Annotated in this window: 51 protein-coding genes and 2 tRNA genes; 41 read left to right on the forward strand and 12 right to left on the reverse strand. The window is 44.3% G+C overall.

All coding sequences use genetic code 11. The annotated features are described in order from the left end of the window. The 13 genes from HUU58_12720 to HUU58_12780 all read left to right on the forward strand — a co-directional run. Nucleotides 1-1,818, forward strand: a 1,818-nt coding sequence (locus HUU58_12720; protein ID NUN46534.1) for an FtsX-like permease family protein, incomplete at its 5' end; no start/stop codon positions are given. A gap of 279 nt (nucleotides 1,819-2,097) precedes the next feature. Continuing rightward, entirely contained in the window at nucleotides 2,098-3,642 is a 1,545-nt protein-coding gene (locus tag HUU58_12725) for an NAD(P)H-hydrate dehydratase (GenBank protein ID NUN46535.1), read from the forward strand. A gap of 55 nt (nucleotides 3,643-3,697) precedes the next feature. Further along, a complete protein-coding gene (locus HUU58_12730; GenBank protein ID NUN46536.1) occupies nucleotides 3,698-4,456 on the forward strand; it encodes a C39 family peptidase in 759 nt (252 codons plus the stop codon). 2 nt (nucleotides 4,457-4,458) lie between these two features. Further along, the gene (locus tag HUU58_12735; GenBank protein ID NUN46537.1) at nucleotides 4,459-5,217 is read left to right on the forward strand and encodes a C39 family peptidase; all 759 of its coding nucleotides are present in this window, start codon (nucleotides 4,459-4,461) and stop codon (nucleotides 5,215-5,217) included. A gap of 200 nt (nucleotides 5,218-5,417) precedes the next feature. After that, nucleotides 5,418-5,975, forward strand: coding sequence for a GTP cyclohydrolase I FolE (folE, locus tag HUU58_12740; protein NUN46538.1), 558 nt, complete (start codon nucleotides 5,418-5,420; stop codon nucleotides 5,973-5,975). 22 nt (nucleotides 5,976-5,997) lie between these two features. Then, the gene (locus tag HUU58_12745) at nucleotides 5,998-6,795 is read left to right on the forward strand and encodes an enoyl-CoA hydratase/isomerase family protein (GenBank protein NUN46539.1); all 798 of its coding nucleotides are present in this window, start codon (nucleotides 5,998-6,000) and stop codon (nucleotides 6,793-6,795) included. Nucleotides 6,796-6,941: 146 nt separating this feature from the next. After that, nucleotides 6,942-7,676, forward strand: a complete 735-nt coding sequence (locus tag HUU58_12750) for a hypothetical protein (protein NUN46540.1) — start codon at nucleotides 6,942-6,944, stop codon at nucleotides 7,674-7,676. Nucleotides 7,677-7,707: 31 nt separating this feature from the next. Further along, nucleotides 7,708-8,499 carry a 2,4-dienoyl-CoA reductase gene (locus HUU58_12755; GenBank protein ID NUN46541.1) on the forward strand — a complete coding sequence of 264 codons (792 nt, stop codon included), beginning with the start codon at nucleotides 7,708-7,710 and terminating at the stop codon, nucleotides 8,497-8,499. A 7-nt stretch (nucleotides 8,500-8,506) separates the two neighbouring features. Beyond that, entirely contained in the window at nucleotides 8,507-9,367 is an 861-nt protein-coding gene (locus tag HUU58_12760; protein NUN46542.1) for a DUF4835 family protein, read from the forward strand. A 3-nt stretch (nucleotides 9,368-9,370) separates the two neighbouring features. After that, nucleotides 9,371-10,765, forward strand: a complete 1,395-nt coding sequence (locus HUU58_12765; GenBank protein NUN46543.1) for a sigma-54-dependent Fis family transcriptional regulator — start codon at nucleotides 9,371-9,373, stop codon at nucleotides 10,763-10,765. Then, nucleotides 10,752-11,654: a hypothetical protein gene (locus HUU58_12770; GenBank protein NUN46544.1), complete on the forward strand. Its 903-nt coding sequence runs from the start codon at nucleotides 10,752-10,754 to the stop codon at nucleotides 11,652-11,654. The genes HUU58_12765 and HUU58_12770 overlap by 14 nt, the downstream gene beginning before the upstream one ends. Before the next feature lie 179 nt (nucleotides 11,655-11,833). Next, nucleotides 11,834-12,340 carry a nuclear transport factor 2 family protein gene (locus HUU58_12775; protein NUN46545.1) on the forward strand — a complete coding sequence of 169 codons (507 nt, stop codon included), beginning with the start codon at nucleotides 11,834-11,836 and terminating at the stop codon, nucleotides 12,338-12,340. A gap of 197 nt (nucleotides 12,341-12,537) precedes the next feature. After that, nucleotides 12,538-13,446: a helix-turn-helix transcriptional regulator gene (locus HUU58_12780; protein NUN46546.1), complete on the forward strand. Its 909-nt coding sequence runs from the start codon at nucleotides 12,538-12,540 to the stop codon at nucleotides 13,444-13,446. A gap of 94 nt (nucleotides 13,447-13,540) precedes the next feature. Here HUU58_12780 and HUU58_12785 read toward each other — a convergent pair. Further along, nucleotides 13,541-13,614: transfer RNA gene (locus tag HUU58_12785), tRNA-Met, on the reverse strand. A 19-nt stretch (nucleotides 13,615-13,633) separates the two neighbouring features. After that, nucleotides 13,634-13,707, reverse strand: a tRNA-Met gene (locus tag HUU58_12790). A 181-nt stretch (nucleotides 13,708-13,888) separates the two neighbouring features. On the opposite strand from HUU58_12790, the gene HUU58_12795 reads away from it, so the two are divergent. From HUU58_12795 to HUU58_12925, 27 genes are all read left to right on the forward strand, one after another. Then, complete coding sequence (locus HUU58_12795) at nucleotides 13,889-14,365, forward strand: DUF374 domain-containing protein (protein NUN46547.1); 477 nt, start codon at nucleotides 13,889-13,891, stop codon at nucleotides 14,363-14,365. Beyond that, a complete protein-coding gene (gene lpxK / locus HUU58_12800) occupies nucleotides 14,355-15,440 on the forward strand; it encodes a tetraacyldisaccharide 4'-kinase (protein ID NUN46548.1) in 1,086 nt (361 codons plus the stop codon). Before HUU58_12795 ends, lpxK begins: the two co-directional genes overlap by 11 nt. A gap of 10 nt (nucleotides 15,441-15,450) precedes the next feature. Further along, nucleotides 15,451-16,881: a sigma-54-dependent Fis family transcriptional regulator gene (locus tag HUU58_12805; GenBank protein ID NUN46549.1), complete on the forward strand. Its 1,431-nt coding sequence runs from the start codon at nucleotides 15,451-15,453 to the stop codon at nucleotides 16,879-16,881. Between the two features lie 35 nt (nucleotides 16,882-16,916). After that, nucleotides 16,917-17,732: an AmmeMemoRadiSam system protein B gene (gene amrB, locus HUU58_12810; protein NUN46550.1), complete on the forward strand. Its 816-nt coding sequence runs from the start codon at nucleotides 16,917-16,919 to the stop codon at nucleotides 17,730-17,732. A gap of 72 nt (nucleotides 17,733-17,804) precedes the next feature. Further along, on the forward strand, nucleotides 17,805-19,517 hold the full coding sequence (locus HUU58_12815; protein ID NUN46551.1) for a mucoidy inhibitor MuiA family protein: 1,713 nt from the start codon (nucleotides 17,805-17,807) through the stop codon (nucleotides 19,515-19,517). Between the two features lie 171 nt (nucleotides 19,518-19,688). Beyond that, nucleotides 19,689-20,078 carry a hypothetical protein gene (locus tag HUU58_12820; protein ID NUN46552.1) on the forward strand — a complete coding sequence of 130 codons (390 nt, stop codon included), beginning with the start codon at nucleotides 19,689-19,691 and terminating at the stop codon, nucleotides 20,076-20,078. Continuing rightward, nucleotides 20,075-21,094: a MoxR family ATPase gene (locus tag HUU58_12825; GenBank protein NUN46553.1), complete on the forward strand. Its 1,020-nt coding sequence runs from the start codon at nucleotides 20,075-20,077 to the stop codon at nucleotides 21,092-21,094. The genes HUU58_12820 and HUU58_12825 overlap by 4 nt, the downstream gene beginning before the upstream one ends. Further along, entirely contained in the window at nucleotides 21,094-21,375 is a 282-nt protein-coding gene (locus tag HUU58_12830) for a hypothetical protein (GenBank protein NUN46554.1), read from the forward strand. Before HUU58_12825 ends, HUU58_12830 begins: the two co-directional genes overlap by 1 nt. Next, complete coding sequence (locus HUU58_12835; protein NUN46555.1) at nucleotides 21,376-22,785, forward strand: HD domain-containing protein; 1,410 nt, start codon at nucleotides 21,376-21,378, stop codon at nucleotides 22,783-22,785. A gap of 2 nt (nucleotides 22,786-22,787) precedes the next feature. Further along, nucleotides 22,788-23,291, forward strand: a complete 504-nt coding sequence (locus HUU58_12840; GenBank protein NUN46556.1) for a hypothetical protein — start codon at nucleotides 22,788-22,790, stop codon at nucleotides 23,289-23,291. Next, the gene (locus HUU58_12845; protein NUN46557.1) at nucleotides 23,269-23,784 is read left to right on the forward strand and encodes a chemotaxis protein CheW; all 516 of its coding nucleotides are present in this window, start codon (nucleotides 23,269-23,271) and stop codon (nucleotides 23,782-23,784) included. The genes HUU58_12840 and HUU58_12845 overlap by 23 nt, the downstream gene beginning before the upstream one ends. Continuing rightward, nucleotides 23,781-24,200, forward strand: a complete 420-nt coding sequence (locus HUU58_12850; protein NUN46558.1) for a hypothetical protein — start codon at nucleotides 23,781-23,783, stop codon at nucleotides 24,198-24,200. The genes HUU58_12845 and HUU58_12850 overlap by 4 nt, the downstream gene beginning before the upstream one ends. Further along, complete coding sequence (locus tag HUU58_12855) at nucleotides 24,190-25,344, forward strand: methyl-accepting chemotaxis protein (GenBank protein ID NUN46559.1); 1,155 nt, start codon at nucleotides 24,190-24,192, stop codon at nucleotides 25,342-25,344. The genes HUU58_12850 and HUU58_12855 overlap by 11 nt, the downstream gene beginning before the upstream one ends. A 10-nt stretch (nucleotides 25,345-25,354) precedes the next feature. Then, the gene (locus HUU58_12860) at nucleotides 25,355-27,046 is read left to right on the forward strand and encodes a HAMP domain-containing protein (GenBank protein NUN46560.1); all 1,692 of its coding nucleotides are present in this window, start codon (nucleotides 25,355-25,357) and stop codon (nucleotides 27,044-27,046) included. Between the two features lie 3 nt (nucleotides 27,047-27,049). Then, nucleotides 27,050-27,751, forward strand: coding sequence for an HAD family hydrolase (locus HUU58_12865; GenBank protein ID NUN46561.1), 702 nt, complete (start codon nucleotides 27,050-27,052; stop codon nucleotides 27,749-27,751). Nucleotides 27,752-27,773: 22 nt separating this feature from the next. Continuing rightward, nucleotides 27,774-28,214, forward strand: a complete 441-nt coding sequence (gene queF, locus HUU58_12870) for an NADPH-dependent 7-cyano-7-deazaguanine reductase QueF (protein ID NUN46562.1) — start codon at nucleotides 27,774-27,776, stop codon at nucleotides 28,212-28,214. Between the two features lie 12 nt (nucleotides 28,215-28,226). After that, a complete protein-coding gene (locus tag HUU58_12875) occupies nucleotides 28,227-29,225 on the forward strand; it encodes a response regulator (protein NUN46563.1) in 999 nt (332 codons plus the stop codon). A 76-nt stretch (nucleotides 29,226-29,301) separates the two neighbouring features. Beyond that, on the forward strand, nucleotides 29,302-29,949 hold the full coding sequence (locus tag HUU58_12880; GenBank protein ID NUN46564.1) for a TIGR00730 family Rossman fold protein: 648 nt from the start codon (nucleotides 29,302-29,304) through the stop codon (nucleotides 29,947-29,949). After that, the gene (locus tag HUU58_12885; GenBank protein ID NUN46565.1) at nucleotides 29,946-31,529 is read left to right on the forward strand and encodes a methylmalonyl-CoA mutase; all 1,584 of its coding nucleotides are present in this window, start codon (nucleotides 29,946-29,948) and stop codon (nucleotides 31,527-31,529) included. Before HUU58_12880 ends, HUU58_12885 begins: the two co-directional genes overlap by 4 nt. Before the next feature lies 1 nt (nucleotide 31,530). Beyond that, nucleotides 31,531-31,764 carry a hypothetical protein gene (locus HUU58_12890; protein NUN46566.1) on the forward strand — a complete coding sequence of 78 codons (234 nt, stop codon included), beginning with the start codon at nucleotides 31,531-31,533 and terminating at the stop codon, nucleotides 31,762-31,764. Further along, nucleotides 31,754-32,701 (forward strand): substrate-binding domain-containing protein, encoded by a 948-nt coding sequence (locus HUU58_12895; protein ID NUN46567.1) that lies wholly within the window; start codon nucleotides 31,754-31,756, stop codon nucleotides 32,699-32,701. Before HUU58_12890 ends, HUU58_12895 begins: the two co-directional genes overlap by 11 nt. Nucleotides 32,702-32,840: 139 nt before the next feature. Beyond that, a complete protein-coding gene (locus tag HUU58_12900) occupies nucleotides 32,841-34,472 on the forward strand; it encodes a tetratricopeptide repeat protein (protein NUN46568.1) in 1,632 nt (543 codons plus the stop codon). A gap of 69 nt (nucleotides 34,473-34,541) precedes the next feature. Then, the gene (locus HUU58_12905; protein ID NUN46569.1) at nucleotides 34,542-34,877 is read left to right on the forward strand and encodes an STAS domain-containing protein; all 336 of its coding nucleotides are present in this window, start codon (nucleotides 34,542-34,544) and stop codon (nucleotides 34,875-34,877) included. Between the two features lie 111 nt (nucleotides 34,878-34,988). Next, complete coding sequence (locus tag HUU58_12910) at nucleotides 34,989-35,744, forward strand: MotA/TolQ/ExbB proton channel family protein (GenBank protein ID NUN46570.1); 756 nt, start codon at nucleotides 34,989-34,991, stop codon at nucleotides 35,742-35,744. Nucleotides 35,745-35,766: 22 nt separating this feature from the next. Next, nucleotides 35,767-36,294, forward strand: a complete 528-nt coding sequence (locus tag HUU58_12915) for a biopolymer transporter ExbD (GenBank protein NUN46571.1) — start codon at nucleotides 35,767-35,769, stop codon at nucleotides 36,292-36,294. An 18-nt stretch (nucleotides 36,295-36,312) separates the two neighbouring features. After that, entirely contained in the window at nucleotides 36,313-36,888 is a 576-nt protein-coding gene (locus tag HUU58_12920) for a biopolymer transporter ExbD (GenBank protein ID NUN46572.1), read from the forward strand. Then, the gene (locus HUU58_12925; protein ID NUN46573.1) at nucleotides 36,885-37,628 is read left to right on the forward strand and encodes an energy transducer TonB; all 744 of its coding nucleotides are present in this window, start codon (nucleotides 36,885-36,887) and stop codon (nucleotides 37,626-37,628) included. Before HUU58_12920 ends, HUU58_12925 begins: the two co-directional genes overlap by 4 nt. Nucleotides 37,629-37,684: 56 nt before the next feature. Here HUU58_12925 and HUU58_12930 read toward each other — a convergent pair whose 3' ends face one another. The 10 genes from HUU58_12930 to rpmE all read right to left on the reverse strand — a co-directional run bounded on the left by HUU58_12930 (nucleotide 37,685) and on the right by rpmE (nucleotide 46,261). Next, nucleotides 37,685-39,043: a hypothetical protein gene (locus tag HUU58_12930; GenBank protein NUN46574.1), complete on the reverse strand. Its 1,359-nt coding sequence runs from the start codon at nucleotides 39,041-39,043 to the stop codon at nucleotides 37,685-37,687. A gap of 149 nt (nucleotides 39,044-39,192) precedes the next feature. Continuing rightward, nucleotides 39,193-39,519 (reverse strand): heavy-metal-associated domain-containing protein, encoded by a 327-nt coding sequence (locus HUU58_12935; protein NUN46575.1) that lies wholly within the window; start codon nucleotides 39,517-39,519, stop codon nucleotides 39,193-39,195. A 1-nt stretch (nucleotide 39,520) separates the two neighbouring features. Next, on the reverse strand, nucleotides 39,521-39,712 hold the full coding sequence (locus HUU58_12940) for a hypothetical protein (GenBank protein ID NUN46576.1): 192 nt from the start codon (nucleotides 39,710-39,712) through the stop codon (nucleotides 39,521-39,523). 150 nt (nucleotides 39,713-39,862) lie between these two features. Beyond that, nucleotides 39,863-40,672, reverse strand: a complete 810-nt coding sequence (locus tag HUU58_12945) for a 1,4-dihydroxy-6-naphthoate synthase (protein ID NUN46577.1) — start codon at nucleotides 40,670-40,672, stop codon at nucleotides 39,863-39,865. A gap of 2 nt (nucleotides 40,673-40,674) precedes the next feature. Further along, nucleotides 40,675-41,367, reverse strand: a complete 693-nt coding sequence (gene mqnB / locus HUU58_12950; GenBank protein NUN46578.1) for a futalosine hydrolase — start codon at nucleotides 41,365-41,367, stop codon at nucleotides 40,675-40,677. A gap of 53 nt (nucleotides 41,368-41,420) precedes the next feature. Then, nucleotides 41,421-42,581: an aminofutalosine synthase MqnE gene (gene mqnE / locus HUU58_12955; GenBank protein NUN46579.1), complete on the reverse strand. Its 1,161-nt coding sequence runs from the start codon at nucleotides 42,579-42,581 to the stop codon at nucleotides 41,421-41,423. A gap of 146 nt (nucleotides 42,582-42,727) precedes the next feature. After that, nucleotides 42,728-43,819: a DUF1624 domain-containing protein gene (locus tag HUU58_12960; protein NUN46580.1), complete on the reverse strand. Its 1,092-nt coding sequence runs from the start codon at nucleotides 43,817-43,819 to the stop codon at nucleotides 42,728-42,730. Nucleotides 43,820-43,839: 20 nt separating this feature from the next. Further along, nucleotides 43,840-44,910 (reverse strand): peptide chain release factor 1, encoded by a 1,071-nt coding sequence (gene prfA / locus HUU58_12965; protein NUN46581.1) that lies wholly within the window; start codon nucleotides 44,908-44,910, stop codon nucleotides 43,840-43,842. 11 nt (nucleotides 44,911-44,921) lie between these two features. After that, a complete protein-coding gene (locus HUU58_12970) occupies nucleotides 44,922-45,899 on the reverse strand; it encodes a DUF1385 domain-containing protein (protein ID NUN46582.1) in 978 nt (325 codons plus the stop codon). 140 nt (nucleotides 45,900-46,039) lie between these two features. Continuing rightward, nucleotides 46,040-46,261: a 50S ribosomal protein L31 gene (rpmE, locus tag HUU58_12975; protein NUN46583.1), complete on the reverse strand. Its 222-nt coding sequence runs from the start codon at nucleotides 46,259-46,261 to the stop codon at nucleotides 46,040-46,042. Between the two features lie 235 nt (nucleotides 46,262-46,496). On the opposite strand from rpmE, the gene HUU58_12980 reads away from it, so the two are divergent. Beyond that, nucleotides 46,497-46,813 (forward strand): phosphoglycerate mutase (locus tag HUU58_12980; GenBank protein NUN46584.1); only part of this gene is annotated, 317 nt, incomplete at its 3' end.

Raw genomic sequence — 46,813 nt, forward strand, 5'->3', positions numbered from 1 at the left:
GCATTGGGGTCTTTGGAATTTCTGAAGACATGGAACGGCGGCAGTATCACCGCGCACGAAGAATGGAAAAATTACTACAGCACTTATACATACGTGGTGGTAACACCGGGAACGGATGCGGCTATGCTTCAGGAGGGACTTGATAGGATTCCCGAAAAAGTGTATCGCGGAATGACATTGGAAACCCGGGATGCGGGTTATGCGTTTAAAGCCCAATCGCTTCAAGCGATCACGCCCGGTCCGATGTTATCCAATAGTACGTCAGGCGGAATGCCGCAAGCGGTTCTTATTTTTTTGATGGTTTTGGCGGGAATCGGAATGTTTGCCGCGTTATTCAATTATGCCAACCTTACATTGGCGCGCTCATTGACGCGTGCAAGGGAAGTCGGTATCCGCAAAGTTTCAGGGGCTACGCGGGCGCAGTTGATTTTTCAGTTTATGGGCGAATCGGTTATCATTACATTGGTATCGTTTTTGGTAGCTGAAACACTGCTGCGGGTATTTCTTGTGCCGGCTTTCCAAAGTTTAAGTTTTACGTCGGAACTGGATATTCGATTTGATCCCTCAGCAGGAACCTACTTATTATTCGCGGGATTTGCATTGTGCATCGGATTACTGGCAGGAATTATTCCGGCCATGGTTTTATCCTCATTCAATCCGGCAATAGTCATAAAAGATATTTCAAAAATTCGAATGTTTTCAGGTTTGACGCTTCGTAAAACAATTCTTATTTCAGAATTTGTCGTAACCATTATTCTTCTTATCGTCCTCACCACAGTATATCGTCAGTCGGAGTTTGCTTCAAAAATGGAGTATTACGGCTTTGATTGGCGCAATAAGATCAACGTACAACTTTCGGGTACCCAGGCACGCGTGATTGCCGACGAAATGGCGCGCTTTCCGGGTGTAGTTTCTTATAGTTTTGCGTCCCATGCGATGGGTACATGGGCAGATCACACGGTAGATGTCCAGACTGATCCAACCAAAGAGGCTTCTGTGGTTCGAGATTATAGCGTCGATGAACATTTCATTGAAACGATGAAAATTAGTTTATTAACAGGCGCGAATCTGCATCGGAGTGAAAGCATAGGGGATAAAGTTCTCGTCAATGAACAATTTGTCAAATCACTGCAGCTTTCTAATAATAGCGATGCCGTCGGAAAGGTTATTTATCTGGACAAATCAAGACCTGTAACTATTGCAGGCGTGATCAAAGATTTTGTTTTCAAACCGGTAACGTACGCAATGGAACCCGTGATACTAACGTATGAACCCGCGCAATGGTCATTGGTTCATTTTAAAATAGCGAATGGTAGTAACAAAGAGGCGATTTCTTTTTTTGAGTCAGTATGGAAAAAATTTAACCCGTCCATCGAATTTTCATATCAAGTTTATTCGGATGAACTGGTAAGCGTTTACAGCATCTTTACAGATTTGGGACGTATCATCGGTCTATTATCTTTGCTGATATTGACCATTGCTATGCTGGGATTACTCGGAGTGGCTTCCTACAGTGTCGAGACACGCACCCGTGAAATCGGTATTCGCAAAGTACTCGGCGCTTCGGCTATGCAGCTAATCAATCTTTTATCTAAGCAGTATCTTAAACTGATCGGAATAGCCATGCTGATCGGATTGCCTATAAGTTTATTTTTATCGAACATGATACTGGAGTCTTTTGCATATCGTACCGAATTTGGGATAGGTATTATATTACCGGCTGTGATATTGTTAGGATTTTTAGTCGGTTTGACGATACTGTCGCAAGCATGGCGAGGTGCACATCATAATCCCATGACAGCGCTACGTCAGGAGTAAATCGAGAAACTATTCTGTTTAATATAAAAGATAATAAAATAGGCGAAGTGTATTTTGTGCTAAATGCACTTTTCATGATTGAATAATAGAAAGAAATAAAAATCAGAGCAGTATTTGATCATATTAAAATTATTCGAAACTAAGTAACGCGTTAAGAGACGCTTCTGTTTTGGAATGATTTTAAAATTAAAAACCCGCATTTAACTCTATCGATCTGGCTTTTTGTTCTAGTGAATCGTATTTTTCGTTAACACTTAATCCCAGCGTGATTTCTGAAATATGCACCGTATCGTCACACCCACAGAAATGCAGACCATAGATCGTGAAACTATCGAACGTCATAGTATCCCGGGGCGTGAACTGATGGCGCGTGCAGGGGAAGTCATTTTTTTAACATTGACGGAACGTATACCCGATTTGGTATCGAAACGGGTTCTCATTCTTTGCGGAAAAGGCAATAATGGCGGAGACGGTTATGTGTTAGCCCGGTGTATGATTTCCGGCGGTATAACGCCAAAACTTATCATCGCTGCGGAGAAAAAACATATCGGCGGTGATGCACTGTGGCATCTCGAAAAATTGGAGCGAACAGGTATCGTAGTCGAGGCTTCCGATGCGTTTGAAGCACCGACGGAGAAATATGACGTCATCGTAGATGCATTACTTGGCACAGGTGCCCGCGGGCATTTGAGCGAACCCATAAAGTCATGGATCGAATGGATCAATAAACAACGTTTTCAAAAAAACGCATTTATTGTGTCCGTAGATATACCTTCGGGACTTGATGGGGAAACCGGATTGGTTTCAGATACGGCGGTTACGGCTCATCTCACCGTGACGATAGGATTACCTAAGCGGGGATTACTTTTTAATGAAGGAAAAAAACACACCGGACATCTTGCCGTAAAAGATATTGGTTTCCCGGAAATATTGACATCGGGCGGTTTATGGCAATTTATTAATCAATCGGATGTGGCGTCCCATTTACCTATACGCAGACATAATTCAAATAAGTATGATTTCGGCAAGCTAATCATTATCGCCGGTTCACGGGGCATGTCGGGAGCTGCTTTGATGACTGCGCGCGCCGCAATGCGCTCAGGTGCCGGTGTTGTGCGGGTTGCGGTACCCAAATCAATAGCGCACGTGATCGAACAAGGTTTGCCTGAAGCCATGACAGTACACTTACCGGAGACTGAGGATGGCGTAATAAGCCCGGCCGCATTATCTATGATTGTTGATTTGCACGGATGGTGCACTTGTGCGGCTATAGGCCCGGGTCTTTCTAAAAATCCCGCGATAGCAGAATGGATGTTTCTATTGCTGAGTCAATGGAATGTTCCTTCGGTTTTGGATGCGGATGCCCTTAATATTTTAAACGGGCAATGGGAAGTTTTGCGCGATGTACATTCAGATATGATCATCACCCCGCACAGCGGTGAATTTCGTCGTTTATTTGGTGTTGAAAAAAACAGCGCCACTGCAATGAATGATGAACTCCATGATTGGCAAAAAAAATTAAACCACACGATTCTCCTCAAGGGGGTTCCGACGCAAATCGCCGGTAAATCACACGTTTATATAACACAGACTGGTAATCTGGGTATGGCCAAAGCGGGAAGCGGTGATGTGTTGACGGGGATTATCGCGGGGTTGATGGCGCAAGGATTAGAGTCTGAAACAGCCGGCTTTTGCGGAGCGTATATTCACGGCTTGGCCGGAGATATTGCCGTAACAGACAAAACAGAATACGGGCTTTTGGCGGGCGATACGGTCGAATCGATACCGAAAGCATTGCAGCGAATTACCAATTGCAATTCCTGATTGTTTTTTTATATTTCCCCTGATCTTACAGTCTATCATTCAAGAAATGCGGTGTATGAAAACAGTTATGATCGTTATGGTGTGCCTGTTTGGCATTCTTGCCGGCTGGGGCGTTTCGGCGCAGTCGCCGTCCTCCGATATTAAGAACGATGGCCCGAAAACTTCATCGGTTATCGCATCTGTCGTGCAGGCTATGAAAGATTCGCTTAGTAAAATACCGCCTGAAAAAGCTCTGCTGGATGTTCCGTTTTTTTGCCAGGCACCGTTTATGAATATGGATAGCTGGAATATTCACCGCGAAAGCTGTGAAGAGGCGGCGGCCCTTCAAGTCGTCTATTATTTGCGCGGTGTCAAAAAAGTTGACCTGAGTGCAACGGATAAAATTTTACGCGATATGATTGATTGGCAGATGAAGCAATTCAAAGGTCATCACGATATTCGCTGCGACAGTACCAAAGCCATGATCATGTCGTTCTTCGGTTATACCGATGACGAAGTGCGCATTATCCGAAAAGCGACTATTCAGGACCTCAAAGATCAGATACTTGCAGGTAATCCCGTGATTGCGATGGCCAACGGATACGTGCTCAACAATCCGCACTATGTCGAAAACCTTCGTGCCCGCGGCATGTCGGGTTATCATATGCTGACGGTAAAGGGTTTTGACTCTGAAAAAATTATCACCAACGATGTAGGAACCATGCGCGGTAACGGTTATACCTATACTTATGATATATTCCAAAAAGCGATGGATTTTCATGGCGGTGATATTATCGTGATTCTTCCAAAAGATCGTACTAAGACAGGGCAATAAGTATGAATATCAATAAACGAATTTTGATCGGGTTGGGTACGGTTGTTCTCATGGTTTTCGGTGTGATGCTCTATCCGCGTTTTGCCGAATACCGTCTCCGTACACAATTAGAAAAAGAAAACGAAGCTGCGCTTAAAGAAATTTCTAAAACCGATATCATTCACGCCGCTGCCGTAGCGGATACCATGCCGGTTTCGTTTCCTGAAAAAGCGTATCTTGAAGTACCGTTTTATTGCCAGGCACCGCATATGAATTCGGACAGTTGGAAAATTCATAAAGAAAGCTGTGAGGAAGCGGCTGTTTTGCAAGCTGTATTCTACAATAAAGGCATCAAAAATGTTTCTGTAGATTCTGTGGATTGGTTGATCAAAGATATGTTGCGCTGGCAAGATCAGCATTTTGGTGGACACAAAGACATTCATGCCGACAGTGTCAAAATGATGATGATGGGTTATTTTGGCTACAAAGACGAAGAGGTTAAAATTTTACGTAAAGCAAAAATCGAAGACATTAAGCGTTACGTAGCGATGGGGTATCCTGTGATAGCGCCGACGTTCGGGCGGACACTTAAAAATCCTTTTTATACGCCGCCGGGGCCGCGGTACCATATGCTGACGGTGATCGGATATACACCTGATCGCGTGATTACCAACGATGTCGGCACTCGCCGCGGAAAAGATTTTACCTATCCGTACGATATTTTTCAAAAATCGATGGATGAAGAAGGCGGCGATTGTTTGGTCATTATGTCCAAAAAGTGATCTATAAATTTTGCTTGCATTATAGGTGTCATGCGTCTATTTTCAACTGTTTTTAAGAAACAACTGTTCACTAAAATCATGATTGTTTTGAGCGTACTTTTTAATTTTAAGACAACATTCGAACGCACAGCTACCGCTCAACGGTTTGCTTAAATTTTTACCCTGAATTGATAAGAATTCAGGGTTTTTTATTTGATACCATGAAAACACAAGAACTGATCACGCAACTGCTTCGTAATTACGGTGAAAATCCCGATCGGGAAGGTTTACGCGATACGCCGGACCGTGTGGCGAAGAGTTTTGAATTCCTTATGGGTGGCTATAAGGAAAGTGCTGAAGCGGTCATTCAATCCGCGATTTTTGAAGAAAATTTTAATGAGATGGTATTGGTTCGAGATATCGAATTGTACAGTCTTTGCGAGCACCACATGTTGCCTTTTTTTGGAAAGTGCCACATAGCTTATATCCCCAAAGGGAAAATCATCGGTCTCAGTAAGTTACCCCGAGTTGTTGACGTATTCAGCCGCCGTCTTCAGGTGCAGGAACGCCTGACGATGCAAATCGCTAACGCCATTCAGGATGCTTTGCATCCCGAAGGGGTCGGTGTGATCATCGAAGCGCAGCACCTTTGTATGATGATGCGAGGCGTGGAAAAGCAACACAGCCTTACGACGACGAGTTGCATGCTTGGCGTATTCAAAGACGATGCCCGCACACGGAGTGAATTTTTGACATTAGCGCATTCACAAAATAAATAACCATTACAGGGAGAGCAGTACCATGTCCGAGAAAGTATTAGTACAGTACGAAGTAAAAGACAGAGTCGCCATATTGACGCTGACGGATCCGCCGGCCAATACCTATACGCATGAAATGATGCGTCAGTTGGATGAGTGCATTCTCAAAGCGCGTTTCGACGAAAATGTCAACGTCATAGTGCTTACCGGTTTGGGTGAGAAATTTTTCTGCGCCGGCGCCAATATTGATATGCTTAGCAAAGCGGATCCTGTATGGAAGTATTACTTCTGTCTTCATGCCAATGAAACGTTATTGCGTCTCGAACATACGCCGAAATTGGTCATTGCGGCATTGAACGGTCACTGTGTCGGCGGCGGTTTGGAGATCGCATTGGCTGCGGATATACGCATTGCGCGTAAAGATGCCGGTATGATCGGTCTTCCGGAAGTGGCGCTGGGTGTATTACCCGGTACCGGCGGCACACAGCGTTTTGCACGTGCCGTTGGGCGCTCGCTCTCCATCGAATTGATGGCAACCGGACGTAAATTTGCTTACGAAGAAGCGCTCGATATGGGCCTTGTTAACTATATCTATGAAGGCAACGGCGCTTCGTTTATGGAACAAGTAATGGCGTACGCCAAACAGTTTACGATTCCCAATAAAGCCGCGATGGCCGTCGGTCATATCAAACGCTCAGTACAAACCGGTATTGAAGTTCCGCTCGAACAAGGACTCTCCCTTGAACGCGAATTGCAATCGGCGCTTTTCAAAAGCGGTGATGCCAAAGAAGGACTCATGGCTTTCGTCGAAAAACGTACTCCGAAATTTACAGGACGTTAATCTGCAATGTATTTACGAGATCAGCGCACCCGAATACTTCCAAAGTACCGACCGCACAACGCGGAACGGGTGCGCCGGTCTTTCTTTTTTATAGCGTATGCACTAATCTTAATTAGTGCATTTTTTTTTGATAAAGGAGTAGAACTTTGCAAAATATGATAGCCCATCTGGTAACGCTTCAAAGCATTGATACCAAATTAGGTGAGATCGAAATGCTGCGCGGCGATTTACCTAAAATCGTGGAGCAACTCAAAGCGGAACTGGAAGAACTCCGCGATGAAATCAATTCGGATAAGCAATCCGTGGCCAACTTTGAGAAAGAAAAATCAGATCTGACCAATGAGCAATCCATGAATCAGGAGAAACTCAAAAAATTTCAAGATCAGTTATACAAGGCCACATCCAATAAAGAATACGAAGCGACATCGGCTCAGATTGATTTTTGTGAGCAAGAGTTGAACCGCATTAAGCTGCGTTCGATAGACATTGATGCGCAGGTTATGGAACTTCAGGAAGGTGTAAAACCCAAAGAAGAACGTCTTGCGGGACTGGAGAAAGATTTTTCTGAACGCGAAGGCGAATTGCAAACACGTATCGAAGAGACCAGTAAAGAAGAAAACGAATTGCGTCAAAAACGCGAAGGCTTAAAACCGCAAATTCGCCCTGATCTGATCAATAAATACGAACGTATTCGCAAAGCAAAAAACGGTATTGCCGTCGCGCCGCTGGTCAAAGAAGCGTCGTGCGGTGGATGCTTTCAGCAGATACCACCGCAGATCATCATCGAATTGAAGAAGCGTGAGAAGTTGACGAATTGCGAATATTGCGGACGCATTTTGTACATTGAAGCGGATGTCGTCAAAGAAGCGTCGGCATCATAATTATCGGGGCGCTATGCTTGAACAAAAATTTTTGGATGGCAAAGTTGTTTTGATCACGGGCGGCGGTACAGGGCTTGGGAAAAGTATGGCTGAACACTGTGCAGCGCGAGGAGCGCATGTCATTATCACCGGACGGCGAATGGATGTGCTGGAATCGGCGGCGCACGATATATCCCGAGCGGGAACGCGCGTACTAACAGTCCCATGCGACGTACGCGTACCGGATCAGGTACAAGCCATGACCGATAAAGCCGTTAAAGAATTTGGCCGCGTGGATCATTTGATCAATAATGCCGCAGGAAATTTTTTGTGTGCGGCTGAAAAATTGAGCGTCAACGGTTGGAACGCCGTCATCAATATTGTTTTGAACGGTACGTTTTATTGTTCGAGCAGTGTTGGAAAAACGATGATACAAAACGGCGGCGGTACGATAACCAATATTGTCGCAACGTATGCTTGGGCATCGGAGCCCGGCGTCATTCATTCGGCCAGCGCCAAAGCAGGGGTACTGGCAATGACGCGTACGCTCGCTGTCGAGTGGGCTCGCTACGGTATTCGTGTAAATGCGATAGCACCCGGAGCAATTCGTACGGAAGGTACCGATAAGAACCTCTGGGGCGATCCGGATCAGAGATCGCGTATGACCGGTCGTATTCCGATGGGTCGGTTCGGGCAACCCGAAGAAGTGGCCCATACACTTTTGTTTTTACTTTCAGACTTCTCCCGATATATAACAGGAGAAGTGATTACCGTTGACGGCGGTGCTTGGATAGGAAAAGGTACCTATGAAATGATTGATGTTAAAAATATTAATCAATTATAATATGATCATGATACGGTGGTTCGTTCTATTCAGCGTGTTGGTTGTGGCATCGGGTTCGTCTGCTTTTACACAAAAAGTGACGGCCAATGTCAAAATTATCCGTGATAAACTTCAGGGACGTAATCTCGATTTATTTGAAGGAATGGAACAGAAAATCACCTCGTATGTCAATAACTACGATTGGTCCAAAACAGGCGATAATACACCGATGCCTGTGGATATTCAGATTTTTCTTGAGAAAGTTTCTGAAGTAAATGAATTACGGCGTGTGCATGCCACGATGTTTTTTTCCAATGGAAAGGTCATGCAGTCGCTGGATAAAGAATGTATTTTTTCGATCCGAAAGGGCGCCGTTTTTTATCATGATGAGAATGCCATCGATCCTTTTTTAAGTATTATAGATTTTTATATCTACATCATGCTCGGCGATGAAATGGATTCGCTTGGCAAATTATTGGGTACGCCTTTTTTTCAAAAAGCGCGAAGTTTGGCTACGCAGGCTAAAGCATTTGTCCCTGAAAATGTTTCCGGTTGGGATGCACGTTTATTGAAATCCGATGATTTTCTTGATCTGCGTTACCAGGAATATCGGATTATGAAAGATCATTTCTATGAAGCCGTATCGCAACTAGAAAATGAGGATGTGGCGGGAGCACGGCAAAATGCAACCAAAGCGTTGGATATCTTAGAGCGGATTTACACTAAAAATATCACATCGTATCATTCGGAACGATTTATCGCGCTGAACTATTTGGATTTTTGTAAAATTTTCGCGCGCTCCGGTGAGAAGAAAATATATGATCGTTTGATCGCTTTGGATCCAAAAAATAAAGACACCTACCTCAAGTACCGCAACGAACAAAACTGATTCATGTCGCCGTCCAAATCTCTCCGCATACTCGTGATCGAAGATAATGCGACGATGCGCGAAGGCATCGTGGATGCCCTGATGCTTCACGGATTAAACGCTGAGGCCGTATCCGGTGGAAAAGAAGGGTTGGAACGCATGAATCGCTACCCGGCCGACCTGGTAATCACAGATTACAAAATGTCACCGATGGACGGCATGGCCGTTCTCAAACAGATCACGTCACAGTTTCCCGATACCGAAGTTATGATGATTACAGCTTTTGGTACAGTGGACGTCGCTGTGGAGGCGATGAAATCCGGAGCCTCTGATTTTATCACCAAGCCTTTCAGTCCTGACGAACTGATGGTAAAAGTTGATAAAATTTTAGATGGGATCGTACGCCGTAAGCATTATGAAAAAACGAACGAAGAAGTCGCATATCTTCGTACGGAAATAGATCGTGTTTACAATTTTTCTGAAATTATCGGGGATGCCCCGAGTATGCATGGCATTTTTGAGATAATCCGTCGCAGTGCTGATTCATCCAGCGCCGTAGCGATATATGGAGAAAGCGGTACCGGAAAAGAATTGATCGCGCGCGCCATTCATTACAATAGTCAGCGTCGTGATAAACCTTTTATTAAAGTTAATTGTGCCGCGCTAACCGAAACACTTTTAGAAAGTGAGTTATTTGGCCACGAAAAAGGCGCTTTCACCGGTGCCATTAAAACCAAACGCGGACGATTTGAATTAGCTGATACCGGGACGTTATTTCTTGACGAAATCGGCGAAATTTCGATGAATATGCAGGTCAAACTTCTTCGCGCGATCCAGGAACAGGAATTTGAACGCGTAGGGGGGGAAGATACATTGCGCGTGGATGTCCGTATTATCGCGGCAACCAATCGTAATTTGCAGGAATTGATTCAGCGTGGAGCATTTCGCGAAGATCTATATTATCGGTTGCATGTGCTACCGATAGTCGTACCTCCGTTGCGGGAGCGAAAAGGGGATATACCGCGCCTGGTAGATCATGTGATCCGACGTGTATCAGAGAATCTCGGTTTAGCAAATGTTTCCGTGGAACTCGGTGTCTATGCGGCTTTAAGCAGTTACGACTGGCCGGGAAATGTACGCGAGTTGGAAAACGTGATTGAACGTGCTATTGTGCTATCGGCCGATCGAAAACTGACGGCGGAATCCTTTTTAGGATTGACCGGTAAATCCGCTCCATTTCCCATAGCCTATGACGATGTTGAAAAATCAGGTTTGGATGAGGCGTTGGCGTCGTATGAAAAAACCATGATAATTCAGGCATTAAATAAAGCCGAAGGAAGTAAAACGGAAGCCGCAAGATTGCTCGGTGTCAAAACAAGCGCCTTTTATTATAAGCTTGAAAAATATGGCCTTCATTAACAAAGTAATTCTTTTTTTGCTTTGGTCATGCGTTACGGCTCTATCGGCGCAAGACAGTCTGCAGTCTGCGTACAGTTCATCGCTTATTCGCCGGATTGAAACCGATATTATTCAAGCTTCAACGATTATTCAAAGTCTTCATATCCAACGTGAAATTTTAGAATCCGAGGCCGATAGTCTCGGTCGTGAAATTTTAGGCATCAAACAACACCCGACAATTGATATATTCGACCGCATGCAGCTTAAAAGCCGCCTTACCCAGGCGGAGCTGCTTTCTACTGCAATATTTACAACAGACCGGGCTATTTTCAAACAGCAGGATCTTATCCGAAATAAGATCGGTGAACTCATGTCCCTGATGGATGACGAAGTGCGCGTTTTTCTTACGCAGATTGAAGGTGGTTTTGAACCGCGTACCGATACAATGAAAATTCGTCTCTATGGTATGTTGCAAGAAAAATTAACATTTCAAATTCTAACATTGTCGGTTCCTGATATTCAGCCTGAAAGAATTCGTTTTTTTATTAATGATGAACCTGAGGTTTTAAAATTGAAAAGCGAATTTATGATGGATCAATATAATAAATTATTAAACTATGCAATGATATTAGAATCCGCCATACGATTAATTGAAAATGATCGCGAACTTATACGGCGCTCATTTCTGATTACACGAGATAGTACGTTTCTGTCCATAAAAGGTCATCCGTCCCGGAGCCATAGACTGCCATTGACGCGACAGATATTGGAAAGTGATGAAACAGCTGAGCTCAAGATCAGTAAAATTGCATTAGAAATTGAAGAAATAGAGAAACTTGCAAGACATGCCAAAGTTATTTCTCATGAGATCGATAAAATGACTTTAGAAGTTAGTAGAGAAACCGATTAACTCTACACACTACGAAAGAATAAGTAAGAATTGTCTTTATTGTAGCCCGTTAAAAAAACTACCTTCCGCGCTTTCTATTCAAATAATGAGAAAAGCAAGATTTCTAAAGCTGATCTCCTAAGGATGTTGTAGAATAATTAAAGGTTATTTAATTATTAAACGAATCATGGAGTATAATTATGCATCCCGGCTTCTTTATCTTGGTTTCATTTTTTTTAATTTCTTCAACGTATGGGGCACATTCTAAAACGAATTATCTTTCAAAATCAGAAAGCATTAATATGAATTTAACTGACGAAGAAACGGACAGAAAGATTCTGAGTGCTCTAAACGCACAGTTTATAAAAAACTATATTACTAATGACACTACGTCACACAGTAAACTAATACATAAAGACTTCGTATGCATTGAAGGGGATGGTACAATTCTTAATCGCGAAGAGTACTTAAAGGGCTGGGCGCACGGATACGATCCGAATGTATTTATATCGTTTACGTATCAAGATGAGTTAATAAGAATATTTGGTAATGTAGCGCTTGTTCGTTCGAAAAATGTATATTCGAGAATGATACAAGGGAAGGTTGTAAACGGGAGCACGATATATACGGATACATATTATAAGGAAAATGGCCAGTGGCATTGCATTCAGGCCCAAATCACGGCAATCAAACAAGCATCTAAATAAATTAATTCCTGACGCGTTGTTGTATATAGCTGAGGCGCATGTGGGTTTCCATTTTGCGGTCTCGGCTTTTTTATTTGTATAATTTTAATCTAAGGTTTCAGAGATATTTCCCAGTTTGTTTTGCTTGCAAAGGTCTTGTGTGGTCAGACGAAATATATCGTTGATGAAATGCCTGATCATTTTATATTAATACTACTATGTTAATTAAACCGGCGACAACGTTAAAAAAAATTCAGGATGAACGGCAGAAAAAAAAAGCCGAAACAAACCTTTTATTTGCATCCACGTTTTATCAAATCGTAGATTTCAAATGTAAATGTATGGCGTGCGGACTTTCCAAGCCTGAACTCCAACAAAGTTTCTCAATTAGTTATATACGTAACGGCTACTTTGAATACAATGTGTACAAAAACACGCTTGAAGCGTATACCGGGCGTGTTTTAGTTGATAAACCGGGCTATCAATATTCCGTCAGACATATTCGCTCCATTTCGGATGAATGTACTATTTTCGATTTCACCGATGAATTCTACCACCAAATCGGAGAGAAATACGGTAACGGAATAACGTGGTATTTACAAAACAAAGATCGTTCTTCACTTTTGTTAGATTGCGGCGTAGAGCTTGATTATTGGCATTCGTTAATCCGGAGTAAAATTCGGAACTCAGCTACTTCACGACTTGAAATGGATGACTTAATCATCCAACTTTTGACTGCCGTAATCGGGCATATGTCAAGTCCTGCAACACGGAAAGTCCTTGCCGAAAAAAATATCAAATTTCATTTACTCGCCATTGAAAAAGCAAAAGAATTTATCGCTGAGAAATTCACGGAAGATTTTTCGCTATTGGACGTTGCGCGATATTGTTGTGTTAGTCCTTTTCATTTCAGTAGGATATTTAAACAAATAACTTCGTACACTCCGCATCAGTATTTACTTAGCTACAGGCTACAACACGCGGCCATGCTTATTAATTCAACTTCGTTGTCGTTGACTGAAATATGCTATATGTCCGGATTTAGCCGAAGTGATTATTTTTCAGCCGCGTTTTCTAAAAAATATAAGATTTCACCATCTCAATTTAGGCAGGCGAATCGTGTATAGGTTACCACACAAGAATTGCAAAACAAGTGAAGAAGTGCCGTTTATAATATTATTTAAAACGAAAAATCCCCTCATTGCTGAGGGGTTTTTGGGGTAGTGGGGACGGGAGTTGAACCCGTGACCTCAGGGTTATGAATCCTGTGCTCTAACCAACTGAGCTACCCCACCGGGTAGTAAGATATTTTAGTAGCGGGGGCAGGATTTGAACCTACGACCTTCGGGTTATGAGCCCGACGAGCTACCAGGCTGCTCCACCCCGCGATCACATTTAAGTGCGCCAATAATAGAGATTAAAGATCTTAATGTCAAGCAATAAATCGGGTTATTAAAATTATTCATGTTTCGTAAAACAGTTTGTGGAGTAGTAACCGGGTTATTACGCATATGGTTCCGGACTTTAAGATTTAAGACACCGCACGACGCGATTTTAACTGAACCCGGTGTGATACTATTTTGGCATGCCCATATTTTTTCGGTTATCGCCTGGTTGGTCGTACATAATAAAGCTGATCGGTGTGTTGCCTTGGTCAGTGCCAGCGAAGACGGTCAAAAACTTGCATGCGTGCTAAAACGTCTGGGATTTACTGTCGTCGAAGGTTCGAGCTCGCGTTACGGTTTTGAAGCACTGCTCGCTTTACGCTCTTTAAAATACAAAAATCATTGGATTTTAATAACTCCCGACGGCCCCAAAGGACCGGCCCGAACATGTAAACCGGGCTTTGCTTCTCTCGCGCAAATGCATACACGATATATACACGCCGTATCGTTGCATACGACGAATGCCTGGAACCTGAATTCGTGGGATCGTGCGCAAATTCCCAAACCTTTTTCAAAAATTGGCATACAAAGTACGCCGATTCAGTTGTCCGAAAAGTCTGAAATTATTAACACCGCGGAGCGCGCACTGCATGATCATTAAACCACCGGTTCAGTGGCAGAACCGTTTACTCCGGTATGTAACATATATTCTTTTTTTTCCCCTTTCGCTATTGTTCGCTTTTCTATTATTGGTAAAGAATTCGATTGCTAAACCGCGACCCGTTAAAAACAAAGTACGCGTGATTTGCATCGGAAGTTTATCGGTCGGGGGAAGCGGAAAAACGCCGTTTGTCGAATGGTATGCGAGGCTCTTAGTTGCCCGTGGTCTGAAACTGTGCGTTATTTCCAATGGTTATCGAAAAAAATCGCACGACCTTGTCTGCGTAAGTGACGGGATAAAAATGAACGCCTCACTTGATGCATCGGGCGATGAGGCGTATATGATGGCAATTAATTTTTTGAATGATAATCTCAATATTCCTGTTATTTCGTCGCCTAATCGTTCACATGGAATTGATTTGGCCGAAAAAAATTATGACCCTGACATTATTTTGTTAGATGATGGGTTTCAGGATTTTTCCGTTTACAAAGATGCCGTACTATGTGTGGAGGATTACTGGGAAAGAGACTACCCACAACTATGGCTTCCGTTAGGCCGATTGCGCGATCTTAAACAAAATATTAAAAAATGCAATGCGCATGTCGTTACTAAAATACCGCCTCATGCGGTATTGCAAACGGAGGCGGGCGCATTGCCTTTTTTGGGATTTACCTATTACCGGTATGCGATGTATGATCTTGATGATCGTCCTTTAAACTTTGAAATTTTGAAACACCAAAAAATAATCGTATTGGCCGGGCTTGGTCATAATGACGCGTTTTTGAGGACAGTTGAGTTTATTGCTCGTGATAACTCTGCGGAAGTCATACATTTTGCGGAATTTCATGATCATCATTGGTATTCACGGGCAGATATTCGACGCATTTTATCTTTGCAAGGTTCAGATACGAATGACTATATTGTCCTGACCAGTCAAAAGGACGCGATCAAAGTAAAAAAAGAATGGGTACCCTTCGGTTTTCGTTTTTTTTACTTAAAACCGTTTATGAAACCAGTACATGATGGTGCGGCAGATGAACTTGCCGCCATCGCTTTGCGACTAAAACGCCAATGAGGTTCTTACTATGAGTGATTCGGCCGTCGAAAAGAAGAAAATTCTTGTCGTGGATGATGATAAGAATATCCTTCGATTGATTCAGGCTTATTTGGAAAACGACGAGTATCGCATTTACAATGCCACGGACGGCAAAGAATGTTTTGCCATGGTGGATCAGGATATACCCGACGTGATTTTGCTTGATTTGCGTATTCCCGGTATGGACGGCATCGAAGTGATGAAAAGCCTGCGTATTTATTATCCTAAAATACCGATCATCATGATGAGCGCGCATGGTACGATCCAGTCGGCTGTGGACGCGATGCAAACCGGCGCGTATGATTTTGTTACCAAGCCGTTCGATTCCAATCGCCTGAAAGTCTCGGTGCGTAATGCCCTTGAACGAAAGACCAAGGATGATGAAATCGAACGACTGCAAAAAGAACTCTACGGACCTCGCGACTACGGTTCGATCGTCGGCAGCAGTCCCGCAATGCGACGCATTTACGATCTGATGGATAAGATCGTTGCCAGCAGTAACGTGACGGTACTTATCACCGGTGAAAGCGGTACCGGCAAAGAATTAGTTGCGCGTGAAATACACAAGCACGATAAATCGCGCGAGAAAAAACCATTTGTCGCATTTAACTGTGCGGCGATACCGGAGCATCTGCTGGAAAGCGAACTTTTTGGGCACGAAAAAGGCGCGTTTACGGGAGCAACAGAACGGCGTATCGGTAAATTCGAATTTGCGCACGGCGGCACTTTATTTCTCGATGAGATCGGCGAGATGAGTATGGCGACGCAAGCCAAACTGGTGCGTGTGATTCAGGAACGTGAAGTTTCTCGCATTGGCGGCAACGATGTGATCAAAATAGATGTACGTCTGATTTCGGCGACCAATAAAAACCTCGAAGAAGAAGTAAAAAATGGCCGCTTCCGCGAAGATTTGTTTTACCGTCTCAGTGTTTTTCCGATCGTGATGCCGAGCCTTCGCGAGCGCAAAGAAGACGTGGCGCTTTTGGCAACACACTTCATGGAAAAATTTAAGAAACGCGAGAAGAAAGAAAATATCTCCGGTATGTCACGCGAAGTTTTGGAGCTTTTGATGGGGTATCATTGGCCGGGGAATGTCCGTGAACTCGAAAACTCCATGGAACGAGCGATGGTATTGGCGTCGGGTAACGCGATCACACTGGAAGATCTGCCGCCCAATATCCGCACGCTCAGTGCGCCTAAACCGGGTTATGGTAAAGAAATGTATATGGATATGACCGGTACGATGGAAGAAATCTTAGAACGCGTCGAAGAAAAAATCATAAAAAAATGTTTTGCCGATTGCGATGGGAATATTTCTGAAGTAGCAAGACGTCTCAATATCGGCCGTGCTACGATATATCGTAAAGCTGAAAAATACGGATTGCCGATCAAGGATTATTCTACAGGCGAAAGTTCATAACACATACTTCTATTATGTCGGTAACGAATAAACATGTGCGCCGACCCGCTGTAGCAGGGCTTTTTTACCCTGCCGATCCTGCCAAGCTGCGCGACGAAGTATCCGGTTTATTAGATAGTACTACAACCCAATTTTCAGGCGGGCAACCGCGCGGACTTATCGTACCGCACGCCGGTTATCGTTATAGCGGTTACGTTGCGGCGGAATCGTTCGCGACTATCCGCGGCATGTCGTACCATACGGTGATTATTCTCAGTCCCAGTCATCATGATTATTTCCATGGCATTTCTGTTATTCGGGAAAGTTATCGTACCCCTTTGGGAGATGTACCCGTCGCACTAGAAGCGGTGGATCGTATCTTAGATAGGTGTGCTCTCTGTAAAATAAATATACTCGGGCATCGCGACGAACACGGCATCGAAGTGGAATTACCTTTTTTGCAGGTTGTTTTAAAAAACGAGTTTTCGATCATACCGCTGGTATTCGGAACACAAGACAACGAAACCATTCAGGCTTTGAGCGAAGCATTAACTCCGTTTGCAGGCGATCCCGGCGTTTTATTGGTAGCCAGCAGCGATTTGTCGCATTTTTATAACGCCGTGGAGGCCGAAAAAAAGGATTCTATTTTTTTAGAAAATGTCACCGCCATGGACGATGATGCATTGTACACCAGTATCAAAACCCGAAAAACAGAGGCCTGTGGTTACGGGCCGGTACTCGCAGTGATGCATGCTATGAAAAAAAGCGGCATTACCGATAGTCGCATTCTTATGTATAGGCATTCCGGTCATGTAAGCGGGGATTTGGAAGAAGTCGTAGGCTATGCCGCAGGGTTGTTTTATAAGCATTAAGGCTGATGATGGCGCGACAATCGCTAAGAATACAACGTAGGTTTATTTATAAAATAACGAGGAGTTATTATCATGATCCGTAGCCGTTTCTTCCATTTATTGGCTCTGTTTCTGCTGACGCAGTCTGCAGGATGGACACAACAAAAACTGAACACCGCAATCAGCGATGTTACGGTATATACCGACCGTGCGGCAATCACGCGTAGCGGGGAAATTTATCTCAATCCGGGTGAGTATCAATTCGTCGTTTCGGATTTGCCCCATGCGCTGCAAGATCAGTCGTTGCGTGTCGGAGGCAGTGGTACGGCCATGGCGCGGATATCCGACATCAAAATCGAACTCGATTATATAGACACAATGCCTCAAAATCGCCTCAAGGATCTGCAGGATCAGCTTGCATTGTTAATGCAAGACGAACGCGTGTTTAACGACCGCCTCGGATTGCTCGGTAAAGAAAAAGAATTGCTCGATCAGATCAAAAATAGCATCACGCAGAATAAAGAATCCAACAAACTCAGTTTTGACGATTGGTCCAAACTCTTTGGATTTTACGATGCCAATTACAACAAACTTAATGATGAAATTCGCACACTCGAGAAAAAGCGCGGTGATCTGACCGTACGTAAAAATGCGCTGCAAAATCAGATCAATCAATTATCCGGTTACGGCAAATTGGTAAAGAAAAAAGTTTTTTTGACGGTCAATGTGAGTAAACCGGGCATGATGAATTTTGCCGTTGATTACGTTATCGGTGGTGCAAAGTGGTATCCGGTCTATGATGTGCGTGTATCGCCGGAGGACAAGTCCGTAGATATGACGTATTATGCGATGATCGCTCAGAGAACCGGCGAGGATTGGAGTAATGTAAATCTGGCAATTTCTACAGCGCGGCCCAATGTTTCCGGCTCTATGCCGCAGCTTTCAGCATGGTATCTCAGTGTCTATCAACCCATCGGCATATTGGGTCGCGGGGGACGTTCAGGCGCAGGTATGGGTGCAATGAGTTCTGCCAAGATGGCTAAATCTGCGGAGGAAATTTCTGACATGAATGCTTCAGGCGGAGCCGGAGAGGTACCTGAAGAGGCAGAAGCGCCCATCTATGAAATGGAAACCGACGAAGCAGCCATCGAAACAAAAAGCACTTCGGTTGTTTTTAAAATCAAACGCAAGACCAATATCCCGTCGGACAATTACGATCACAAAGTCACCATTACCTCCGAATCCTTAAAATCTGATTTTGCGTATTCGTCTGTTCCCAAGCTTGCCGAACTTGTATATCTGCGTGCAAGTATCGAAAATACGACGGAAGCGCCGTTTCTCGCCGGAAATGCCAATGTGTTTTTCGGAAGTAATTTCGTCGGTACAACGTACTTGAATACGGTTATTCCGACGGAAAAATTTGATGTTTCGCTGGGAATTGACGACGGGATTCGCATCAAACGCCAGCAGATTCGTGATTACAATGCCGAAAAAGGTGTTTTTAATAAATCGGTTAAAAAGACTTTCGAATATAAAATTACAATCGAGAGTTTCAAACGAACCGATGATACGATCCTTGTTGTGGATCAGTTTCCGCAGTCGCAGGACGAACGTATCAAAGTAGAGGCCGTTTTACCTGAATTTCCAAAAGAAAAATGGTCATCACCGCATCCTAATGGCGTTATTGAAAAAACAGGTGGCGGTTTAGTGCAATGGCGACTTCGGATCAAACCTAAAGAAAAAATCGAATTGCGTATCAAGTATGTCGTTGAGTATCCGCGTGATGTAAAGGTGGACGGTTTGTAGAAAATCTCTTCATTACCAAGTTAAGCTTCATGATTTTGTGTACACTGCGTACATAAAGTCATGAAGTTTTTTTTTGTACTTTCCTGTCACAATTTGAAAAATCGTGGCCAGTTATTCATATTGATTATCGTTGGCTAAATTATTACAATACAAGAGTTTTGGAAGGAAAGTATGTTTCGAACGCAAGGCCAATATTATTGGACGGATGCGCTTTATTTGGCGCGTTCCAAAGATCAGTTACGACCGGTGTGGCGTGAGGAAAAAAACACGTTGTATCAATGCGTCCACTGTGCCGCTTTCGTCCGATTTACTGAAGAACAAACCGGCCAATGGGTGCGTCTAAAACCGTATGAACAATTCCAGCGTCGTAAAGAATTTTTATCGTTTGTGCCCGACGCCAAACAGATGAAACTAATCCGTCAGGAAACGCGTGATCGGGCTCTTTTTCGGTGCCCTGTTTGTGCGTCTCATTGGTGGCTGGAAGGGGACGAATGGACGCACGCCGATGATGCGATCGTAGAATGGGCAGAAAACTCAGAATTTAGTAAAGGAACTACATGACAGCGCCGCAAGTAAATTTTTCCGAACTGCAACAACTTACCGATACCGATGCGATTGCACGGTTGCGCCAGTCCCGAAGCGCGATCGAAGCCGAAGTAGCCAAAGCCATTGTAGGTCAGCGCGCTATCGTAGAGCAACTTACCATCACTTTGTTTGCGCGCGGACACTGTCTGCTCGTGGGTATTCCCGGTCTCGCCAAGACGTTGCTGATCAATACGATTGCACGGGCTTTGGATTTAAAATTCAACCGTATTCAGTTTACGCCCGATCTGATGCCGAGCGATATCGTGGGCACGGAAGTGATCGAAGAAAATATGACGACCGGCAGTAAACAATTTCGTTTTGTTCGCGGCCCGATTTTTGCCAATATCGTTTTAGCGGACGAAATAAATCGCACGCCCCCCAAAACGCAGTCGGCCCTTTTGGAGGCGATGCAGGAACACAAAGTGACGGCTTCGGGGAATACATACCATCTGGAAGAACCATTTTTTGTGTTGGCGACACAAAATCCTATCGAACAGGAAGGCACATATCCTTTGCCGGAAGCCCAACTGGATCGTTTTATGTTTAATATTTGGGTAGATTATCCGAGCGCGGATGAAGAAGTGGCGATTGTCAAGAATACCACCAGTTCGTATCACTACGCTCTGGAAAAAGTCTTGGATGCCGAGAGCATTCTTTTTTATCAGAATCTGATCCGTCGCGTGCCCGTAGCGGACAATGTTGTTCGTTATGCCGTGGATTTGGTGTCGAAGACCCGCCCTAAAACACCGAATGCACCGAAGTTTATATCCGATTGGCTGAGCTGGGGGGCAGGCCCGCGCGCATCGCAGTACCTCATCCTAGGCGCCAAAACCCGTGCTGCGTTGGACGGGCGATTCACACCGGATATTGATGACGTACGTGCAGTCGTCAAGCCAGTATTGCGGCATCGCCTGATTACTAACTTTACAGCGGAAGCGGACGGCGTCACGACGCTCGATATTATTGATAAACTTGTTGCGGAAACCACGTGATGAAAACAGCCTTTCGCCAACATGTTGAGCAGACCGTCGCGGCACGCGGTATCTATTCCGAAAGAGAAAAGCGTCAGCTCATCGAACACGTCACGCAGATGCACGATGCGTTATTGGCCGGTGAAAAAACCGATACCATCATGGAAAACGTCGAAGTATTTCTTGATCAGTTTGTGAATGCCTTTTCGACATTGGAACAAAAAACGGACGCACGGAATAAAAAAGTACAACGCCGCGAAAAGAAAAAATCGCAGTTGGATATTTTTAAAAACGAAAAATAAGTGGAAGAACTCATAAAAAAAATAGGTGCCGTTGCGGATGCCGAACAAATAGAAGCCTTTGTAGTAGGCGGCTATGTTCGTGACCGGATACTGGGCCGTAATGTTACGGATTTTGACGTCATGGTCATCGGGGACGGTGTTCGTTTTGCCGAACACGTAGCCAAAGCGTTTCGACTGCAAACATTGGTCGTGTATGAAAATTTTGGCACGGCGATGTTGCCGATGGGCGAAAAATACGATCATTTGAAGGTCGAATTTGTCGGTGCGCGTAAAGAAAGTTACCGTCATGATTCGCGCAAACCGCTCGTCGAAGTGGGCGATTTGCAATCGGATTTGTCACGGCGCGATTTTACGATCAACGCATTGGCCATGCGTATCAATGCGCAAGATTATGGCGTCATCTTGGATCTTTTTAACGGTCGTGCGGATTTGGATAAAAAAATCCTGCGTACGCCGCTTGATCCGGATGAGACTTTTTCCGACGACCCGCTGCGCATGATGCGTGCGGTGCGGTTTGCATCGCAACTGCAGTTTACCATAGATCCGATAACGTATGACGGGATTTGCAGGAATGCTCAGCGTATCGCAATCGTCAGTCAAGAGCGGATCACCGATGAGTTTCTCAAAATACTCGGCAGCCCTAAACCGTCGGTGGGATTGTATCTGCTGGAATCAACGGGTTTATTGGCGATTATTTTTCCGGAATTGACATGGCTTTCCGGTGTGGAGCAGCAACAAGGGTATCTTCATAAAGATGTTTTCAAACATACGCTCAAAGTTGTTGATAATATTGCCGAAATGACAAATGACTTACGGTTGCGATTTGCCGCGTTGGTGCATGATATTGGCAAGCCGCGTACCAAGCGGTTTGTCGAAGGTATCGGATGGACGTTTCACGGCCATGAAGACGTGGGTTCACGCATGGCGCGGGGTATCGGAAAAAAGCTCAAGCTACCCAACGATTTTTGGTTGTACGTTTCTAAGTTAGTCAAACTCCACATGCGTCCTATTCAGCTTGTGGATGAAGGCGTTACGGATAGTGCGATTCGGCGGTTGCTTTTTGACAGCGGCGCCGACTTTGACGATTTGTTGACGTTATGTCGTGCAGATATCACATCCGGGAATAAAGAACGTGCCAAACGTCACTTGGAAAATTTTCAGCGCGTATTAGATCGGGCGCGCGATGTGGAAGAAAAGGATCGCCTGAGGGCATTCCAGCCGCCGATTCGCGGGGATGAGATCATGCAGATGTTCGGTTTGCCACCGGGACCGACAGTGGGTGCTTTGAAAAAAATAATAGAAGAAGCGATACTCGAAGGTATTATACCTAACGAATATCAAGCGGCGTACGATCACCTTATGGCGCACAAAGATGAGGTGCTTCAATCAGCAGAAAATATGCAGCCGTAAGTATGCGATCGTTATACGCTAAGGTTCTTATTCTCGGTTATGGTTTTTGGTTTTGGGCTTGCGGTTCATCCCAACCGGTTCCGGCCGATGCGCCATTCCTTCACGGACTGGAGGTTGCCCGATGGGCGGAAACGGCGCCAGTTATTCGTGAACGTGTGCATTCTGTAGCAGGATGGCAGTGGGTGACGGTGCTTCGTGATCAAAATGGACGTGAAACGACCATCGTTGTCCGACATGATGATGAGGAGTATCATCTGGAGTTGGATTTGAACGGACGGATGCAGAGCATAAGCCGTATTTATCCGATAGCCCAGCTTGACAGTGCGGTTTCGCAACTGGAGCGGATGTACCGTGAGCCTGACAAGGTAATGCAGCGTCCGACGTATCAGATGCGGCGATGGGAAGTGTATCCGGAAGGCTACGGCGTATGGATCGAAATGATGATAACCAAAGAGTTTTTTTCAATACAAGCGGTATATAAAAATGGATCTCAAAAAAACGGATAATGCCGAACTCAAATTACGCAGTCTCGGAAATACCGAAGAAATTGCGATTGATGAGGAAGCGATCCAGTATGTGGTCGTTACATGCGGAAAAACGCATTTTGCATTTGAGGGTATTTACGTGAAGGAAATTTTACCGCAAACAGACATTACGTTTGTTCCCGGATTGCCCAATTTTTTTTCCGGTATGATCCATGTGCGGGGAAATCTGGAATGTGTTGCGGATCTAGGCCAATTGATCGGCCTTCAGCCGACAAAAACCGATAAACTGAATCGTGTTCTGATTGTACGTTATGAAGAGATTTCATCCGGTATTTTGACAGAATATGTTTTGGACTTGATAGACGTGCCGAAAAGCAAAATTCGATCCGATATCAAGCATACCGATGCCGGGCGATCCGATTATTTTATCGGCGAATTTGAGTGGAATAACCAGATCGTCGTGATACTCGATATTGTCCGGTTGATGCGAAAAATAAACGGTGAGGAGATATGAAAGCCGGTCAACACGCCAACACTATGGATGTATTGGTTTTCGAGATCGGTACGACGCTGTACGGTATTCCGATCGGGCAAATTGATATGCTTGATTTTGTAAAATCGGAATCGCAGATACCGGCTGGAAATCAAATTCGTCATTTGTTGGGGTTTGTGTCCGACAGGAATCCGATTTCGCAACGGTCGGTAAAAATAAAAAACCCGCAGCCATTGCGATTTATCGTCGAAGGTATTTACGGAGTTTTTACATTGGATGTGCGTCGTATCGCCGATTTACCCAAAACGATCGGGCATCAGGTGGAGCGATCCCCGGTTTCATCGGCCTATATATCGCCCAAAGAGCAATGGGACGGCCGGTTAGTTTTATTGCTTGATCTGCAAAAAAAACATATTACGGAACGTTATGCTGCATAGGTATAGTGTACTTACAAAATTATTTTTGACCTTGATCGGCATGTTGAGTGTGTTGCTTACGGCCGGATTTGTCGTAGTGAGCAGCGGCATGGCTTTGGGCTGGGCGCTGCTGTGGTGTGTGATGGCGTTTGCCTTGGCCGCGATCATCGGATATTTGTTGATCAGACGTATCACTGAACCGCTCTATTTAATGATCGGCACGTTGGACTCACGTTCTGATTTTCTGTCGTTATCCATACCCCAGGTCGAACAACGTCGCGATGAATGGGGAGAATTGTATCAACATTTGCATGCGCGTCTGATGTTGTGGAAAAACCTCCGAACGAATATGGATGAACGGCTGCATGTCATGGCTAAACCCCTGACGGACGGTGATCATGCGATCCGGATGCAGCATGACGCGATGGCGGAAGTGCAACACGCGTTGGCGGAACAAATAACCCGCCATGAAACCAATCTGCGGTCATCCGTATCTGCAGCAAAAACGTACCAAGAATTACGTATCAAACTTTCGGACATGGCCGAAGCGCAGAAAAAGATCATGCGTCAAGCCCACACGGTGTATCAGCAATTATTTTCCTCGCGCGAACAGCAAAGTAGTCGTATAGAACGCCTTGGTCAGCTGATCAAAAAATTTGATGATGTCAGCGACGTGGTGCGCCGCGTTCATTTTATCAATGATCAAACCAAACTTATCGCATTTAATGCGGCCATCGAGGCATCTTCTAACGGTGAACACGGGCGGCGTTTTGCCATAATAGCATCCGATATTCGTAATCTCTCTCAGACCATCGATGACTCGAATATAGACATGAAAAATATTTTGAGTGATTTGCAAACGGCATTATCCTCGTTGATCGAATCGGCACGGACGGATTCACAACGCGTCATGGAATCGGTCCAAACGCTGAATGAAGCCGTGACATGGATGGAACGTAATCAAAACGAGATGAACGATGCTCTCGAGACGGCTGCAACGATTTCTAAGATGTTCTCCGATAATCATGCGGCGGTTATGGCACATACGGAAAATATCAAACGCATTCAGCATTCTATCCAGACCACAAACGCTGTATTTAATTCTTTAAAAAATCATATACACGATCTCAAGGCCGGTTATCAATCCATCGGATCCTTAAGCTGACGGAGCTTGTATGAAATTTGCATCCAAACTTTTTCTGGTATTTGTCGGGTTTTCGGCTTTTCTGAGCCTGGCATTTGTAGGAACGTTTTATTTATTTGTTTTTAAGAAAGCCGAGCTGGACCTGAAATCGCAAGCACAGTTGCATGCGTATTCACTGGCCGTAACGTTGAGCAAGCTCATTGACGGGGATAAGCACCAAACCATACTTACCCGTGCGGACGAAAATTCGGAAGCCTATAAGGAAATACAGCGTGTACTGCGGACATTTCGCGATGCCAATAGGGAAGTCGGCATGCCCGTACAATATGTGTATACCAAAATTCGTACGGAGCACAAAGATACTTTGGCGTATGTCGTGGATGCACAGGAAGACGATCGTTCCATAGCCAGCATTGATCCGACGACCAAGGATACGACGTTCAATTTTACGCCCGTCGGGCAGCGTGTTGAAGTGACGTGGCAGCGCGAATTTCAAAAAGCTTCCGTAAGTGATTTTTACTCCGATCCATGGGGGATGTGGATTACAGGAGCAGGGCCTATTCGAAACAGCGCCGGTACGGTTGTTGCGTTTGCTTATGTGGATGTCAGCGGTACGAAAGTTTTGGAAGAACTCAATGCGATCAAGCAACGCATCACCGTGGTTTCTGTTATTGCATTGATAGCGCTGTTGACGCTTTCGGCGATTTTGAGTTACGTATTGGCTAATTTTGTGAATCGCCCGTTAAACAATCTGCGGGAGGGGCTTACGCGCATCAAAGACGGCGTGTTTGATTTTCGAATACCGATCAATCGCAAAGATGATTTTCAGGATTTGGCGGAAGCGTTTAACGTGATGTCTGAAAATATGCGTACGATGGCCGCTCAGATATCCAACGGTTCACGTAAAATAGCTTCGACGTCCACAGAAATACTTGCCATTTCACGCGAGCAAGCGACGACGTCCAGTCAGCAATCCATTTCCGTAACCGAAACCACGGCGACGATGGAGGAACTCACTTCGACATCGCGTTATATTGCGGAGAATTCGGAATCCGTAGTAAAAATCGCGGCGGAAACACACGAAATTTCTCAGGAAGCCGTTGATCTTTCCGGTGTGGCAAAAGATAAGATGGAAGAAATTCGTCGTAAGAGCGATCAGGATACCAGCGCGATTGCCGATCTCAATAAAAAAATGCAAAAAATCACCGAAGTCATTGAGATCATCAATACGGTCACCGAACAGACCAAACTTATTTCGTTTAATGCGCGCCTGGAAGCAACCGGGGCCGGCGAAGCGGGTCGGCGGTTTTCCGTCGTGGCGTCGGAAATTCGCCGTCTGGCCGAAAACGTTGCCGAATCCACCGAAGAAATAAAAGAAACCGTACATGAAATTCGTGTGGCAATGGATTCGTTGGTGAAAAACTCCAAAGAGAGCGCATACAAAATCCGTGAAGGTGTGGATCTGGTATCCAAAGTTTCCACCGTATTGGAAAACATCCTTCTTGCGGCACAAAACACTACCGAATCGGCTAAACAAATTTCCCTGTCCACGCAACAGCAACGTACGGCGAGCGAACAAGTGGTCACTACATTAAAAGAAATCTCCGAAGGCGCAAAACATTTTGTCAAATCAAGCAATCAGGCCGCCATCATATCCGGCGATCTCAATGCGCTCTCGGATGAACTCAATAAAACGCTCAATAATTTCAAAGTAGGCCGTTAAACGATGCGCAAACTGGTATTATGGGACATTGACGGTACATTGATTCGCTGCGGTAAATCGCCGCGTAATGCCATCGTTGCCGCGATGGAAGAGGTTTTCGGAACGCGCGGTGATGTGGATAATTATCCTTTTTCAGGGAAAACCGATCCTCAGATCATATATGATGTGATGACGGCCGCTCGGTTGGATGAGCAGCATGTACTTGCAAATATGCACGTTGCTCTCGCAGGTTATGTTGCGCGCCTCGAAAAAACACTGATGCCTGATGAAATTCGCATTTTTGAAGGCATTGTTGATCTTCTGAATCAACTATCTGGACATAATGAAGTCGTTCAAGGTCTATTGACCGGTAATGTAATCGAAGGTGCGCGCATCAAACTGAGCCGAGCCGGGTTGGGGCATTATTTTTTTAACGGGAAACCTCCGCTTGGAGCATTTGGCAGCGATGCACGGCATCGTCCTGAACTTCCCGCGATTGCCGTTCAACGGGCCTGTGAAATGACGGGCCGGCGTTTTGAATCCAAAGATATTGTCATCATCGGCGACAGCCCGTATGATGTGCTGTGCGGAAAACATCTCAATGTCCGTTCGATCGCCGTAGCTACGGGATGGCATTCGGTTGAAGATTTGAAACCCTATGAGCCGGATGCAGTCTATACCGATTTTTCTGATACATCCGATGTTTTAAAAACCATACTTGCTTGAAGAGGCACCAGTGAAAAAAAAGATACATCATAAACACGTTACCGATGCCAAAGCGTTTGTACAAAAGCCCGATTTCAAATTTAAGTTTGACGGTTATGAGGCAATTCGTCCTGAATTGATCGAAACGTTTGCGTATGAAAATCCCGGCCAACCTCAGGCGATCGTGGTTTCAACGGAAGAATTTACGGCTGTATGTCCCTGGTCGGGTCTTCCGGATTTTGCGCGGATCGTTGTGACGTATGTGCCGCGCCAAAAAATCATCGAATTGCGTTCCTACAAATATTACCTGTATTCCTATCGCAATGTGGGTATATTTCAGGAACATTTGACACCGCGATTACTCCAGGATCTTGTGGCCGCATGCGAACCTGAAAGCATGACAGTTAAAACGGATTATAATATTCGGGGAGGCATTCACACGGTATGTGAAGCCTCATATCGTCGGAACACCAAACGCCGTTAAAAGGTTGTACTTATGAATGTTGCTTTGTCGCAAACACCTACTGTTTTGATCGTCGATGACAGCGAGGATATGATCCTTCTGCTGACGGAGGTTTTGGAAGATGCCGAATACCGGGTCGTAACTGCACGCAATGGACACGAAGCGTTGGATATGGTCGTACAGGCCAATCCGGATTTGATATTGCTTGATGCGATCATGCCTAATATGAACGGTTATGAAGTCACACAGATCCTCAAAACACAAGACAAAACTCGCCTCATACCGATTATCATGCTAACCGGTTTGTCTGACCTTAACGACAAACTCAAAGGGATCGAACTCGGTGTTGATGATTTTCTTGTCAAACCGTTTAACCATTTAGAACTGGTGACGCGCGTTCGTTCCTTGATCCGGGTAAAACAATATACGGACGAACTCGAAAACGCCGAGACCGTAATTTTTAGTTTGGCGCTGGCGGTCGAAGCCAAAGACGAATATACCGAAGGGCACTGCAACCGATTATCGTTTTATGGCGCCAGGCTTGCGGAAGCAATTGGTTTATCTACCGAGCAGATCAAGGCCGTTCGTCGCGGTGGCATTTTGCATGATATCGGTAAGATAGCTATTCATGACAATTTACTTCTTAAACCCGGCCCGTTGACACCGGACGAATTTGAAGTGATGAAGCAACATACGGTGATCGGGGAGCGAATTTGCAAGCCTCTCAAATCGCTCAACGGCGTACTGCCCATTATTCGCAGTCATCAGGAACGATGGGACGGAAGCGGATATCCGGACGGGCTTAAAGGGGAAGAGATACCTATCATCGCCCGTGTGATCATGACCGTGGATTTATACGACGCGTTGACTACGGACCGTCCTTACCGTCGGGCTTTATCCAATGAAAAAGCCTTTGAGGTTATGCGCGAAGAAACGGCGATGGGTTTATGGGATGCCGTGTTGATGGAAAAATTTATTGATATGATGCAGAAGAACGAATTCGGTACACCGACTGGCCGCAGCGCCTTATAAATGCAGGAGAAAACAGTTGCCTAAGAATCACCGCAATCAGCATGATAATTTAGAAACCGTAGATAAGTCCTATCGCATGCAAGAGCCGTGGCGCCTTTTGCGTATCATGGCCGAGTTTGTGGATGGCTTTGAAAAAATGGAACGCGTGGGACCGGCTGTTTCGATATTCGGTTCCGCCCGCACAAAACCGGGCATGGCTAATTATAAATTGGCAGAAGAATTAGCGCGCCTAATCGTCAAATCAGGTTTTGCCGTGATCACCGGAGGCGGCCCCGGGCTTATGGAAGCGGCCAATAAAGGCGCCAAAGAAGCAGGCGGGAAGTCCGTTGGCCTCTCGATCCAACTGCCGTTTGAAACCAAAGGCAATGATTTTCTGACGATGGAAGTAAACTTCAATTATTTCTTTGTGCGCAAGGTCATGTTCGTCAAATACGCCCGCGGTTTTATTGCTTTGCCCGGCGGTCTGGGTACGATGGACGAATTATTTGAAATGTTGACGTTAATACAGACCGGTAAAGTGGATCCCTTTCCGATCGTGCTTATCGGTAAAACCTACTGGAGCGGTTTGCTTGATTGGATGAAAGCATCCATGCTCAAAGAACGATACATCAACCCCGAAGATTTGGAACTGTTTCATGTAACCGATTCGGCTAAAGAAGCGGTGAGCATCATACAGGATTTTTATAAGAAAAATAAAAAACGCGGAAAAATCAGAATAATATGAGCGACGCAAAAAAAAGTAAAACCGTGCTGACCGATGCGGGTATCGAAGTGCCCTTGTATCTCAAGGAATACCCGCAGGATTATTCGACGAAGCTGGGCGATCCGGGACAGTTTCCCTATACTCGCGGTGTTCAGAATACGATGTATCGCGGCCGTCTGTGGACCATGCGTCAGTACGCCGGATTTGGAAACGCAGAAGAATCCAACAAACGCTACAAAATGCTTTTGGCGCAAGGTACGATGGGGTTATCCGTAGCATTTGATTTGCCCACACAGATCGGTTACGATTGCGATCACGCACTGGCCGAAGGCGAAGTAGGAAAAGTCGGCGTTTCGATTTCGTCTCTCGAAGACATGGAAGTGCTTTTGGATGGCATTCCGCTGGATCAGATCAGCACATCCATGACGATCAATGCGACAGCGGCGATTTTATTATGTCTGTACGTTGCCGTAGCTAAAAAACGCGGCGCGGATATTCGCCAGCTTTCCGGTACGATACAAAACGATGTTCTAAAAGAATATATAGCTCGCGGTACTTACATTTATCCACCCAAACATTCCATGCGGATTATAACTGATATTTTCCGCTATTGTACGAGCGAGTTGCCCAAATGGAATATGATTTCAATATCCGGTTATCATATTCGCGAAGCCGGCTCCACGGCGGTGCAGGAGTTGGCATTTACGTTTGCCAATGCCATCGCTTATGTTGAAGCGGCCGTAGCTTCCGGTCAGGATGTGGATCAGTTTGCCTCGCGACTCAGTTTCTTTTTTAATGCGCATAATAATTTTTTTGAAGAGATCGGTAAGTTTCGTGCGGCACGAAGGATTTGGGCGCATATCATGAAAGAACGATTTGGCGCAAAAGACCCCAAAAGCATGATGCTGCGTTTCCACACGCAGACCGGCGGTTCTACGCTGACAGCCCAGCAGCCATACAATAACATACCCCGCGTGACATTACAAGCGTTATCGGCTGTTTTGGGCGGTACGCAAAGTTTACATACTAATTCGTTTGATGAAGCGCTGGCGTTACCGACAGAAGATTCGGCGCGAATTGCCCTTCGCACACAGCAGGTGATTGCGTATGAAAGCGGCGTTGCACAGTCAGTTGATCCGCTTGCCGGAAGTTATCTGGTCGAACAAATGACGGATGAGATCGAAACGCGTGTCATGCGCTATCTGAAAGACATTGATGCGATGGGCGGTTCCATTCGTGCGATTGAGTCCGGTTATTTTCAAAGTGAAATCGCTGAAGCCGCATACCGTTATCAAAAGGCGATCGAAACCAAGGCGCAGATTATCGTCGGTGTCAATGATTTCAAAGTCGAAAGCGATCCGAAGCCGGACATACTTCAGATTGATACATCACTCGAAAAAAATCAAAAAGAACGTATTCAAAAACTGCGTGCGCGACGTGATAATGCTAAAGTTCAATCCGGGTTAGAAAAATTAGCTCAGGCTTGCCGGAGTACGGACAATATCCTGCCGTGTATATTAGAATCGGTAGAAGCCTATGCCACTTTGGGGGAAATCGCCGATACGATGCGCAACGTTTTTGGAGAATATAAGGCCGCTTGAAATGATCGGGGAATGGGACATTAATCGCAAAATTCGTTTTGGCGTAGCCTTGCTTTTTGTCGCAACCGGTATTTGGGTGATGATCGGTAATGTTATGCCGGATTATATCAATGATCGTTATCATTACGTAATGGGCTTTATACTTATATTTTATGGCGTATTTCGCTTCGTGCATTATGATTATAGAAAAAACATCAAACGTACTGATGAAATTTCAGAAGAAAATGAAGAATAAAATACACAAATTTGTCGTTGTCTTATTATGCGGTTTGTTTTGGACCGGTTGTAAAGGTAACGAAAGGGCATCAACACCTACGACAGGTGCTTTACCTTTGATCTGCGATGATGCTGTTTCTAATGTTATTCAGATTCAAAAAAATGAATTTGAAAAACGGTACACACAAGCTAAAATTGATATGCAGCTAGCTCCGGCCTCGGCGGCGATCGTCAAGCTGATCAATAACGAAGTGGAATGTATCATTAGTTCGCGTGAATTGGACTCGACGGAAACGGATTTTCTAATTCGTCACGAAATTAAGGTTTTTTCGCAGAAGTTTGCACTCGATGGTATAGCCATTATTGTCAATGCGGAAAATCCCATCGAAGAAATGAGTCTCGCTTCGCTGCGAGAACTTTTTTCCGGAGATGCGACGTACTGGTCGGATATCACAGACTCGGTGCGATTTCCGTATCATCTTAACCGAATTCAAATCGTCAGTGATGGTCGTCGCTCCGGTAATTATAGAGTTTTGCACGAAATGGTACTCGACAAAAATCCGTTATCACCTAATGCTGTCGTATTGTCCGGCGACTCGGCCAATAGTGTCGTACCCAAAATTTTGGATTTTGTAGCATCAACGCCGGGCGCCGTAGGATATGTGAGTACGGCTTGGGTGGGTAAAACCAGCGCGGATTGGGAATCGCGTTCCGGCAAATTAAAAATTATTCGTGTGTCGGGTGAAGACTTTCACAAAGCAGTAGAGCCCATACAAGGGTATGTTTATCGCGGCGATTATCCGTTGCGACGGGTATTATATATTATTCATCGTCAGCCGTATATCGGGTTGGCGGCCGGTTTTACGGCTTTTTTGACAGGTAATGACGGGCAAAAAATATGTTTAGCCAATAACCTTGTTCCGGGGATGAATCCCATCCGGCTTAAGCATGAGTAAAAAAAGCTTGTTTTTTTTCTAAAATCGCATAGATTTTTCCGTCATTTTTGGTCCCAATCCGGTTTTTGACGAATCTATATCTTGTCTATAATTTATTGTTAGATCCGATCTTATTTTAACAAAGAGGAAGTACCTTAGTATGCGTATGGTTTTGAAAAACGTATTGGCGCTTACATTTTTGTTCGTTGCTGCGCAAGTTTCCGTATATGCACAGAATGGCGAAATCAAACAAGCGCTCCTGCTTATCAATAAAGGCGAAAACAAAGAAGCCGTTGAATACCTGCTTCAAAAAGTAAATGAATTCCCTAAAACCGCAGAATTGCGCTATCTTTTGTCCATGGCATTAGATAAAAACGGTCAAACAGATATGGCTATCGAAGAGGCCAAAGCTGTCGTGACGATGAAGCCAAAATATAAAGATAACCGTCGGCTTTTGATGAATCTTTATATTAAGAAAGAAAACTTCAAAAGCGCGATGGAGGAGTGCCAATTTCTGCTTAAAGAGTCCAAAAAAGATATTGGCCTCAAGCTTAATCTGTGCGAAATATACCTCGGTCTTGAAAATTATAAAGATGCCAGCACGGAGTTGGCAAAGCTCGAAGTAGAAAAACCCAATGATAATTTGGTACTGACGTTATTAGGTGATGCGTATGCTAAGCAACGCGTCAATTCACTGGCTATACAATATTATAATAAAGCGCTAGGCGTTAATCCTAACGCAGTAAACACGAAACTCAAACTGGCTAAGCTGTATTTTCGTGAAACGCAGTACAATGAAGCACTCAAAGAATATCTCGATGTTGTGCGTATGGACACGACCAATGCTGAAGCGCTTTTGCGTATCGGTATCATATATAACGCCGCCGGAAAATCCGATGTCAATCAATACGGCCGGGCTATCGGTTTTCTCCAGCGCTATATCGGTATAGCACCCAATGATTATGCAGGGTACTATTATACAGGTAAAAGCTGGCATGCGCTCCGTAGCTGGCAAAATGCTGTTACTAATTTTGAATCAGCTATGAAGCTGGATGATTCGGCTCGAGTTAAGGAAGAAACGACTGCTCTTTTATCGGAATCCTACCGTGGCCTCGGCGTGAATTATCTCAAGGATAAAAACTACGATGCGATGACGCCTGCGATCAAAAAGTCAATCGAACTTAATCCGGCCAGCGATTCGATCGCGTTTGAAATCGGATATAGTTTTTACGGCGAAAAAAATTATGCGACGGCCGCATCATGGTTTGATATTTCTGCGCAAAGCAAAACTGCGAGCGAGCCCAAAATTGCCAACAGCCTATTCTTATCAGGCGTATCGCGTTATAATGCGGCAACGACCAAAGCCGACAGCTTGGCCGCATTGGCGCCGATTGAGAAATCATTAGCGATCCGCCCCACATTGAATAATTATCTTAACTTTGCACAGTACAACGAATCGGTAGATCAGCCTGCTAAAGCCCGTGCAGCTTACGAAAAAGCCGTCGAAATGGACAGCAACAGTGTAACGGCACAACTCAAACTAGGAATTTTGTTATTCAATAAATTTAAAAACGATACGGAACCTGCGATCAAGGCGTTTAAAAAGGTCGGCCAACTTGATGAAAAAGGTTCCTATAAAATGTCGCATTATTTCTTAGGTTTGTGTTACCTCAACGCCAAGAAAAAACCGGATGCACGTGAAGCATTCAAAAAATATTTAGAAGTAGATCCGACAGGTAATTTTTCCAAGCAAGCTAAAACGTATGTAACACAACTTGCCGGAGCGCGCTAATTTTTAACGCCCAAGTATTGTGTTGATTGGAACTATTGAAAAGCTGAATTATTATAAAAGGAGATTGCGATGAAAGTCAAAACTGATCCGTCCGGCGTGGTGGTGATCGCCCCCAAAGGCCGTCTGACCGGAGGTTCCGAGACGGACGAACTAAAACAGGAAATCGAACGCGTTGTAACGGAAGGTATTACCAAGTGTGTAATCGAATTATCCGAAACGATTTATCTGAATAGTACGGCTTTAGGGCTTTTGGTATCCGCTCATAAAAAATTTATTGACCGCGGTGGAAAATTGAAATTATCCGGCGTTAATAAAAATATTGATAATATACTCGTTATCACCAAACTATCATTGGTGTTTGAAGTGTTTGATACCGAAGCCGAAGCGCTTGCGAGTTTTAAGTAACATAAAAATAACTTGTATGCTTCGGGTTAGACTCGTATCTTTCCCGAACCTGTTTAAGGCAAATCTTAGTCATACATTAAATAAATCCTATTTTTCAGGAGGACCTTCCTTATGAAGCAGTCAGTATTCATGTCTATTTTGATCACCACGGCATTTGTCGTGTCCTATTTGGTATTCGAGTTCATTTTCGGTGCCGAAGGTGACAAATATGGCCTTCACTATATTTACGCGGGCGGTCCCCTCGTAGTTATTTTGATGGTTCTCTCCATCATGGTGGTGACATTTATTTTTGAACGTATTTTTTCGTTGCGTAAAGCCAACGGTAAAGATAGCCTTCCTTTCTTCCTCAAGAAAATTCAGAAAAGCCTGATGGACGGCAACGTGGAAACTTCGATTGAGGTTTGCGATCATCAAAAAGGTTCCTGCGCAAACATTATTAAAATGGGTTTGGAAGCGTTTCAACGCAGTTCGAAAATGGGTATGAACATGGAAAAACGCGTTGCTGAAACTAAACGTGCTATCGAAGAAGCCACGGCTTTAGAAGTACCGTTGCTCGAACGTAACCTGATCGCGCTGTCGACGATCGCGTCAATCGCAACCATGGTGGGCTTGCTCGGTACGACCCTCGGTATGATCCGCGCATTCAAAGCGCTTGCTCAATCCGGTGCTCCGGATGCCGTATCCCTCTCGCTCGGTATCTCCGAAGCGCTTATCAATACGGCCGGTGGTCTCGGTGCCGCCATCGTTGCGATCATAGCATATAATTATTTTGTCAATAAAGTGGATACCTATACTTACCTGATTGACGAAGCCAGCTACAATGTAGTTGAAATTCTGACCACAACACACGGTGACGATAAGAACTAATTTGAAGGCGTGGTAACTTACTATGGCAAAACATAAAAAACATCGTGTCGGCGTAAAGCTTGACATGACGCCCATGGTGGACGTCGCGTTTCTTCTGCTGACGTTCTTCATGCTTACGACGACCTTTCGTCCGCCGGAGGAAATTTCGGTTACCGTTCCGGATTCACACTCACAGTTGAAGTTGCCTTCAGCGAATGTGATCACCATATCGGTCGCCAAAGATCCCATTATTCTCAAAAAGGGCACACAAAACGAAGAAAATACCGGCACGCGCATTTGGATGGATGTGGATGCACAGGTCGTACGCGGAAAGATTTTCGGTGCAGATTATGCACAAAGTGCAGGTAAAGCGGTTAAACTGGACGAACTCCAGAACCTTATTACCAAAGCGCGTTTAGAAAATCTGGCTATCCGTGGCGCTTCCGGCGCTATGCGTGTGGTGCTCAAAGCGGACAAAGATGCCGATTACGGTGTCGTAAGCGAAATCATTGACATTTTACAAAAATCCAAGATCACGACGGTGAACTTTATCACCAATCTTGAGAAATAATTTTAGCGGAGTACTAACATGGCTGAAGTAGGTGGTGCACAACCCCGATCCCACGGCAAGGGCAAGAAGAAAAAGAAAGCCCGCACCGGTGTGCGTTTGGATATGACGCCGATGGTGGACGTGGCGTTCCTTCTGCTGACATTTTTCATGCTTACGACGGCATTCCGTCTGCCGCAGACTATGGAAATCAGCATCCCTGAAGATAAACCTGAAAGTAATGTTAAGATCGCTGAATCAAATATTATGCAGATTCGGATCGACTTGGATAATAACATTTTTTGGAACCAGGGTAATGAAAAGCCGCAAAAAACGACTTTGAAGGAATTACGTCCGATCATCATTGATCGTAGTGAGAAGAATATCGCTAATGGAAAAGGCGATACGATGAAAGATAAGTTTAAACTGATCATACTAATTAAGATTGATAAGAGAGCCAAATACGAACACATGGTCAATATCGTGGACGAACTCAATCTTGCCATGTTTGACCTGAATCAAAAGAATAACCTAACCGAAGCAAATCGTCTCTCACCGCGATTTGCGTTTGCTCCCTTTAGCGAGCAAGACCAGAAGGAGGTTGCGAAAGCCCAATGACCAACATCGAAGTCATCGAAGGCTACGGCCGGGAGAACTACGGTTCATTTGTTCTCAAAAAGGTATATCAGAAAAATGTCAGCACAGGTTTGATTATCGGTATTACATTGCATATAGCCGGTATCATGACGTACTACATCAGTACGGTAGTCTTTAAAGAAGAACAAATCCGTATGGTCCGTATTACGGATATCAACGAATTACAATCGGCTCCGCCGCTGCAAGAACAAACGGCCGCGCCGAAAGTAAAAGTCGAAGTACAGGAAGTGATCAAACCGGTGGCCGGTATACCTATTGTGGTGCCTGATGCCGAAGCCAAGCCGGATATGACCATACAGACACAAGAAGAAATCAAAACAGATATCGCTGCACCGACCAGTTTCGGAAGCGACGGCGGTGAAGTGAAGGTGGATATCTCCGGAACGATCGGCGATATCGGTGGAGGTGAACCGGGTATGGATGAATTTGTACCCGTCGAACAACAACCGGTGATCGTGGCTAAAGTACAGCCGGTTTATCCGGAATTGGCTAAAAAGGCCGGTCTCGAAGGTAAAGTGATCGTGAAGGCGCTGATCGACGAATCCGGTACGGTTACAAAATGCGTTGTATTGCAGGGTGACGAAATGTTCAAAGAATCGGCGGTTAACGCTTTGATGTCTATGAAATTTAAACCGGCAATTAACGGTAATCGCCCGGTAAAAGTATGGATTACCTATCCTTTTACTTTCCGTTTGAAATAATACGGTATAAAAGTTTATTAAAAAAACCCGTTGAGCATATCAACGGGTTTTTTATTTTACAAGGTGGTTAAACACTCGGGGCATTTTCGATCATTTTTTTTCTGTTTGTCAATAAACCCTCTGGCGTAAATCTTCCTGCATTTGGGGCATATCACCCGGTGTTCGTGACAAATCGGTACCTTTGTAGCGTGACATAAAAAAGTATGATCACTGCACATCGTACGTCCGCAATCGCTGCATGATTTGACACATTGATCACACACAATCTCTTTATCGGCAAAACAAACAGTACTATGCGTTTCGCAAACAGTATGGCCGCAATCATGGCAATGCGTATTGCAATTGGTACAGAGCTCTGTATTACAAACCGTACAGTGATGGGCATGCTCTTTATCGGGAAATTCATCTTTGCAGCCCGAGCAAACAAAAACACACCGCGAGCAACCTATTTTCCCATCAGCCAAAAGAGTCATATTTTGTATCGGCAATTTGCAAGAAGGGCAGTGACCGTAATCCAATAATCCGTGGTAGCTATCATACAAAAGCGGCACCTCAGCTTTGTGGCCGGTTTTGTTGTGTTCGACCGTTGTCGTGACTTCTATTTCAGTTCTTTCGATAATATGATAGCTGAGTAACTTTAGAACGATACGCAACTTATGGTTTTCAATTTCTTCCTTAAGTTTGTGCTGATATTCTCGTTCAATTGTGAGACGCTTTTCTTCATAACTGGTTTGACTGCGATGCATTTCATCAATTTGGGCTGTATAATAACCTTTGATGCGCGTGACGTTGCGATGCAGGCGTTTTAGTATCTCTTTTTGTAAACCTTGACCGTGTTCTTGTGCGCGGGTTGAAACCTCTTTGAGGCAGGTGCGAAAAGCGACTTCGATATCTTTTTGAGAAATTTCAATCCCGCTTTTGTTGGATAGAGTTTCGAGATCATGTTTTATCACTTCGTCGGTATAGTAACTTCGTGCATCGAAAACATGCCCTCGATGATCAATTCCCAATGTGAAGATATCTTCTGATTTTTCGTCGGACAGGTAACCGATTCGAAAATTAAAAAGTATATCGGCTACTTTTTGTTTTTTAGTTTTGACGTGGCTTATGCGCGCATTTTGGATGTGTATTTGGCGAGCGATACTTTCGCGGGAAATTTCATGCTTTTCTTTAAGACGACTTACGGCTTTCGTTCCGGTTTCTTGTAAAAACTCGTATATCGTATTAAGTACATAACTGCCGTGGGTAACCAGGTCAGCCGATTCATCCAGATCCTTTGTATCAAAAACCAGGTCTAATTTTTCTTTTCCAAAAACCTCCAGCAGAGGCTTTGAAAGCGAAATGTGAAGTCCTTTTTTGGACTCTGTAACTTCCGATGCGTTCGTTTCAAAAAAGTATTTTACGAATGATTTCATGCTTAATAAAAAAAGGGAGCTATTCCATAAGGTGCTTACTTATTACCTTTCGCATGATCCGTTGTCATTATGAACGAACGGATTCTGCGAAGGTTTTTACCGTAAAAGAGAACCTTTTGGAAACGCTCCCTAAATCGCGTTAAAAAGTATTATTTTTTCTTACAGCAGTCAGGCAATTGTTCATAGGCTGCCGGATCGGCTTTTTGATCATTGGCGTCATATCCGGATTTGACGATTGCGGATTCGATATCACCGATTTTGACGGAACCGGGAACATAAGAGATGGTGGCGATTTTAGTGTCCGTGTCCACCTCAACTTTTTTGACACCATTAACGGCCATCACGGCTTTTGTAATGGTACCCGAGCATTCGCCGCAGATCGCGGAATTAACTTTTACTACGGCTTTATCTAATTTTTCCTCTTTTCCGCAAGAAGAAATCAAGAGGGCCGCTAATGTTAAGATAGTCAAACGCATGTTATATTCCTTCCGTTGATTCGATGGATTGAACTTCTTCTTTTTTGCGATACAAAATAGCGACGGGGATTATCACCAAATAGCCTAAAACAAGCAAAATGGGTGCTATGGTCATCGAAATTGTACCGTAAACCGGCGGTGTTGCAAGGCAAACATAACCGATGATGATCGTAATAATACCGGCAAAAAATATATAATAATTTTCAGCGGTAAAAGGTAAGGTAGCTTTTTTAACAGGAGATTTTTTGGCCTGTTGAAGCTTAGATGAATTTGTTTTTTTGAGATTAGCAGACATATTTTTTCCTTTTGTTGGCCAGCAATATAGATATTCAACAGGCGAATGTCAAGATGAGGGGAGAATGCCGATACGAAGCGCTTCTTTTTTTAAGAAATCTACCGCCGCGTAACCTTTAGTTCCCAGATCAAGGGTATAATCGTTGACGTAGAGTTTAATGTGTTCCGCGATAACCGTGTCGTCAAGCTCTTGAGCGTGATGTTTGACGTAAGATTTACTCGACGTGGGATGGGAAAAAGCATATTCCACGCTGCGTCGAATAATGCGTCCAATCACTGACTGGATTTCTGGCCCAAACGTTTTTCTGATGGTTATGGCGCCCAGCGGAATAGGCATGCCTGTTTTTGTTTCCCAATAGTCACCCAAATCTTGGATCAAATGAAGGCCTTTGGCCTGATATGTAAAACGCCCTTCGTGAATAATCACTCCCGCTTCGGCCGAACCGTTTAATAGGTTTTTTTCTATATCTGAAAAAAGAACAGGTTGTGCCTGAACGGTTTTTCCCAAAAAAAACTGCAGTAAAAAATTGGCTGTAGTCAATTTTCCGGGGATCAATATTTTATCACCGGCAATACTATGGACATTAATAGGGCGTGCCGAAATAAATAAAGGGCCGCAGCGGTGTCCCAATGCGCTTCCGGATGGCAATAAGGCGTAATCTTTTAACAAATATAAAAAGGCATGATAACTTAATTTCGTAATGTCTAATTCGCAGCGGAAGGCTTTCTGATTGAGTTCTTCGACATCTGCAAGAAAAGGTTCGAATTCGATTCCTTCGGTGTCGATTTTTTTATGAACCAGGGCATCAAAAATGAACGTATCATTGGGGCAGGTAGAATAACCCAGCGTAAACTTCATTTTCAGATTTTCTCCAAAAGTTGGATAGTAAAGGTGCTCAACGCCGCAACAGCTTCGTTGATTTTCCAGCGACTTCGGTCGCGAGGCTCGACAAAATTGGAAAGCGACCGATATTGTACATAAGGTTGCCCCGCCCGTAAACAAGCCAGTGCAAAGGCGCCGCCTTCCATGCTTTCGATATCCGGAGTAAAATTATTGCGATTCCACAGAATGCGTTCTGTATTACCGGTAACGGTATTGACCGTGATTCCTCTTACTTTGGGTGTTTGCGCCAATCGGCTCCAATTTTGCAGATCGTTGGGATTTTCGATTTCGTTGTAAATCGCCTTGTTGTCGTAAGAATGTAAGGGAAATCCCATGCGCTGTAGATTTTCAAATTGCCCATCCGCCGTCGTAGCGCCCATTTCTGCGAGTATATCCGTATCTACACGTACAATAGAGGCCAAAGCATGTCCTTCACTATACGTACCGGCTATTCCGAGATTTATGGCCCAATCATACGATGATATTTGTAATTGTTTACCGAGACTATACGCCGTATTGATCATACCAATACCGGTAACTAGAAAGTCAATTGTATGGGAGTGTGAAGTAGGTGAGCGCCACAAACCAAGTTTATCGGGATGAACGGCCTTATAATGAACCAATAGGGGCTTGATTTCGGCTTCCGTCGCAGAAACGATGAGTATTCTCATGGGACACTAAAAGTAAATTAAGGTAGCCGAGCGTGTGCCAAAGTCTTTGGAAATCAATTGAGCACAGGTATCATGACCGGATTGCGGTGTGCATGCGCTATATCTTCAGCCGAAAATTCTTTTATCACATTATATAACGCATCGCGCTCGATGGGTTGGCGGCCCGCATCGGATATGAGTTTGATCAATTCCGACGTGGTCATTCCCGATGCACTGTCCGTTCCAGCCATACTCATGATCGTTTCTTCGAGGATTGTTCCTTCGATTTCATTTGCACCATAGCTGAGCGCCGTCTGTGCCATATTTTTACCAATAACTACCCAATAAGCTTTGATATTTGGAAAATTATCCAGCATCAGGCGCGATACCGCTACGACTTTCAAATCTTCGAAAGCACTAACCTGCGGTAATTTCTTTAATCGGTTGTTTTCATGCTGGTATTTGAGTGGAATAAATGTACTAAATGATCCTTTTGTTTTTTTTGCCAATGAAATATCCTGAAGCTCACGTAAACGAATTAAGTGGTCAATACGTTCATCATAACGTTCGATATGACCATAAAGCATCGTCGCATTAGTCATCAAACCCAGTTCATGTGCCATACCGTGTACTTTAAACCAACCCTCCGCCGTAGCTTTTTCATCACATATTTTTTCGCGGACACGCTGAGCAAAAATTTCAGCGCCACCGCCGGGCATGGCTTCGAGGCCGGCTTTCATCAAAGCCTCCAGCACAGCACGCATGGACATGTTATAGTGGTTGGCGTAGTATTCGATTTCGACGGCTGTAAAACCTTTGATGTGAATATGCGGCGCAACCGATTTGATCGTACTAAGCATATCGGTATAATATGAAAAGGGGAGTTCCGGATGTAAGCCGGAAGTGATATGGATCTCTTGGATGCCTTGCTTTAATCCGTCTTTAACACGTTGCGCGATTTGTTCCATCGTCATGGTATAGCCGCCTTCTTCGCCTTCACGCCGGTAAAACGAACAAAACATGCACGAATATTCACATACGTTGGTGGGGTTAAGCTGACGGTTGCGTACAAAAAATGATCGGTCGCCGTGCATTCTTTCCCGGACAATATTGGCCATGTAACCTACGCTGGTCAGATCACGCGTTTCAAACAATTGGACGCCGTCTTCAAAAGAGAGCCGTTCATGATCCATCACTTTTTGATAAATGGCGTCCAAACCGGAGGCGCGCAGCATGGACTTTATCAGGGAGTGATCATATACGGTATTTATACGTTTCATTAATATCTGCCTTTGGATATAGTGTTTATCATAATTAAAGTTTCAATTTTTTTTGAAACATCGGTAAACTAAAATAAGCCGCCATTATAAACAAGTATAAACTATTTTTTGCCGGACGGTTTAAATCGTGCCGTAAGACCGGGTTTGAGTTGTACCCACAAATGCGTCAGCGCATAGACGGCCGCACAAACGACAATCCACAAAATAAGTGTTAACCAAGGCGGCAAATTCTGATCAAATATGCTGATGGATGCTTTTTCGCCCGTTATCGAGTAGATAAGTACAAGGTGTGAAATATATGCAAAAAGAGATTGTCGCCCGAAAAGTAATACCTGTGGTGATGTGTGCCAGTTTTTGTAATCGAGTAACCAGAAGAACGAAAAAAGAATAAGTAATATACCCAAACGCATCAATACCCAATTCGGACTGGTCAACCAAAAACTTTCATATTCAAAAAAACGAATGGATGAAATATCCGAAATATAACCGATGGCAAACAAAGATACCCCGATCAGTGCAATCGCCGATACTATTTTATGTTCCTTATCAGAAGTGCTATAGCGCATAAAAAGACCGCCGACCAAGCCGCCGGACCAAAGGAAAACACACCACGGAAAAAGTGGAAATAAAGGATTGTTTTTTCCATTTAGTAAATTGGCTATTAGGGGATGTACTGATGAACTAAAATCCTTTTGCCAAAGGAACGGCGTAATAAGAAGAGCCGACCATGTGATAATAAAAAGAACAATAAAAAATACGGTTATGCCGCGAGTCCACAGCATCAATAGCTGTAAAAGAATCAGGCTGATGGCGATAGTTTGCAATACATCAATCTGATAAAAGCTGACAAGGTCTTCCGTAACAATATTCGGCCATCCCTGGCTCCAGTCCAATCGCGGTAGATGGAGAGCGAAACCGATCAGCATTATTACGAAAAAACGACGCAGTTGCTTCCGATAGCCGGGATTAAATGAGGTAAAGGAATGCCAATTATTCCAAGCAACCATGACAAAGGAAACACCGGCAACAAAAAGAAATGATGGCGCAACAAAACCGTTAATAAAATTCAGGTAGGAAAACCATTCTGAAGAACGCAGGCTTTTATCCATCCATGCATTAAAAACATGGGTCTCTATCATTACAAGGACAGCCCATCCGCGAAAAAGATCAATGAAGTGATAACGTTTATTCATACGCACCGCACCTGCAAGGATTATCCGGCTTTAAGCAGTTCTTCGTTTTCAGCTAATTGTAATTTCTCTACGATATCGTCTATTTTGCCTCCCATAACACCTTCCAAATCATATATCGTAAGTCCGATACGATGATCCGTTAAGCGATTCTGAGGGAAATTATACGTTCTTATTTTTTCGCTGCGATCGCCGGAGCCGACCATAGATTTGCGCTGAGATGCGATCTTAGCGTCGTGTTCACGTTTACGGAGATCATATAGACGCGATTTGAGCACTTTCATTGCTTTCTCGCGGTTTTTCAATTGTGAACGTTCATCCTGACATTGGACGACGATACCGGTAGGCAAGTGTGTAAGACGCACGGCGGTTTCAACCTTATTAACATTCTGGCCTCCCTTGCCGCCGGAGCGATAGATATCAACGCGTAAATCATTGGGGTTAATGACGACTTCAGAGTCGTCCTCCTCGAGAACGGGGAGAACTGCTACTGTTGCGGCAGAAGTGTGTACGCGACCTTGCGTTTCAGTTTTGGGTACACGTTGCACGCGATGAACGCCGCTTTCAAATTTAAGTTTACCATAAGCACCAGTACCGTTTACTTCAAAAATGATTTCTTTAAATCCGCCTTGATTGGCTTCGGTAAAATCAACCAATGTGAGTGCCCAACCTTTTTTTTCAACGTAATACTGATACATCGCATAGAGATCGCCTGCAAAAATACCGGCTTCGTCGCCGCCGGTTCCCGCACGTATTTCGAGAATAGCGTCTCCGTCGTCATGCGGGTCTTTGGGAATCAGGAGATACTTTAGTTCCGATTCGAGCAATTGTTTTTTGGCTTCCAGATCATTCATCTCAGCACGAGCCATATCGCGCAAATCGGCATCATCGGAGTTGTGAAGTATATCCTTGTTGCCGAGAATATCACTGTTCACTTTTTTATAGGCTTCAAATTTTTCCACAATAGGTTCGAGCGCGCTGCGTTCTTTGCTGAGCGATCGAAACAGATTATTGTTACTTACCGTTTCCGGCCGTGATAAAAGTCCGTTGATTTCGTTAAAACGAATGGATGCTTTTTCGAGTTGATCGATCATTTTTTTCTATGTTATTCGTGTACGCTCATGGCGCCAGTGACCTGACCTGCGTTATACGCGCGTACGGCTTCTTCGCCCAGCGCCGATTGCAGAGCCGCCATAGCCACTTCGATGTGTGTGATATCTGGTTTTTTTGTTGTGATGCGCTGGAGCCATAATCCGGGCATCATAAAAATCCGTGCCCAACTCAGATGATAATATTTACCGGAAAGTTTGATCAATTCGTATGATAAACCCGCAACGATCGGTACACAGGGCAAATGTAAAGCAAGACGATTCCACAGCCCCAAGGGACCGATATAGGCGATATATAAACTATCAATGATAGCAAAGGACAAGATGGATGCGATCATAACAAACATTAAAAAACTGGTCCCGCAACGGGGGTGGGGTGTATCGTATTTTAATCCATTTTCCGGAATCAATGCGTCCTTATTTTCAAAGGCGTAGATAGAGACATGCTCGGCGCCATGGTACTGGAAAAGCCGAAAAATATCTTTCATCTGACTGATCGCCCAGACATAGGTTATAAACATGGCGGCACGTAACGTTCCTGCTACAAGATTAAAAGACCATGCATTTTGATCGGCACCAATAAAATAATTGGTCAAGGAGATAGGGCCTGCAAAAAATACCAGAACTCCGATGCCTAAAGCAAAAGCAGTGGTCAAAAACAATTCCAGTCGGGAAGATTTTTTGGGTGTGGCGCCTTCTTCGTCATTGCTCATGGATACATCTGCTGAATACTGTAAAGCCGAAGTGCCGATAATAAGCATTTCAATAATAGCAATACTGCCGCGCAAGATGGGAATATTGAGAAAACGATAGCGATGCAGCAAAGATGTAAAGGGCTCGCGTCGTATGACGATTTGTCCGTTAGGTTTCCTTACGGCTGTAGCGACAGCATCAGCCGAACGCATCATTACGCCTTCGATGACGGCCTGACCGCCAACGGTAATCGTTTTAGGTGTTATGGGATTGTTACTCATTTATGGTAAATAAAAAGGGCTTTCCCAAAAGATTTTATTCCATATAAGAAACGCAATCTGTGTTTTTACAAAAAACAAATTCGACGTTTCGTCTTCGGTAAAATTCTTTTGAGACAGCCCTTTGTCGGACGTAATCTAATCTAAGCTTTTTTCTGAGTATCCTGATACTTGGCAAATTTTTTATTGAATTTTTCAACACGACCGGCGGTGTCAATCAGCTTGGTTTGCCCTGTGAAAAAAGGATGGCAGTTGGAGCAGATTTCGACGCGAATATCGCCGACGGTTGAACGGGTCTTAAAACTATTACCGCAAGAGCAGGTAACGTTTGACACGGGATACGTGGGGTGAATACCAGGTTTCATGGCTGTCCTTATGTTAAATTGTTATATATATGCTTCTTAAGCGCGCAATAGTAACCAATGATCGTATTAAAAACAATATTTTTTTTATATTATTCCCGTTTTCTCGCGGTTATGGTTTTTACTCATCTTTCAGGGTTTGGTTCCTGACAATGAACATTTGAATAATCAGGTAATGTTGTTATATTTAAAGGTCAATTATTGAAAATAATATCGTTCATTTTGATGAGGGTAGGTTATGACACATGCCGATTTGGTAACGAAGCTTGTTCAAAAAACAGATTCTAAAATCGTTCTGTTAGTCATGGATGGACTGGGGGGGATTCGTACAAAGCAAAATCCCAAAACAGAGTTAGAGCGTGCCAATATTCCGAATTTACACGCGTTGGCCAAAGAATCCGTGTGCGGGCGTATTATGCCGGTTTCTTACGGTATAACTCCGGGAAGCGGCCCCGCTCATTTTTCGTTATTTGGCTATAATCCCGCGGATGATAATATCCAGATCGGTCGCGGTGTGCTTGAGGCTTTGGGCTTAGATATGAAGTTGCAACCCGG

The sequence above is a fragment of the bacterium genome (genome assembly GCA_013360215.1).
In the GTDB taxonomy this organism is placed as follows: domain Bacteria; phylum CLD3; class CLD3; order SB21; family SB21; genus JABWCP01.

Bases quoted from the DNA above. Each gene is read 5' to 3' on its own strand.
- HUU58_12845 (NUN46557.1), top strand. From the start codon at position 23,269: ATGGATCTCAAAAAAACGGATAATGCCGAACTCAAATTACGCAGTCTC.
- HUU58_12885 (NUN46565.1), top strand. From the start codon at position 29,946: ATGAGCGACGCAAAAAAAAGTAAAACCGTGCTGACCGATGCGGGTATC.
- HUU58_12910 (NUN46570.1), top strand. From the start codon at position 34,989: ATGAAGCAGTCAGTATTCATGTCTATTTTGATCACCACGGCATTTGTC.
- HUU58_12890 (NUN46566.1), top strand. From the start codon at position 31,531: ATGATCGGGGAATGGGACATTAATCGCAAAATTCGTTTTGGCGTAGCC.
- HUU58_12960 (NUN46580.1), bottom strand. From the start codon at position 43,819: ATGAATAAACGTTATCACTTCATTGATCTTTTTCGCGGATGGGCTGTC.
- HUU58_12815 (NUN46551.1), top strand. From the start codon at position 17,805: ATGATCCGTAGCCGTTTCTTCCATTTATTGGCTCTGTTTCTGCTGACG.
- HUU58_12865 (NUN46561.1), top strand. From the start codon at position 27,050: ATGCGCAAACTGGTATTATGGGACATTGACGGTACATTGATTCGCTGC.
- HUU58_12840 (NUN46556.1), top strand. From the start codon at position 22,788: ATGCGATCGTTATACGCTAAGGTTCTTATTCTCGGTTATGGTTTTTGG.
- HUU58_12920 (NUN46572.1), top strand. From the start codon at position 36,313: ATGGCTGAAGTAGGTGGTGCACAACCCCGATCCCACGGCAAGGGCAAG.
- HUU58_12760 (NUN46542.1), top strand. From the start codon at position 8,507: ATGATACGGTGGTTCGTTCTATTCAGCGTGTTGGTTGTGGCATCGGGT.
- HUU58_12970 (NUN46582.1), bottom strand. From the start codon at position 45,899: ATGAGTAACAATCCCATAACACCTAAAACGATTACCGTTGGCGGTCAG.
- HUU58_12895 (NUN46567.1), top strand. From the start codon at position 31,754: ATGAAGAATAAAATACACAAATTTGTCGTTGTCTTATTATGCGGTTTG.
- HUU58_12905 (NUN46569.1), top strand. From the start codon at position 34,542: ATGAAAGTCAAAACTGATCCGTCCGGCGTGGTGGTGATCGCCCCCAAA.
- HUU58_12935 (NUN46575.1), bottom strand. From the start codon at position 39,519: ATGCGTTTGACTATCTTAACATTAGCGGCCCTCTTGATTTCTTCTTGC.
- HUU58_12945 (NUN46577.1), bottom strand. From the start codon at position 40,672: ATGAAGTTTACGCTGGGTTATTCTACCTGCCCCAATGATACGTTCATT.
- HUU58_12765 (NUN46543.1), top strand. From the start codon at position 9,371: ATGTCGCCGTCCAAATCTCTCCGCATACTCGTGATCGAAGATAATGCG.
- HUU58_12900 (NUN46568.1), top strand. From the start codon at position 32,841: ATGCGTATGGTTTTGAAAAACGTATTGGCGCTTACATTTTTGTTCGTT.
- HUU58_12825 (NUN46553.1), top strand. From the start codon at position 20,075: ATGACAGCGCCGCAAGTAAATTTTTCCGAACTGCAACAACTTACCGAT.
- HUU58_12860 (NUN46560.1), top strand. From the start codon at position 25,355: ATGAAATTTGCATCCAAACTTTTTCTGGTATTTGTCGGGTTTTCGGCT.
- HUU58_12925 (NUN46573.1), top strand. From the start codon at position 36,885: ATGACCAACATCGAAGTCATCGAAGGCTACGGCCGGGAGAACTACGGT.
- HUU58_12820 (NUN46552.1), top strand. From the start codon at position 19,689: ATGTTTCGAACGCAAGGCCAATATTATTGGACGGATGCGCTTTATTTG.
- mqnB (NUN46578.1), bottom strand. From the start codon at position 41,367: ATGAGAATACTCATCGTTTCTGCGACGGAAGCCGAAATCAAGCCCCTA.
- HUU58_12730 (NUN46536.1), top strand. From the start codon at position 3,698: ATGAAAACAGTTATGATCGTTATGGTGTGCCTGTTTGGCATTCTTGCC.
- mqnE (NUN46579.1), bottom strand. From the start codon at position 42,581: ATGCTGCGCGCCTCCGGTTTGGACGCCATTTATCAAAAAGTGATGGAT.
- lpxK (NUN46548.1), top strand. From the start codon at position 14,355: ATGATCATTAAACCACCGGTTCAGTGGCAGAACCGTTTACTCCGGTAT.
- rpmE (NUN46583.1), bottom strand. From the start codon at position 46,261: ATGAAACCTGGTATTCACCCCACGTATCCCGTGTCAAACGTTACCTGC.
- HUU58_12880 (NUN46564.1), top strand. From the start codon at position 29,302: ATGCAAGAGCCGTGGCGCCTTTTGCGTATCATGGCCGAGTTTGTGGAT.
- HUU58_12855 (NUN46559.1), top strand. From the start codon at position 24,190: ATGCTGCATAGGTATAGTGTACTTACAAAATTATTTTTGACCTTGATC.
- HUU58_12745 (NUN46539.1), top strand. From the start codon at position 5,998: ATGTCCGAGAAAGTATTAGTACAGTACGAAGTAAAAGACAGAGTCGCC.
- HUU58_12930 (NUN46574.1), bottom strand. From the start codon at position 39,043: ATGAAATCATTCGTAAAATACTTTTTTGAAACGAACGCATCGGAAGTT.
- prfA (NUN46581.1), bottom strand. From the start codon at position 44,910: ATGATCGATCAACTCGAAAAAGCATCCATTCGTTTTAACGAAATCAAC.
- HUU58_12780 (NUN46546.1), top strand. From the start codon at position 12,538: ATGTTAATTAAACCGGCGACAACGTTAAAAAAAATTCAGGATGAACGG.
- HUU58_12850 (NUN46558.1), top strand. From the start codon at position 23,781: ATGAAAGCCGGTCAACACGCCAACACTATGGATGTATTGGTTTTCGAG.
- HUU58_12830 (NUN46554.1), top strand. From the start codon at position 21,094: ATGAAAACAGCCTTTCGCCAACATGTTGAGCAGACCGTCGCGGCACGC.
- HUU58_12770 (NUN46544.1), top strand. From the start codon at position 10,752: ATGGCCTTCATTAACAAAGTAATTCTTTTTTTGCTTTGGTCATGCGTT.
- HUU58_12725 (NUN46535.1), top strand. From the start codon at position 2,098: ATGCACCGTATCGTCACACCCACAGAAATGCAGACCATAGATCGTGAA.
- HUU58_12875 (NUN46563.1), top strand. From the start codon at position 28,227: ATGAATGTTGCTTTGTCGCAAACACCTACTGTTTTGATCGTCGATGAC.
- HUU58_12735 (NUN46537.1), top strand. From the start codon at position 4,459: ATGAATATCAATAAACGAATTTTGATCGGGTTGGGTACGGTTGTTCTC.
- HUU58_12915 (NUN46571.1), top strand. From the start codon at position 35,767: ATGGCAAAACATAAAAAACATCGTGTCGGCGTAAAGCTTGACATGACG.
- HUU58_12775 (NUN46545.1), top strand. From the start codon at position 11,834: ATGCATCCCGGCTTCTTTATCTTGGTTTCATTTTTTTTAATTTCTTCA.
- folE (NUN46538.1), top strand. From the start codon at position 5,418: ATGAAAACACAAGAACTGATCACGCAACTGCTTCGTAATTACGGTGAA.
- HUU58_12805 (NUN46549.1), top strand. From the start codon at position 15,451: ATGAGTGATTCGGCCGTCGAAAAGAAGAAAATTCTTGTCGTGGATGAT.